This window comes from Nocardioides speluncae (assembly GCF_003121585.1).
GTDB classification, from domain to species: Bacteria; Actinomycetota; Actinomycetes; order Propionibacteriales; family Nocardioidaceae; genus Nocardioides; species Nocardioides speluncae.
Genome location: NZ_QEOO01000016.1, coordinates 227,520 through 281,172 on the forward strand (window position 1 = coordinate 227,520; position 53,653 = coordinate 281,172).

Genomic DNA, 53,653 nt, shown 5'->3' on the forward strand with positions numbered 1-53,653 from the left:
GCGGAGGCGACGACCTCGGCCGAGACCGACTGGCTGCAGATCACCATGCTCTACCGGATGCTGGCGCGGGTCGCGCCCGGTCCGATGGTGACCCTCAACCTGGCCGTGGCGACCGGCATGGCGCACGGTGCGGCAGCCGGGCTCGCCGTGGTCGAGCCGCTGCGCACCGACCCGGCGCTCGCCCGCAACCACCGGCTGCCCGCCGTCCGCGCCCACCTGCTGGAGCTGGCCGGTCAGCCGGACGAGGCCCGCGCCGAGTACGCCGCCGCGGCGCGGCTGACGACCAGCGTTCCGGAGCAGCGCTACCTCAACGCCCGCGCCAGTTCACTTGCCGAGCGTTAGGCAGCCGTTAGGGCCGGCTCGAGCGGCGTTAGGGGCGCGTTAGCAACCTGGGTGGAGCCCGCGAGCGGGTGTCCACTCGGAGTTGTGACCATCAAAGTGGCACTGCAGCCTGCGCAGACGAAGCCCAGGCGCAGCATGCTCCACGAGCCGGGAGTCCGGTTCGCGGTCAGCAACGCCGTATTCGTCGGCTGCCTGTTCGGCTGCCGCGGCGCCGGGCTCCGGCCCGCCTTCACCGAGGCCATCGTGTACGTCGCGGTCGCGGCGTGCGCGCTGGCACTCCCGCCGGCGTACGCCGCCGGCATCGGCGGGTCGGCCTGGGCGCTGTTCACCGGGTTCGTCGAGAACGAGTACGGCGTCCTCACGTTCGCGCAGGCCGACCTCGTCCGGTTCGCGCTGCTGGTGGCGACCGGCGTCGCCGTCGCGATGCTCACCAACCGTCCCCCTGCCTATCGGAGCCATGAATGAGCGACGTGCTCTACCCAGTCCTGACCATCGTCTTCTTCGCGGTCACCGTGCTGATCGTGAAGCCCGGATCCAGCGATGGGCGCCGTCGCGAGCGCCGTCAGGCGGGTGTGATGGCAAGGCGGCGGAGCGAAGGCGGGCCGGAGGCCCGTCGAGTCTTCGCCAACGCAGCCAGCGCGCCCGCATGGCGGCGCGCAGCAGGCGGCCATCGCTGGATCCGGGCTGAGGGGGTCGAGCGCCTGTGAACGCCGAGAGCGTCATCGGCCTGGTCCTGGCAGTTCTTCTCGTGGGCTACCTCGTGGCGGCCCTCCTCTTCCCGGAGCGTTTCTGAATGTCTGACACCACTGCCGGTCTGCTTCAGACCGGCCTGCTGATCGCTGCCCTGGCGGCGGCGTACCGCCCGCTCGGCACGTGGATGGCGAAGACCTACACCGACGAGAAGCACTGGTCCGCAGAGCGCGTCCTCTACAGATGTATCGGCGTCGACCCCGACGCCGACCAGCGCTGGCCCGTCTACGCGCGCAGCCTGCTGGCGTTCTCGGCCGTCAGCCTGCTCGCGCTCTACGTGCTCCAGCGCGTGCAGCAGCACCTGCCGCTGAGCCTCGACTTCCCCGGCGTGGTCCCGGACCAGGCGTTCAACACCGCGGCGTCGTTCGTGACCAACACCAACTGGCAGTCGTACTCGGGCGAGGTGACGATGAGCCACCTCACGCAGATGGCCGGGCTCGCCGTACAGAACTTCGTGTCGGCCGCGGTCGGCATGGCCGTCGCTGTGGCGCTGGTGCGCGGGTTCATGCGGAGCAAGACCGACCGGATCGGCAACTTCTGGGTCGACCTGGTCCGCGGCTGCGTCCGGATCCTGCTGCCGATGTCGGTGGTCGCCGCGATCGTCCTGGTCGCGCTCGGCGCCATCCAGAACCTCAGTGCCGGCACCGACGCGACGACCCTCACCGAGGGTTTCCAGCGGATCACCGGCGGCCCGATCGCCTCGCAGGAGGCGATCAAGGAAATCGGCACCAACGGTGGCGGCCCCTACAACGCCAACTCCGCGCACCCGTTCGAGAACCCGAATGCGCTCAGCAACATGTTCGAGATCTTCCTGCTGCTGGTGATCCCCGTGGCGTTCACGCGGACCTTCGGCCTGATGGTCGGCGACAAGCGCCAGGGCTACGCGATCCTCGGCGCGATGACCGCGCTGTGGGCGCTGATGGTCACCATCGTGACCTGGGCCGAGGTCTCCGCTCGCGGTACGGCGTACGAAGCTGCCGGCGCCGCCATGGAAGGCAAGGAGACCCGCTTCGGTGAGTGGGCGTCGGCGCTGTTCGCGGTGTCCACGACGGGTACGTCGACCGGCTCGGTGAACTCCTTCCACGACTCCTACACCTCGCTCGGCGGCGGTGCGCTGATCCTCAACATGGGCTTCGGCGAAGTCGCACCCGGCGGCGTCGGCGCCGGCCTCTACGGGATGCTGGTGCTGGCGATCCTGACCGTGTTCATCGCCGGCCTCATGGTGGGCCGCACGCCGGAGTACCTCGGCCGCAAGATCCAGGCCCGCGAGATCAAGCTGGTCGCGCTCAACATCCTGACCATGCCGGCACTCGTGCTCACGGGTACGGCGGTCGCGCTGGGCCTGAACAAGGCGGTGGCCGGTGAGGTCCCGAAGGACTCGATCCTCAACCCCGGCCCGCACGGCCTGTCCGAGGTGCTCTACGCCTTCATGTCGGCCGCCAACAACAACGGCTCGGCCTTCGCCGGCATCTCGGTGAACACCGAGTTCTACAACATCGGGCTCGGGTTCGCGATGCTGCTCGGCCGCTTCATTCCGATCATCCTGGTGCTCGCGCTGGCCGGCTCCCTGGCCCGCCAGACCCCGGTCCCCGCAACCGCGGGCACGCTGCCGACACACAAGCCGCTGTTCGTCGGGATGCTCGTCGGCGTGGTGCTGATCGTGGCCGGCCTGACCTTCTTCCCCGTTCTCGCCCTCGGCCCCCTCGCAGAAGGACTCTGATGAGCAACCGTGTCCAAGGCGGCGTCCTCGACCCGAGGATGCTGGCCACCTCCCTTCCCGACGCGCTGCGCAAGCTCGACCCGCGGGTCATGGTCAAGCAGCCGGTGATGTTCGTGGTCGAGATCGGCGCCGTACTGGCGACCGTGCTCGCGATCAAGGACTCCGGCTTCTTCGCCTGGTCGATCGTGGTCTGGCTGTGGCTGACCGTGGTCTTCGCGAACCTGGCCGAGGCCGTGGCCGAGGGCCGCGGCAAGGCCCAGGCGGAAACGCTACGGCGTGCCAAGACCGAGACCGTGGCCCGGCGACTCAGCGCGGACGGCAGCGAGGAAGAGGTGCCCGCAGCCACCCTCCAGGTCGGTGACCTGGTGGTCGTCGAGGCGGGTCAAGTCATCCCCGGTGACGGTGACGTCATCGAGGGGGTGGCCAGCGTCGACGAGTCGGCGATCACCGGGGAGTCGGCCCCGGTCATCCGGGAGTCCGGCGGCGACCGCAGCTCGGTCACGGGCGGCACCAAGGTGCTCTCGGACCGGATCGTCGTGAAGATCACGACCAAGGCCGGCGAGAGCTTCATCGACCGGATGATTGCGCTCGTCGAGGGCGCGGCCCGGCAGAAGACGCCCAACGAGATCGCGCTGAACATCCTGCTCGCGAGCCTCACGATCGTCTTCCTGCTAGCCACCGTCACCCTGCAGCCGTTCGCGATCTACGCGGGAGCCGAGCAGCCGATCATCGTGCTGGTGGCGCTGCTGGTCTGCCTGATCCCGACCACGATCGGCGCGCTGCTGAGCGCGATCGGCATCGCGGGTATGGACCGTCTGGTGCAGCACAACGTGCTGGCGATGTCCGGCCGGGCCGTCGAGGCCGCGGGCGACGTCAACACGCTGCTGCTCGACAAGACCGGCACGATCACGCTCGGCAACCGGCAGGCGTCGGAGTTCATCCCGGTCAGCGGTGTGGACGACGACGCGCTCGCCGATGCCGCGCAGCTGTCGAGCATCGCGGACGAGACCCCCGAGGGTCGCTCGATCGTCGTACTCGCCAAGACCGCGTACGGCCTGCGTGAGCGCAGCCAGGGCGAGCTGCCGTCGGCGCACTTCGTGGAGTTCACCGCCCAGACGCGGATGTCCGGCGTCGACCTGGACGGCGGGCGACAGATCCGCAAGGGTGCGGCCGCGGCTGTCCTCAGATGGGTCCGCGACCACGGCGACGGTGTCACCAACGGGCCGACCGCCGAGGTCGGCGAGATCGTGGACGCGATCTCGGGCGCCGGCGGTACGCCGCTGGTCGTGGCCGAGAAGCCCGCCGAGGGGCCGGCCCGTGCGCTCGGCGTGATCCACCTCAAGGACGTCGTCAAGGAGGGCATGCGCGAGCGCTTCGACGAGATGCGCCGGATGGGCATCCGCACGGTGATGATCACCGGCGACAACCCGCTGACCGCGCGCGCGATCGCCGAGGAGGCGGGAGTCGACGACTTCCTGGCCGAGGCGACGCCCGAGGACAAGATGGCGCTGATCAAGAAGGAGCAGGCCGGCGGCCGGCTCGTCGCGATGACCGGTGACGGCACCAACGACGCGCCCGCGCTCGCGCAGGCCGACGTCGGCGTCGCGATGAACACGGGTACGTCGGCAGCCAAGGAGGCCGGCAACATGGTCGACCTCGACTCCAACCCGACGAAGCTGATCGAGATCGTGGAGATCGGCAAGCAGCTGCTCATCACCCGCGGGTCGCTGACCACGTTCTCGATCGCCAACGACGTGGCGAAGTACTTCGCGATCATCCCCGCGATGTTCGCCGGCGTGTACGTCGGTCTCGACAACCTCAACATCATGCGGCTGTCGTCGCCGGAGTCCGCGATCTTGTCGGCGGTCATCTTCAACGCATTGGCGATCGTGGCGCTGATCCCGCTGGCGTTGCGCGGCGTGCAGTACAAGCCGTCGTCGGCGTCGTCGATGCTCTCGCGCAACCTCGGCATCTACGGCCTCGGCGGCATCATCGCGCCGTTCATCGGCATCAAGATCATCGACCTCGTCGTGTCCCTCCTTCCGGGCATGTGAGAAAGGTTTACCTGACATGGCTTCACAGATTCTGGCCGCGGTCCGCGCCCTCGCGGTGCTGACCGTCCTGCTCGGGCTGGCCTACCCACTCGCGATCACCGGCGTCGCCCAGGTGGCGTTCAACGGGAACGCCGACGGCTCGCTGGTCGAGCGCGACGGCAAGGTGGTCGGCTCCGACCTGATCGGGCAGTCGTACGGCGACGACGCGACGTACTTCCACGGCCGGCCGTCGGCTGCCGACTACGACCCGACGGCGTCCGGCGCCACCAACCTCGGACCCGAGAACGACGAACTCATCGCCGCGATCGAGGAACGCCGGGCCGCGGTCGGCGACCACGCGCCTCCGGACGCGCTGCTGGCCAGCGGGTCCGGCCTGGACCCGCACATCTCGCCCACGTACGCCGAACTGCAGGTCGCCCGAGTCGCCCGTGAGCGCGGCCTGGACGAGGGCGTCGTACGGGATCTGGTCGAGGAGAACACGCAGGGCCGGACGCTTGGCTTCCTCGGCGAACCGCGTGTCAACGTGCTTAAGCTCAACCTGGCCCTCGACGAGTTGTCAGACTGAGGGTATGCCGCGCGGGAAGCTCCGGGTCTACCTTGGCGCCGCGCCGGGCGTCGGCAAGACCTACGCGATGCTCGGCGAGGGGCACCGGCGCGCCGCGCGCGGGACGGACGTGGTGGTCGGCTTCATCGAAACCCACGGCCGGCCGCTCACCGCGGGCATGGTGGACGGGCTGGAGCTGCTAGCGCGGCGCACCCTCGAGTACCGCGGATCCACCTTCACCGAGATGGACCTGGACGCGATCCTGGAACGGCGGCCGGCGGTGGCGCTGGTCGACGAGCTCGCCCATACCAACATCCCCGGCACCCGCAACGCCAAGCGCTGGCAGGACATCGAGGACCTGCTCGTGGCCGGGATCGACGTGATCTCCACCGTCAACATCCAGCACCTCGAGTCGCTCAACGACGTGGTCGAGAAGATCACCGGCGTTCCACAGCGGGAGACGGTCCCGGACCGCGTCGTCCGCGCCGCCGACCAGATCGAGCTGGTCGACATGAGCCCCGAGGCGCTGCGCCGCCGGATGGCGCACGGCAACATCTACGCGCCGGAGAAGGTCGACGCGGCGCTGAGCAACTACTTCCGGGTCGGCAACCTGACCGCGCTCCGTGAGCTGGCGCTGCTCTGGGTCGCCGACCGGGTGGACGCTGCGCTGCAGACCTACAAGACCGAGCACTCGATCGCGACGACGTGGGAGGCGCGCGAGCGGGTGGTGGTGGCGCTGACCGGCGGCCCCGAGGGCGAAACGCTGGTACGGCGCGCGGCCCGGATCGCGGCCCGGTCCAGTGGCGGTGACCTGCTCGCCGTACACGTGGCGCGGTCCGATGGCCTGACCGGCGCCAGCCCCGAGGCGCTGGCCAACCAGCGGCGGCTGGTCGAGTCGCTCGGTGGCAGCTACCACCAGATCCTGGGCGACGACGTACCCGATGCGCTGTTGACCTTCGCCCGCGCCGAGAACGCCACCCAGCTGGTGATGGGTACGTCGAGCCGCTCGCGGTTCGCACACCTGCTCAGCCCCGGCGTCAACGCGACCACGATCCGCGAGTCCGGCGACATCGACGTCCACGTCGTCACTCACGAACACGCCCGGAAGGGCCTGCGGCTGCCTTCTCTCCGCGGCGGTCTGAGCACCCGGCGCCAGCTGCGCGGGCTGCTGCTGGCGCTGCTCGGCCCGCCGCTGCTGACCCTGCTGCTGACCCAGGCCCGCGGCGACCTGAACCTGGTCAGCGACGCGCTGATCTTCCTGCTGCTGGTCGTGGTGGTGGCTGTGATGGGTGGCCTGCTGCCGGCGCTGGTGGCCGCGGTGATCGGCTCGATGTTCCTCAACTACTACTTCACGCCCCCGCTCTACAAGTTCACGATCAATGAGGTCAACAATGCGCTGGCGCTGGTGGTGTTCCTGGTCGTCGCCCTGGTGGTGAGCTCGCTGGTGGACGCTGCCGCCCGGCGATCCCGGCAGGCGGCGCGGGCCGCAGCCGAGAGCCGCACCCTGGCCGATCTGGCCGGCAGCGCGCTCGGCAGCGAGGACGCGCTGCCGGCGATGCTGGAGCGGCTCCGCGAGACGTTCGCGCTGACGTCGGTGTCACTGCTGGAGCGGGCAGCGGGAGACGGCGGGGCGGCGTGGGAGGTGGTGGCGAGTGCCGGTACGCCGCCGTGCCAGCAGCCGCAGGACGCCGACACCGAGGTGCCGGTGGGCGACAAGCTGGTGCTGGCACTGCGAGGCGCACCGCTGGCGGCCGAGGACCGTCGGCTGCTTGGCGCGTTCGCGGCCCAGGCCGCCGTCGTACTCGACCACACCCGGCTCAGCGCGGCCGCCGCCACGGCGGGCCCGCTCGCCGAGATGAACAACATGCGGACGGCGCTGCTCGCCGCCGTCGGCCACGACCTGCGCACGCCGCTGGCCTCGGCGAAGGCGGTCGTGACCGGCCTGCTGAGCCGGGACTTCGCGCTGTCGGAGGAGGACCGTACCGAGCTGCTGCACACCGCGGACGAGTCGCTGGACCGGCTGAGCGCGCTGGTCGACAACCTGCTCGACATGAGCCGGCTGCAGGCCGGCGCGCTCGCCGTGGAGACCCGGCGGACCGCGGTCGAGGAGGTGGTCGGCCAGACGCTCGGCGACCTCGGACCGGCGGGCCGCGACGTACTCCTGGACCTGCCGGCCGACCTGCCGGAGGTACTCGCCGACCCGGGCCTGTTGGAGCGGGTTATCGCCAACCTGGTCGCGAACGCGCTGCGCTACGCGCCTGCCGACCGGCCGCCGCGGCTGGCCGCGAGCCACCTCGGCGAGCGGGTGGAGGTGCGGGTGATCGATCGTGGGCCGGGCATCCCGAGCGACGACCGCGAGCGGGTGTTCGCGCCGTTCCAGCGGCTCGGTGACACCGACAACACCACCGGCGTCGGCCTCGGACTGGCCCTGTCGCGCGGGCTCACCGAGGCGATGGGCGGGGAGCTGGCGATGGAGGAGACGCCGGGCGGCGGGCTGACGATGGTGGTCGCGCTGCCGGTGGCGCCGCCGTACGACGAGACGCCCGCGCCCGGGCGCCGGGAACGGCAGGCCACATGAACCACGTCCTGGTCGTCGATGACGACCCGCAGATCCTCCGCGCCATGCGGATCACGCTGCGGGCTCGCGGCTACTCGGTCGCGGTGGCCGCCTCCGGGGCGGACGCGCTGGCTGGGGCTGCCGCACAGCCGCCGGACCTGGTGATCCTCGACCTCGGCCTGCCGGACCTGGACGGCGTGGAGGTGATCGCCGGGCTGCGCGGCTGGTGCCAGGCACCGATCCTGGTGCTGTCGGGCCGCAGCGACAGCTCGGACAAGGTGGAGGCGCTCGACGCCGGCGCCGACGACTACCTGACCAAGCCGTTCGGCATGGACGAGCTGCTGGCCCGGATGCGCGCGCTGTCGCGGCGAGTGGGTGCTCCTGACGACCAGCCGGTGGTGACGATCGGGGCGGCGTCGGTGGACCTGGCCGCGCGGCGGGTGACCGTCGAGGGCGAGGAAGAGCCGCTCCGGCTGACCCCGACCGAGTGGCACCTGCTGGAGGTGCTGGTCCGGCACCCCGGCAAGCTGCTCAGCCACCGGCAGCTGCTGCTGGAGGTGTGGGGCCCCGGCTACGAGACCGCCCACGGCAACCTGCGCCTCTACATGGCCCAGCTGCGCCGCAAGCTCGAACCCGACCCCGCCCGCCCCCGCTACCTCCTCAACGAACCCGGCATGGGCTACCGCTTCGAACCCTGACCCGGCCCGTCTTCACGCGTGCGCGCGCTGACCCGGCCCGTGTTAACGCGTGCGCGCGCCGACCCGGCCCGTGTTCACACGAACGGTGTCAAGACGGGCCGGGTCGACGCTTCTGGGCGTCAAGACGGGGCGGGTCGGCGAGGATGGGGAGCGTGAGGCCGAAGAAGGGCGACAAGGTGACGGCGGTGAAGGCCATCGGGGGCGGGTTCCGGCTCGACGTACCGAAGGGGTCGCACGGCACGGTCACGAAGGCGATCGGCGGCGGACCGCTGGTGGTGAAGTTCGTGGTGACCACCGGGTTGATCGGCAAGCCCCGCGAGGTGGAGCTGCACGTTCACGAGGACGAGATCACCAGAGCGCCGCGGCGCTGACTCCGCGGCGACCTGGCTTCCCCGGATGTTGACAAATCAGCATCGTCTGTAAACAGCATGTGTGACCACTGCCACAGCAATTCGCAGGTCGAGCGGCGCAGGAAGGGGGCGTCGGATTGGCCCACTGCGACGGGTACGGCGTCCCTACGATCGGACCATGACGACGACCGAGAACCCCGTGACGACTGCCGCACCTGCCCGGCTCGACATCGACGCGGCCGCGCCCGCGTTCAGCAAGGCCATGTCCCACCTCGACAACGCGACCAACCGCGAGCTGGACCGGGTCGGCATCGACCCGCTGCTGCGTGAGCTGGTCAAGGCGCGCGTCTCGCAGATCAACGGCTGCTCGTACTGCATCGACATGCACACCAAGGACGCCCGGGCCAAGGGCGAGACCGAGCAGCGGCTGTACGGGCTGGCCGCATGGCGGGAGACGCCGTTCTTCACCGAGCGGGAGCGGGCCGCGCTGGCCTTCGCCGAGAAGGTCACGCTGCTCGCGGTCGACCACGTCCCGGGCGCCGACTGGGACGCGGCCGCTGCCCACTTCAGCCCAGACGAGCTCGGCGCACTGGTCGCGATGATCACGACCATCAACGCCTGGAACGCGATCGGTGTCACCACCCACACGTGGGAGGTCGGCTCCTACCAGCCGTAGCGGCCTGGGCTGCTCTCAGGGAGTGGCGTACAGCTGGGCGTGCGCCTTGACCATCAGCGTGTTCAGGGTCGAGAGCTTCAGGCTAATGACGCTCAGCGTCGGGCCCATCAGCGTCATCACGTTGGGGTCGGGCGCGAGCAGGCCCTCGACACTGGCGTAGTGGTGGTGGCCGCCCATCAGGTGGCCGATCTCGTGCGCCATGGTCTTGCCGGTGGCCTGCCGGACCGGCAGCGGAATCGTGCCGCCGGTGGTCGGGTCGTCGAACCGCTCGCCGACGGCGAACGCGCGGTCGGCGTACCGGACGCCGCCGATGCAGTCCGCCAGGCCCGCGACGTTGTTGCCGAGCGGGCTGCCCTCCGACGTGATGTTCTTGCTGGTCATTGTGTAGACAACGTCGACGCCGGCCGGTCGCCGGCCGCCGTACAGATCCTTGGCCTGCTGGGTGAGTCCGCCGGCGTCCAGGCCGGTGAAGGACACCGTCTGGTAGGTCGCGACCACGTCGATGTTGAGCGGCGAGTACGCCGTGCGCATCGCGGTCACGGCGCTCGCGGCCTCGGCCTGCGGGACGCCGTCGAGCAGGATCCGAACGTCGAGGCGCACCGGCGTGTTGTCGACCGACACCGCGTGCGGCACCAGCTGGGTGCAGCCGAGAGTCGGCTCCACGTCGAGGATCGGCGGCAGCACGATCGGGTCGGCCCCGGCCGGCCCGGGCGTCGTGGCGAGAAGTACGCCGGCAGCTAGGGCCACGGCGGAAGCAAGGGATCGTTTAGGCAGACGGACCATGGCAGGCCTCCCCAGGCAGGTACCGGGAGTGGCGGGTCTCCCGGTTACTGGAGAACGACCGCACGACCCAGCCGGTTACGCGACCCGCCGGACTGCCCGTCCAGAACTGTCCCAGCCCACGCGAAGTTTCCGACGGGGAGGGACGGTTTCACTAGGTACCTAGTGAAACTGCCCGCCAATCAGCCGCGACGGGCGAGGGCGGTCTTGCCGCCGAGGAAGGCGCCGTAGGCCGCGAGGCCGGCGACGCCGAGCTTGCGGGTCTTGCGCGGGATCAGGGCGAGTCCGAGGGCGACCTCGGTGGCGCCGTTGCTGTAGACCCACTTACGCGTGTTGTTGGGGAAGGGCAGCTTCGAGATGGGCTCGAAGACCTGGGGCGCGGCGAAGTGGGCGGCGCCGGTCGCGGCGATCAGGCCGCCGACGACGAGGGACGTACGGGACATCGGTGATCCTTCGGTTGAGTGTCGTGCCGCGGCCAGTCTGCCCAATCAATGCAAAATCCGCCCGCCACCACGCGGTAGCGGCCGTGACCGTCGCCACAGGTATCCGCCGGATGGCGGCACGGCTACGGCGGCTCCGCGTCGAACGTGAACGCGATGAAGCCCGGCCTGGTCGCCCGCGGGTATGCCGAGTCCGAGATCTACTCGCTCGACTTCCCCAACGACATCGGCAACGCCGCGGTGGCCCGGCGGCTGTCGACGCTGGTCGACCAGGTGCTCGCCGACACCGGCGCCACCGAGGTCGACCTGATCGGCTTCTCGATGGGCAGCCTGAGCGCGCGCTACGTCAAGAACCTCGGTGGCGGCCCCAAGGTCGAGCACTACGCCAGCATCGCCGGCCCGAACCACGGCACCTCGCAGGCCTACTGGGCGTGGCTGTTCGGCATCTACCCGGCGTACGAGATGTACAGCGGCTCGGCGTTCATGCGGAACCTCAACGCGACCGACGAGACCCCCGGCTCGGTCTCCTACGCCACCTGGGTCTCGAGCTGCGACGGCACCATCGACCCGCCGCGCTCGACCTTCCTCTCGGGCGCGGAGAACCACTGGACCGAGGCCTGCATCAAGCACAACGACATGCCCGGCACCGCCGAGGTGATCGACGGCATCGTCGACCACTTCGCGTCCTAGAGCCTCTAAAGCGGGGTGATGCCGTTCTTGTGGCGGCTGGCGAGCTCTGAGTAGTAGGGACCGTTGTGCTCGACCCAGAACTCGGCGGGCGTGCCGGTGATCGGCTTCTTGACCGTGGCCGGTGAGCCGACCGCGAGTACGCCGTCGGGGATCTCGGCCTTGGCGGTGACCATGGAGCCGGCCGCGACCAGCGAGCCGGCCCCGATCACCGAGTCGTCGAGCATGGTGCTGCCGTTGCCGAGCAGCGCCTTGGCCCCGAGGGCCTTGCCATGCATCACACACAGGTGGGCGACGGTGGCGCCGGGGCCGATCTCGATCTCGGCGCCGGGCGCGCCGTGGATGACCGAGTTGTCCTGCACGTTGGCACCCTCGCGAACCACGATCGTGCAGATGTCGGCGCGCAGCACCGCGCCGTACCAGATGCTGGCGCCCTGTTCCACCGTCACGTCGCCGATCAAGGTCGCGGTCGGCGCCACGAATGCCTCGGGGTGAACCGTGGGCCGCTTGCCCTCGAATTCGTAAAGTTTCAACTTAACTCCTGGCGTCACTTGACCTGGGCTTACTCGTTGTGAGTGCAGGAACGCATCCCCGCGCCCGCCACCGCCTGGAGTGTGTCATGACGCCGCTTCCCCGACGTTCGGCACCGAGTTCGCTCGGCGCCGCGCTGCGGTACGGCGGCATTCGCGGGGTCGCCCTCACCTCCTTCCTCGCCGGCAGCGTGCTGATCTCGCTCGGCGTCGCGACCCTCACCGACCGCGAGGACGACGACCTCGCCGAGCTGATCTCCCGCCACCAGTGCTCCCGGCACGCCAAGCCAGGCGCGCCGTCGAGCGCGCTGATCCGCAACGAGGCCGGTGCCGTGGTGCAGGTGCCGCTGCAGCAGGGCTGGGCGGTCCGCGACGGCCGCCAGCCGGGTGAGCTGCTCGCGCTCTGCCGCGGGCCGGCGACGCGCTAGTCCTGTTGGGCATCAGCCAACCGCCACGCGTTCGTTTCAGAACCGCGTGGTCCCCCGCAGGCGTCGCGGTCGGCCGTCAGGATCGTAGAAGGCGCGGTACGCCGCCCGGGCCCAGAGCCGAGTGCGTGCCGGCAAGGCTCGGGGCACGTGTTCGTGGATGCGGCTCCCTCGGGCGCCCACTCGCTCGGCCCACAGGGCCAGCGCGCCACTCAGGTCGGACAACCGCGGGTCGTCCTGCGATAGGCCGAGATGCTCGGCCCACAGCGATGTCCGGAGGCTCTGGGGCAACACCCCGCCGGGGTCGACGGCCGCGCACGTTATCTCGGAGTCGTGGGTCCAGGAGCGCAAGTTGAGGTTGTCGGAACCGACGGTCATCCAGCGATCGTCGACCACGCACACCTTGGCGTGCACATAGATCGGCGTCCCCGCGGCGTTCTCGAGGTCGAACATCGCGAACCGGTCGCCCCCGGCTTCGAGCAGCTGGTCCCAGGCCAGCCGTTGCCCGAAGAACATGGGTGGCCCGCCGAGGCGGTTGTCCTCCTCGGGGTAGCGCGGGACGACGGCGATCACCTGCAGCTCCGGTTCGCGTCGGAGCGCCTCGGCGAGCGTGGTGGACACGACGTCCGACCAGAAGTACTGGTCCTCGATGTAGATCATCCGGCGCGCCCGCGCGAACGCACGTGAGTAGGCCCGCGCGATCGAGCGTTCCCCCTGGGGCGCGAAGGGGTACGCCGGCCGCTTGGCCGGGTAAGTGCGCAGGATCTGCACCTGGTGCGGACCGGCATCGGGAGGCGGTTCCCAGCGCTCCGGCAACCGCTCGGGGTGCCGCGGCATCCTGGCCAGCCGATGGACGACCGCTCGATACGGGTTGCGATGGTCGAGCGGCGTCGGGTCATCCCAGCGCTCCGCGAACGTGTCGAGGACATGAGCCACCGCAGGTCCGCGAATCTCCGCCATCGCGTCGTGCCAGGGCGGCGTCGCGCCGTACCGCTTGTCCAGCGGCGGGGCCTGGGGGTCGCCCGCGTGGGCTGCGTCGTCACGACGACCGTGACACAGGTCGATGCCGCCGATGAACGCGACGTCCTCCTCCGGCCTGCCCTTCCGTCGTACGACGAAGAGCTTCTGGTGGTGGGACCCGCCGCGGCGCACTCTCTCGTCGAGGAGTGCTTCTCCGCCGCTCTCGTTGATGACAGTGCCGAGGTGTGTGTTCTCCTCGCTGTTGAGCTTGCCCGGGTGCGAGCGCCACAACAGCGCACGGACCTCGACGCCGCGGCGCCCTGCTGACGACAGGAGCTCCGCGACGGTCGGGCCGTCCTCCGCCATCCGCTCGTCGGCGTCGCGCCAGTCGGTCAGGAAGATCCGGTCCCCGGACTGGGTCGAACCGATGACCTCCAGGAGGCGATCGAAGTAGTCGGCTCCGTGCACGTGCGGAGTCAGAAGGTTCCCGGAGGTCCAGGGGCGCTCAGCGGCAGGAAGGAACCACTCGCTCACCGTCTCAGGGTCTCAGCAGCGGTGGAGATCGTCCACGCCGTGAACAGTGCTCGCTCGCCGAGTCAACCCTGAGAGCAGGTCGAGGTGAGAGACTGCTGGCGGGGTTCGCGGCAGCGGACGGAGGGATGCGTTGTGGCGCTGGTTACCGAGGTACTTCTCGTCAGCGGCGTGGCACTGGACCTAGTGGGTGCTGGTGTTCTCTCCCATGCCCACAACGCCGAGTCGATCGTCGTACTGCGCGAGAAGATCGACGAAGAGGGCACCGCATTAGGGGAGCCCGACGAGGTCTCCACTCACGCCAAGCTCCTGGCGGAAAAGCGGATCGGCTTCCTGCTCCTGACCGTCGGGCTGGTTCTCTACTTGAGCGGAGTCGTCCTGAAGAGCCCCGAGGGCCTGGCAACGATGGCGCCCATCGCGGTGGGCGTGGTGCTGGCCGGGCTCGTCACCAGCGTCGTCTTCATTCGAGTGGCCGGCAACCGGCTTCGCGCGCAGACACACCGAGCCGACGAGCAGCAAGACCCCGGCGCGCTGCCCGAGCAGTAGCCCTCTGTTGCCATGGTGAACGCGTGAGAGCAGTCGTCTACGACCGGTACGGGTCGCCCGACGTGTTGCGGGTCGAGGACGTGCCGATGCCGGTGCCCGGGCCTGGGCAGGTGCGGGTCAAAGTCGCTGCTACCTCGATCAACCTCAGCGACTGGGAGGGCCTGCGCGGATCGCCTGCCTACGCTCGCATCGGCGGGCTACGCCGCCCGGCTCGGCGGATACTCGGATCGGATATCGCCGGCGTGGTCGAGGAGGTCGGCGAAGGTGTCACCGAGTTTCGACTCGGGGACGAGGTGTACGGCGACAACCTGGCGCTGATGGGAGGCTTCGCGGAGCAGGCGCTGGCACCGGAGTCCGCGCTGGCTCACAAGCCGGCCGAGCTGACGTTCGCCGAGGCGTCGACCATCCCGCAGGCGGGAGCGATCGCTCTGCAAGGCACGCGGAAGGCTGGCGCCGGTAGCCGGGTCCTGATCAACGGGGCGGGCGGAGGCTCAGGTGCCTTCGCCATCCAGCTGGCCAAACGGCTCGGTGCTCATGTCACCGGTGTCGACAACGCCGCCAAGCAGGACTTCATGCGATCCGTGGGCGCGGACGACGTCATCGACTACCGCCGCGACGACTTCACCCGAACCGCCCAGCCTTACGACCTGATCCTTGACCTGGTCGCGCACCGTTCGGTCTTCACCTATCGCCGCGCGCTGGCACCCAGCGGCACCTACCGATGCGTCGGCGGCTCGGTCCGTTCCCTGCTGCGCGTGCTCACCATAGGCTGGGCAGCCGGCCGACTCACCGGTCGCTCGATGGGGGTCCTTGTCGTCAAGCAGGGCCCCGCCCACTTCACCCCGCTCGCCGAGCTATGCGCCACCGGCGACGTGAAGATCCACATCGACCGCACCTTCAACCTCGACGAAGTCCCCGCCGCGCTTGCCCATGTCGGAGAGGGTCGGTCCCTCGGCAAGGTGGTTGTCGTCTCCTCATAGCGCCGACCGCGTGCTCGCTTGGCGGCCGTATGACGCACACCTGCGGTTGCCGGTACCTACAACCTCACAGTGCTGTTGGGAGTGCTCGGGATAGACCTATGGTTCCTGCATGGTCAATGTGCGTGACCCGCAGGACGAGCACTTCCTACAGGTAATGGCCCTGCACAAGTACTTTCTCAACGCGGACTTCCTGCGCGACGTCTTCATGCGTCGGATCAATCGCGACAAGTCGCCATCTGAGATCGACCCCGTCACGTCGATGGAGGACATGATCGCAATGAGCCTGTGGTACGCGACGGTCTACGTCGTGATCGAAGGGTGGCGCGAAGCCAGGCTCGTCGATCCTGAACTCGACGACCTCTTGGCCGATGAGAACGTCGACAGGCTGCGCCGTTTTCGCAATCAGATTTTTCACTACCAACGCGAGTACGACAATCCCAAGCTACTCGAGTTCATGGGAACCACTGATGCCGATGCTCGAGCGGCGACAGATTGGATCAAGCGCACTCACCAAGCACTGGGTAGAGCGATCCAGGAGGCGGCGCAGGATCTCTTGGACCGCAAGGGCTGATGCGAGCGACCCGGCCACGCTGATGCTGAGGGGTCTGTGGGATGCTCGCGACGAAAGAAGGCCTCAGCAGACGAGTCTCAGTGCCATCAGGACTCCCAGGACCGGGCTCGAACTTCTGGGCGTCTCAACGCGGCGGAATGTGGGTGACGCTGATCCGTGCACTGGCCCGATCCGTCAGTTCTTGTTGAGCCCGTGGGTGCGGGTACCGAGAGCGGTCTTGTAGTGGCTCTCGACGGCGTTTACGTCGGTGCTGGCGGTGCTGGGGTCGAGGACACGCAGGACGGAGAACTGGAAGTTCGTCCGCTCGCGTTTTTTCAACTCGACGTTGCCGCCGTGACCGCTGGTTGCATAGGCCGTCCACCGCTGGAGGAGTGTGTCGTTGCCATCGGCTTTGCCGACGTATTGCCGCCCGTCGCTGAGGTCGGTGATGAGGTAGATCCCGATGACAGACGAGAGGGCAGTGCGCCATGCGGCGTACCGTGGGTCGCTGATGACGGCTTGCAGACGGTCGAAGTCGACGACGAGGTGGTCGAAGCCGGGGAATGGTTCGGGTTCTGCGTCGGCGACTTCCATGACGGGGTACCTCTGACCGGTCGTACCGTTCACCCACCACGCCCGCGGGGATGCCCACTGGATAACGAGACGGCCGGCAAGGTCAGAGAGCGCCCCGGGTAGGACCCGGAGTTCGAACTCACGTACGGGGCCGCTGTTCGGGATCTCGCCGAGGTTTTCTACGACAGCCCACAGGCGCGCTCTGGTTCCGAGGTCGGGGAGAAATACCACCCAATAGCGGCCCGGTTCCTTCTTGAAGATCTTCGTGTCCCGACTCTGCGTGCTTGTGTAGGTGAGGATCTGGTGAAAGGTTGAGTCTGCGTTGATGCCAGGAAAGCCGTCCTTGTGGACCTTCACGTACGCATGACGTATCACCATGGTCTCTGCCAGGGGGAGTCCAGCTTTCGTGAGCGCGTCGCCCAGCGTGAAGGTCGACGGGATGAGCAGTGCCGGCTCGGGCGCCTGCTTCGCCTCGACGGCAGCGGGGCCGGAGGAGGTTGCTTCGGTCATGTCGCCATCCTTCACCTTGCTCACACGCGTTGGAGGGCGAATGGAACTGCAGACCAACAGGCGGCGGATTGACGGACTCCGCGCAGCGCGCGACCAGCGGCACGCCAGACAATCGGCGGGGTGAGACCCAAATTCTCTGGGCCACGAGGGCCCTCCCGAGTTTCTCGTCGGGCTAATCCGTTTCTGCTTCTTGTCCAGGCACCGTCGTGCGCCGGCTCGTGCCGAGGCTCGCCGAGGCTTCGAGCCCTGATGTGCCCAAGTACAGACCGACATCGAATGAGTGATCAACTGCTACTAGCAGCGAGCGATTGTCGCCGGCCGGCGAGAGCACGACCATCTCATCCTCGTCCCCTCGGTCCAATCGACAGCTAAGCATTCGCGACGCCAGCGCGTTCGAAAGCGAGACGCTCACCCCAGCGACTGGCATCTCAATCTCGAACACTTGAAGAGCCTCAAACGGTTCGGACGCATCCACGAAGGGCAGGAACTCGTTGATGCGGCCCTTCGGGACAATCACAGGTCGCGGCTGCCAACGAAGCTCTAACTCTATACCTTCCAATGCACTCACGACGTTCTGCAATCTCACAAACTCGGACGTGGTGACCTGGCCGAAGTCTGGGAGCAATACTCGGTCAGGCGTGTGCCGCTGAAGTCGGGTATAGATCGCCACCGCCTCCCAGATCGACGGCTCGGTCTTAAGAGGGTCACTAAGTTGGAATGGTGCGAGTAGGTCCATTCCTCCCACTTGTGCCAGTGATAGCGCATGGCTTGAGTCGAGGGCACGATAAAAGTCACCGACCTTGGATGCTTCGACGGCAGGCTGACCAGCCAGCGCACCGTGTCGGAGGTGCAGTTCCCACTTCCTGTCCATCCCGCCGATCCGCATCTCAAGCGTCACCAGGCCACTGGGATCTGTTGTTGTGAGCCAGTGATGCGCACCATCGAATCCAGACGACGTTTGTGGAGCCAAAAGAGGCAGGCTCGCTACAGCGGCTCCGGTCTCATCGAGAGCTCGAAGCTCCAATGGCGGGAACTCGGCATTGCTGATCGGCGTCACCGAGAAGACACTGCGCCCAGTCGTCGTTGTCCCAGGAGGTCCGCTGGCGTCGATGACGTCGCCGACAACGTCCTGAAACGGCGTGCCGTACGTAGCGAAGTCCTCCAACATCTGATGCTCTACGGACCCAGGGGTGGCTTCAAAGCGAACCGTCTGACGGATAGGTCGAAGCTGGCTAGCCAACGGATGCGTCGGTATCACTCTCATGATCACGTAGCGGTCGGTGTCAATCGTGGCGAACTGCACCATTGCCGCGCCATCTGCTGCCGCCTCGTAGGCCTCCGCCTCGGTTGGGAGCTTTCCCGCTCTCACGGAAATTTCGTAGGAGTAGAACGGATCAATCTCATCGAGAATCTCGGCGAGCGCCTCGTGGCGTGTAAGAACGCTTTGAAGCAGGTCAGATTCCACGAGGCCGGCCGTCGGTCTTCCGGCTTCGATCCCAAGCGTTATCAACTCTTTGACTCGAGAAGCGCCGTCACCGAAGTAGTAGTCGACGAGTTGAGGGTTGTCCGCAGCCAGAACATCTAAGCGAGTCCTGCCCATCCATTCCCTCGCGAAGGGAGTCTCGGGTGGCAAGCCTTGTAGCCACTCAAGCGCTTCTCGCGACGGATCCCAGGGCATGGCGAGTGTCCAAACTGAGATTGTGCGATGAATCAGTTCCTGTTCGATGAAGCGATCCCAACTCTCTCGCACGCGAGCCTTCTGCTTGGAATCGAGGGGGCCGGTGTACCGCTTGACCTGCACGACCTCCCACGTGCCATCTCTCTTGGGCAGCAAGACGTCGATGCCGCCATCGCCGGAGGACGGCGTGATCCGACATCCACCGCCGCGATCCTTCGTCAGAGCCGCGGCGACAAACCGCTCGACCTCATCTCCACCGAGTCGCTCCCAATTGACCGTTGTCATGACGTCACCATGCTAGGTCTCGCACTAACATATGGTGATCTCTCGGCGGCGCGTGTCGACTGAGATGGACCGGCCCGCCTCGGCAGGACGTGGTGCTCTCGGTTCTTTCCTTGGGCTTTGCGGACACTGCCGGCTGGATCCAAGCATGGCGGGAACGGCCCGATCATGACTTTCGTTCGCTTGCTGCGTCATTCTGGGCGGAGTGACGCAGGAAGCACGGATCCGCAGACGCGACTGGTGGAACGGCAGAGCGGACGCGGACTTTGGCCTGCGTCCTCGGTGGCAGACGTTTCAGCACGCCCGCTCCGCCGGTCTAAGCCGGTGCGATCGAGGTGCACCGGAGTCAGTTGGTCAGGGCTGCTTTGTCCAGGCGCATGGCACCAAGGTCGGCGCCTCGCCCGGCATCACCACAGCTCGCGCACCAACCCGAGTCGCCTCGGCCATCAGGGCCTCGAAGGCGGCTGGCACCTTGTCAGTGCGCTCCACGAACACCGTGCTCAGCGCGTAGCCCTCACGGTCAGCGAAGCCAGCTAGATCTGCAGTGGACTGGGCGACCTCTTGGTCAGTGGTCAGCGCGTCAGCACGGATGTAGCCCAGGACGAGCGGCCGGATGTTGGTCATGGCCGGTGACGCTAGGTATGTCCGGTGCCGGGGCGAAAGGATGTTGCGACATGTTGACGGTCGCAACCTTTCGCAACATCTCTTGACCGCAACTAGTGGCTACAGCAGCCTTGTCAGCGTCAATCAACCGCTAGTCGCAGATGGGGGAAGCTCATGCACCTAACGCTCGTTGCCGGTGATCCTGAGTCCGTGCCCGACAACTCACCGACGCTCTACAAGACCGACCGTGGCAGTTGGGTCGTGCAGGGCTGGGTGGTGACTGACCCTGAGGCGTTGAGGCAGCTCAACGTTCCTGACGGCGAGACTGTGGTCGAGATCCCCGACCGCATGATCCCGTTCTTCAAGTAGCCGGCGTGGAGACGATCAGCTACCCGGAGTTTCAGGAACTCACCGCCTCCATCAAACACGGCCTTGTTCACCTCGAAACCCGTGATGCCTATGGCACCGAGACAGAGTTGCCGCACATGGCCAAGTGGGCCGCTGGTGAACCCGACGACCTCGGCTGGCTGCAGGACTGGTGCACCACGGTCAAGGGGCACGTTGCTCAGGAACGCACAGTGCGGCGGGCCAAGATCGTCTCGGAGCCACTAAGCAACTACCAGCGCTGGGCGGCCACCGTGATCGGGCCGATGGTTGACGCCGGCGAGGACATCCGGTGGGTTCCACGCCGGCTGCTTTCCTCAGTTCTCATTCCCGGCAACGACTTCTATGTGCTCGACGACGAGCTCGTTGTCTTCCTTCACTACGCAGGGTCTGGCTTGAACGTCGCCCTGACCACATCCACTGACCCTGCCGACGTGACGCGGTGTGCGGACGCGTTTGAGCAGGTCTGGAAGCTGGCCGTCCCACACAGTGAGTACGAGCCCGAATAGCGCTGCACGGAAGGCGCAGCAGGCACTCGGTCTGCGCCTTCGAGAACTGCGCAAGGACGCCGGGCTGTCCGGTCGCGCATTGGCCGACGCGACCGGCTGGCACTTCACGCGCGTCAGCAAGCTTGAGAACGGCGTACAGGCTGCGAGTGATCGGGACATCCGCGCGTGGTGTGCGGCGTGCGAGTGCGACAACCAAGTGCCCGACCTGATCGCTCAAGCGCGCTCGATCGAGTCGATGTACGTAGAGTTCCGCCGCCGCACTCGCGCAGGAATGAAGCAGCTCATGCTGTCACCGCTGCCCCTGTACGAGCGCACAACCACCTTCCGGATCTACGAGCACAACGCCATCCCCGGCATCTTCCAGACCGCCGAGTACATCCGCGCCATGCTGCCGTTCTGGTTCGACTTCCTCGACACACACAACGACCTCGAGGAGTCCGTTGCTGCTCGGTTAGAACGACAGGCTGCCCTTTACCAAGCGGGCAAGACTTTTTCCGTCATCCTCGAGGAGCCCTGTCTACACGTGCGGCTGGGCAACGCCGGCGTACTGACTGGCCAGCTCGACCGCTTGCTGTCCGTGATGGCTCTACCCAATATCTCGCTCGGCATCGTGCCGTCCGATGTCGATCGCGACGTGATTGGCACCGCGGGCTTCTGGATCTTCGACAACAAGATCGTCAAGCTCGAAACCCCAACCGCCAGCATCCAGGTCGACCAGCCACAAGAGATCGCCCTCTATGAGCGCATGTTCGACCAGTTGCGGAAGCCTGCCGTCTACGGCCGCGAGGCACGCCGTCTCATCCTGAGCGCCCTTGAACGGTTGGCCAGGTGAAGCGCCCCTTCCCTCCCGACCTGCCGCGCTCTCTCGGCGATCGGGACGCGATCGTCGCCAACGACTGGGATGCCTTCTTGGCGCTGGACACGGTCGAGAATCACTGGGATCGCAAGCCGTGGCCCGCGGGTGCCCGACACCTCTACTGGTACCTCACCTTCGAGGGAAACTCCGACCTGACTCATCTCGCCCGGGCATGCCAGCAGGGCATCGCCGATCTTCGGTACGACGCCGTCCCTGATGACGCGTTGCACCTCACGATGCTCCGAGTTGGATCAGCCGAGGACCTGGCCGGTCCCCCGCTGGAGCGGGTGCTGAAGCGAGCCGAGGCGTCGTGCGCTCACATCGAGCCCTTCGAGATTGAGCTAGGTCCGCTGTCAGGTTCGGCAGGCGCGGCACGGCTGAGCGTCTCGCCGTGGAGCGACCTCGACCGCCTGCACCAGGCGCTGTTCGAGGCGACAACGGCCGACCTTGAGCCTACCGAACGGCCACCATTCCGCCCACACGTCGGCGTCGCCTACGGAAATCGCCACCGTCCCGCCCGTGAGGTTCACACCTTAATTGCAGAGCAGCGGACAAGGGCGACGGTGCACGTCGCGGTCAGCGACGTACACCTGGTCGAACTGCGTCGCGAGGGTCGGGCATACAAGTGGGAGCCGGTCGCGTCGGTTCAACTGCGAGGACCGGCCGCGCCGGTCCCGTTCTCCAGGTAGGCCTCATGGAGATCAGCTACCCGGAGTTTCAGGAACTCATCGCCTCCATCAAGCGCGGCTTTGTCCACCTCGAAACTCGAGACGCCTATGGCACCGAGACCGAGCTCCCGCACCTGGCCAGATGGGCTGCCGGTGAGCCTGACGATCTGGACTGGCTGCAGGACTGGTGCTCAACGCTGCGAAGCCACGTCAGCGCGGGCCGGTCGATGCGCCGCGCCCGAATCATCTCGGAGCCACTGAGCGACTACCAGCGTTGGTCGCACACCATCGCTCAACCCATGGTCAACGCCGGAGAGGACATCCGTTGGGTTCCACGCCGTCTGCTCTCCTCAGTCCTCATTCCGGGCAACGACTTCTATGTGCTCGACGGCGAGCTCGTGGTCTTCCTCCACTACGCGGGGTCTGGCTTGAACGTCGCTCTGACCACGTCCACTGACCCTGCAGATGTGAAGCGATGCGCGGACGCGTTCGAGCAGGTCTGGAAGCTGGCCGTTCCACATCATGCGTACGAACCCAGGTAGCGCTGCGCAGCGGGCGCACCCGGCACTCAGACCACCTCTACCCATTGAGGCGAGTCAGAGGCCGGCTTTGCTGACGCCGTACTCGGCCTGCTTGCGGGTGTAGCCCTCGAAGGTCAGTTGCTTGATCAGGCCGTCGCGGGAGAAGGCGCTGTAGTCGAGGTAGTTCTCGGCGGCCTCGCGGGCGTTCCTGCGACTTGGTCTCCTGTGGCGCATCGGCCTTGGCATGCGCCTTGCTGCCCATCTCACTCTTGCCGCTCTTCTTGGTGTCGGCCTTGCTGTCGTTCTTCTTGGAGTTGACCTCGCTGCGGTCGGCGGCGGTGGTGCCGTCGTCCTCGGGCACCTCGCAGATCGCGAGGGCGACGACCCGCGATGATCGCGGCTAGAGCGCGCTTGATCCTCATCTTCTCTCCCCATGATTGAGGTTGGCGCTACCCGCTCAACGTAGGGAAACGGTCACCCGCCAGGGATCGCCCAATCGGTGCAGCTTTGGGGCCGAACGGACAAAGCTTTCTAGCCCTTCCGTCCGCTGACAGCGCGAACGTCGACGGCCTAGTGTCGGCGGCATGGACGAGTCGCCGGAACTGACCTCCCAGGATCTAACCCACCTCCGTCGCTGCGTCGGCCTCGCCCGCGAGGCGCTCGACGACGGGGACGAGCCGTTCGGGTCGGTGCTGGTCGACCCTGAGGGCGTCGTACTGCATGAGGACCGCAACCGCACGGCGGCTGGTGACCAGACGAGACACCCGGAGTTCGAGCTGGCGCGGTGGGCTGCGGAGAACGTGGCGGCGGAGGTGCGGGCGGCGTGCACCGTCTACAAATCCGGGGAGCACTGCCCGATGTGCTCGGCCGCGCACGCGTGGGTGGGGCTCGGCCGGATCGTGTACGCCGGTTCGACCGCCCAGCTCGTCGAGTGGCGAACCAGCTGGGGCCTGCCGGCCGGGCCGGTGGCGGCGCTGCCGATCAACGACGTGGCGCCCGGCCTGCCCATCGCCGGGCCGGCCCACGAGCTTGCCGACGAGCTGCGGGAGCTGCACAAGCAACGCGCCGAGCGAGACGCGGCGTCGTGAGAAGGATCCGGCAGCTGCAGCTGGTCGTCCACGCGAGCGACGGCGGCGCCCATGTCAGCGGTTGTGGCTTTCACGTGAAGTCCCTGCGGATTCGCCAGAAGCAGAATCCGGACAGCAGCACGGCCAAGCTGAGCAGGATCGCTGTCTGGATCGACTGGAGGAGCCAGTACCGGTCGGCGGGCTGGTACACCACCTCTTGCTGGAAGCCGGCGGCGGCGAGGTCCTCGAAGCACGATGCTGGGGGGCCGGGACTGCTCGCCTTGTCGGCAAGTTCCCCAGTGCGGGGTGCGCAGTCCGCCTCGTGGGCAGGCAGTTCGTCGACGACCTGACCGGAGGAGTTGACGGTCTCGTTCGACAGGATCCAGGCGCCGGGCTTGTCGAGGTTGATCCTGATGTCTGTGACCATGTCGTCGTCCGCCGAGAGGGACATCCCGCGCAGGTTCGTCGCCGTGATGGCAGTGGTGAGGCGCTCGGGTGAGATCAGGTGGGGTACGACGAACAGGGGCGTCGCGACCTGGATGGCGACGACTGCGACGACCGTGGCCGCCATCGCGGGCACCGTTCGGCGGAGCACCAGGCCAGCGGTGACGCCGATGACGAAGGCGAGTACGGCGTACCCGATGGGGACCACGCCACGCGCGCCGAACAGCACGGCGGACATCCGGGTGATGTTGAAGAAGCCCCCGTCGGGCTCGGTACTGTTGACGGCCGCGTCGATCGGGGCGCACCACCAGGTCACTGCCAGGCTGATCAGGCCGGCGACCAGAGCGGCCAGTCCGGCGAGTCCGAGCTTGGTGGCCAGCCATCTGTTGCGGGTGATGCTTTGGTTCCAGACCACCCGGTGGGTTCCGGTCTCCAGCTCACGGGCCACCAGCGGCGCACCCCAGAACGCGCCGATGACGACGGGCAGGGCGTACACGACCGCGCCGCCGACGAAGTACAACGGCTTGTACGTGCCGTCCTGGGGGAAGAGGACGAGGAAGTCGGCCGGATTGGTACGGCGGAGGTCAGCGAGTTGTGGTCCGGTGATGGCGAGCGCCGCGGCGACGGCCGCCAGGGCGGCGTACACCACCAGGACCTGGGCGCGGAGTTGGCGCCAGGTAATCCAGGTCATCGAGCTACCTCCAGGGTGGGACGGGAGTTGTCGACCTCGCGAGTCCGGCTCATGTAGGCCAGCACCAAGTCCTCCAGGCTGAGTTCGCTGACGGTCCAGGCCGGGTCGAGTACCGGGCCATCGGTGCGCACCAGCAGCGTGGTCTGCCGCTCGGTGTGCCGCGCGGAGATGACGTGCTGGCCCGCGGGCACGCGGTCAAGGTCTCGGCGCGGTCCGGTCAGCCGGTGGTGGGTGGCGAGCAGATGGTCGATATCTCCGGCCACCTGCACCCGGGAGTCAACGAGGATGATCAGGTAGTCGCAGGCCCGTTCCAGGTCCGAGACCAGATGGGAGGACAGGATGACGCTGAGCTCCTGATCGGCGACGGCCTCCATCAGGTCCTGGAGGAACTCGCGCCGGGCGAGTGGGTCGAGGCTGGCCACCGGTTCGTCGAGGATCAGCAGTTCGGGTCGTTTGGCGATGCCGAGGGTCAGTGCGAGCTGCGCACGTTGGCCACCCGAGAGGTTCCCGGCACGCTGTGACCGATCGAGGCCGAGCCGGGTGATCCGGGCTTGCGCGAGGTCGTGGTCCCAGCCGGGGTTGAGCCGTGCACCCAGGCGCAGGTGGTCGGCGATGCCCAGTCCGGCGTACGTGGGTGTGTCCTGCGCGACGAAGCCGACCTTGGCCAGCTGGCTCGGCCCGGTCGCGGGCGGAGCGCCGAGTACCTCGATGGCGCCGGAGCTCGGCGTCAGCATGCCGACCGCCAGATTCAGTAGCGTGCTCTTGCCCGCGCCGTTGGGCCCGACCAGGCCGACGACTCGCCCCGCGGGGATGTCGAGAGTGCAGTCGGACAGCGCCCACTTCCGCGCGTACCTCTTGCCCAGTCCTTGGGTCTGCAAGACGGCGGTCACGCAATGTCCTCTCTGGCGGTCCGAAAAGTGGTGAGGAAGAGCGCTTCGATGCTCTCCTCGTCGAGACCCGCCTCGCGGGCCTTGGTCAGCCAGCGCTGCAAGCTCAGACGCAGCGCCGCGTGCGCGGCGAGGGTGTCGTCGGTCAGCGTCCGGGTCACGAACGTGCCGACGCCCGGCCGAGCAGCCACCAGCCCGTCATGCTCCAGCTCCCGGTACGCCTTGAGGACGGTGTTGGGATTGATGGCCAGCTGTCCGACCACGTCCTTGACGGTCGGGAGCTGGTCGCCTTCGGCCAGCAGTCCGAGCCTCAGCGCGCGGCGTACCTGCTGGACGAGTTGGAGGTACGGCGAGACGCCGGACCTCCCATCCAAGTGGAACTCGATCACCATGACTCCATTCATCTAGGTAACTAGCACTATAGCTAGATGATCAAATCAATGCGCCAGTGGGTGACGAGAGCGTGCTCGGCGGACAGACTGAGGCCATGAAGGCTGTGGTGTACGCCGGGTACGGCGAGACCCCGACGCTGGCGGAGGTGGCCGAGCCCCTCTGCGAGGCCGACGGCGTGGTGATCGCGGTCCGAGCGACCGGGGTCTGCCGGTCGGACTGGCACGCGTGGAATGGTCACGACCCGGTCCCCCTCCCGCACACTCCTGGCCACGAGCTGGCCGGCGTGATCGCCGAGGTCGGCGCCGACGTCACCCGCTGGCAGGTCGGTGACCGAGTCACGGTCCCGTTCGTGTGTGGCTGCGGCGTCTGCGAGTACTGCGTGGCCGGCGACGCGCAGGTCTGTCCCGACCAGACCCAGCCGGGCTTCACCGGCCCGGGTCCTTCGCCGAGCGGGTCGCGATCCGCGCGGCGGACGTGAACGTCGTGGCGCTGCCGGAGGCCATCGACTTCGTCACCGCGGCGTCGCTCGGCTGCCGGTTCGCCACGGCGTACCGGGCAATCGCTGCCCATGGCCGGCTCGCCTCGGGCCAGTGGCTGGCAGTCCACGGCTGCGGCGGCGTCGGCCTGTCGGCGATCATGATCGGCGCGGCGCTCGGCGCCCGCGTCGTCGCTGTCGATGTCGCCGAGCCGGCGCTGGCCCGCGCCCGCGAGCTCGGCGCCGAGCAGGTGGTCGACGCGAGTCAGGTCACCGACACCGCAGCCGCCATCCGCGAGATCACGGGCGGCGGCGCCCACGTGTCGATCGACGCGCTCGGCACCGCCGCGACCGCCGTCGCGTCGGCGTACTCCCTCCGCCGGCGGGGCAGGCACGTCCAGGTCGGACTGCTCCTCGGGCCGGCGTCCACGCCGCCGCTACCCATGGACCGCGTGATCGCCCACGAGCTGGAGATCTATGGCTCGCACGGCATGGCCGCACACGAGTACGACGCGATGCTGGCGCTGGTCGCCGACGGCACCCTCCGTCCAGATCTCCTGGTCGGCGAGGTGCTGCCCTTGGAGGAGGCAGGTATGGCGCTCGCCGCGATGGACCGGCCGGCGACCGCAGCCGGGATGACCGTGATCAAGCTTCCCGGCTGACGTCGTACTCGCTGGCTACTGACGGCGAGGCCAGGGCGATCCCGCGCGCGATGGCTCCCGCGATCAAGAAGTACAGACCGGGCGCGGTGACGACGACAGCAAGCGTCAGAAACGTATCGGGGCTCTCCTCGCGATTGATGAAGAGCATCCCGCCAATCACCAGCAGGATCGTTCCGGCCAGGGCGTAAAGGTACGGCGGCGGCGAGGGAGCGACGTACGAGCGGTTCGTCATGAGACAGGAGTATGCCGGGTGCCGAGCGCTCGGATCCGCCGTGAGTCGCTAGTCGCGGACGTAGTAGTCGCCCTGCACCCCGTCGTGTCGTCCGGACGCGCGGCAGCACCGCTTGAAAGCGGCGGCCGGAGCCGCAGGGGCATGGGTCGTTGCCGCCGAGTTTCTCGATCAGCTCCTTGTCGGCGCCGACGACGCGGTCGCCTCGCTTGACCTGGGTCTCGCTAGAGGGAATCCCTTGCGGCGCTTGCTGAGTGGCTCAAAAGGATGGCTGGGTGTCGAAGTCGCGGTCCATGATGCACCTCCGTAGTTAACTGGATCGCGAGAGTAGCTGTCGGCCCGGTCAGCCCACCACGGGGTTTCCCGACGTCGCCGCGCGCCCTGACCTACTCGTACTTCTTCTTCCATGCGAGCACCCAGCTCACCACAGACTGCCGCTTGACCGGCACCGCGAGGAGCTGGGCTCGCTCGATCAGCAGGTCCGGGTCAACCAGGCCCGCCTGCAGCAGCGCGTGTGCGAACTCGAAGTCCTTTTCGCGATACGCGACCAGCTTGGACACGACGAGGTCATGGACATCCAGACAGTGGCCGGTGGCGCCATTTGCCCCCGGGCCTGTGTACGGCACGATCCGATCCCGCCAGCCGGCCGGCAGCACCGCTGTGGTCAAGTCGACGCCCTGGGCGTAGTACCCGTGCTCGGCGTGGAACATCGAGTCCTCGCCGATCAGCCCATCCACGGTGTCGGACTTGGTGTTGTCTGGGTCGTCGAAGAACGTCACGTCGACCTCGATGGAGGCGTACGCAGCGTCCGGAAGGTCAGTCTCGTCGTAGCTGCCCAGAATCGACTGAGACCCGACGATCAGAACGTCCAGGTCCCCGGCAATCACCGAAGCAGACCGCAGGATGTGCTCGAGGTCCTGACGTCTCATCCCGCAACCCCACTTGGATGCACCCGCGCGTTCCGGGCACGGGTGTAGTCGGTGAACGCGGCTAATACCTCTTCCCGCTCCTGCGGGGTGAGCGCACCAGCGAAGGGCGAGTTCTGTCGCAGCTCACGGGCGTACTGAGTGGTTGAGGTGAGAACCTCCAGGACCCGCTCGATCGGCCCGCCCAGCAGTCGGTCCCACTCCGCCAGCCACCGGGCCGCCTGACCGCGCGGGTGCTGGGCACGCAACGCGGCAAGGTTCTCCCGGGCGAGCGCAAGCGTCGGCTCGGGATGGCGGACCAACGTCCCGGCTACCGCCATGTTCAGCCACATGCTGCGCCGCTGGTCGCGCGAAGGCCGCACCGAGCCACTCCGAAACTCCTCGAGGTCCCGGCGCCGGATCCGACGGTGCGTGCCGGCCAGTGTGTACGGCAGCAGACCGGACTTGCACATGTCGACCACGTGCTGCCTGGAAGTGCCGAGGATGCGGGCCGCCTCCCCGGTCGTCAACAGGTCCTCGCTCTCCGTCGCGAGAATCTCGCGTGTCGTCACATCTCTCACATCAACCACCATATCTCTAAACCCAAAAAACACAATCGCCGAGCGCTCATTTTGTGTTTCTTGACTTTCAAGAATCCAAGCCTGGCTGTGCTTGTCCGGCCTTGTTCACACGGTGTGAACGGCTGAGCAGCCACCATCTACGACAACAGGCCTGGGTACGATGCGCCGAGGAGGCGGCCTTGAGTATCGAAGAAGTCCCGGGGTCTTCGCGCAGGCTTGCAGACGGCGTACCGCACACCGTGCCCGGCGCGCTGAGTCGGCTCAGCCTGGGCGACCGGCTGGCTGGGCGCGCGGCCGCGACGGACCTCGCCAAAGCGCTGGTCGGACGGCTACCGGTCAGCCCTACGCCGTCGCAGCTATGAAGTCGGCGACGCTGAACCAGTTGGCGTTGGGCGGCGGCCCGACCCGAACCTCATATGACCGCCCGCGCCACGTCCCGCTCGTGACATCCGTGGTGAACGTTGACCCGCTGAGTCCGCCACTGCGACCGACCGAGCTGTAGGGTAGGTCGCCCTCGGCGTGCAGATCCACGATCTCGGCACCTGTCAGGCGGTCATCCTTGTTCTGACCGAAGACTGGTCCTGTCGAGACGAGCGCGTCGTAGTCGGCGAGCGCGGTCGCGAGCACGTTGGCCCAGTAGCGAGGACCGACCACGCGGTACGTCTCGAGAACCTCCTCCCATGTCACCAGCGGCCAGCCATGCCCAGCAGATGCAGCCGCGAGGGCCTTCGGCAGGAGCAGGACGTGCGTGACCCTCTCCTCAGGCAGGCCTAGAACGTCGATCCACCGTGAGAGCACCTTGCTCTGCCGCGACATCTGCGAACTGAGACTCGCGGCGCTCGGGTTGTGGAACATCTTCGCCTCGACAGCGAGGATCCAGTCTGGGCCCGCGATGACAATGTCAGGAGTGTCCGCGTCGAGGTCGCTCCCCCAACGCTCGCGGTCCTCCTCGGTGAACACGACGAACTGCCCGCGCTTCTGTTCTGTACGGAGTACGGCTTCGCTGAGTCCGTGTATCTGAACCCGTCGGAGGCGACCAGCCCAGGGAGCACCGTTCCCGTGTAGTAGCGCTCTTTTGCGGTTGAGTGGAGCCCGCAGAGCCACTCCCTGGTCGGCTCAGTCATGAGGTCGACGCTAGCGCCGACGTCCGATGCTCGATCAGAAATCGCTGTCTTCGGCCGCGCCTATGCGACGACAACTGAGACGACAGAACGCCGGCATCCCTCACGGGAGGACCGGCGTTCTGGAAACTGGCGGTGGCGGAGGGATTTGAACCCTCGGTGGACTTGCGCCCACAAACGCTTTCGAGGCGTTCTCCTTAGGCCGCTCGGACACGCCACCGCCGAGAAGGGTACCGGAGGGCGACAGGGCGGTGAAATCGGACTCCGACGCGGTCGCAACGTGATCGCAACGTCCGACGGCGGACGCTGGACCATGGCCGTCCGGACCGGTTCTACTGGAGAGATGACCGGGATGCGCAGCGAGGTCGCCGACTCCTGGCACCGCTCCGCCGCGGCGGGGGTGAGCGCCAACAAGGTCGAGGCGCCGATCACGCTGCCCGACGACACCCTGCGCGACTACCGGGAGGCGCATCCGCTGTCGCGGGTGTTCCCGCTGCTGGACGACGTGCTCGGGCAGGCGGCGCGGGACTGCGACGCGGTGATGGCGGTGTCGGACGCGTCCGGTCAGCTGCTCTGGGTCTGCGGTACGCCGGCCACGCTGCGCCGCGCGGAGGCGATCGGGTTCGTCGAGGGCAGCAACTGGGACGAGCGGGTCGCCGGCACCAACGCGCCCGGCCTCGCGCTGGCCCTCGGCCAGCCGGCCAGCGTGATCCGGTCCGAGCACTTCCGGCGGTCGGTGCAGCACTGGAGCTGCGCGGCGACGCCGATCCACGACCCGGGCTCGGCCAGCCTGCTCGGCGTACTCGACATCACCGGCGGTGACGAGATCGTCGTACCGCAGACGATGGCGATGGTGCGCGCCGCGGCCAGACTCGCTGAGTCCGAGCTGGCCCGCGAGCTGCTGACGCCGCGTGCGCCCGAGGCGCGGCGGCCGGGCGCGATGCACCTGACCATCGAGTCCCTCGGCCGCACCGACTCGCTGCTGACCGTGGACGACGGCCGCGGCCACGTCTCGACGGTCCGACTCTCGCCGCGGCACAGCGAGATCCTGCTGCTGCTCGCGTCGACCCCGCACGGGCTGTCCGGCGACGAGCTCGCCGTACTCCTGTACGCCGAGGACGGGCCGTCGTCGACGCTACGGGCCGAGCTCAACCGGCTCCGCAACCTGCTCGGCGAGGAGCTGCTCGCGTCCCGCCCGTACCGGCTCGTCGCCGGCGTCACCGGGGACTGGCTGGCCGTCGAGGGCCACCTCGCGGCGGCCGACCTGCGCGCGGCGATGCGCGGCTACCGCGGGCCGGTGCTGCCGCGGTCGAGCGCGCCCGGCGTCATGCGGCTGCGCGACAACCTCGAGGCCCAGCTGCGGCACGCCCTGCTGCACAGCGGCCAGCCCGACCTGATGTCGACCTGGACCCGCTCGTCGTGGGGCAGCGACGACTACGAGATGTGGCAGGCCCAGCGGCTCGCCGTCGGCACCGGCTCGCCGATGCTGCCGCTGATCGACGGACAGCTGGCCCGGCTCGACCGCGAGTACGGCGTCTAGCCAAGCCGCGCGCAACGTCGCTGCAACGTCACGATTCCTACCTTGTGACGGTCATCACCTCCCCGTTCTTTGGAGCACACCATGACCGTCTACGCGCCACCCGGAACCGCCGACTCCATCGTCTCCGTCCAGCCCCGCTACGGCCACTTCATCGGCGGCGAGTGGGTCGACCCGGTCAAGGGGCAGTGGTTCGAGAACATCACGCCGGTCACGGGCCGGCCGTTCACCGAGATCGCCCGCGGCACCGCCGAGGACATCGACGCTGCTCTGGACGCCGCGCACGCGGCCGCCGACAGGTGGGGCCGGACCGCGCCCGCCGAGCGCGCCAACGTCCTGCTCAAGATCGCGGACCGGCTCGAGCAGAACCTCACCATGCTCGCCGTCGCCGAGAGCTGGGAGAACGGCAAGCCGGTCCGGGAGACGCTGGCCGCCGACCTGCCGCTGGCGGTCGACCACTTCCGCTACTTCGCCGGCGCGCTGCGCGCCCAGGAGGGAACGGTCGGCGAGCTCGACGACAGCACCGTCGCCTACCACTTCCACGAGCCGCTCGGCGTGGTCGGGCAGATCATCCCGTGGAACTTCCCGATCCTGATGGCCACCTGGAAGCTCGCCCCGGCGCTGGCGGCCGGCAATTGCGTCGTACTCAAGCCGGCCGAGCAGACGCCGTGGTCGATCCTGAAGGTGATGGAGCTGATCGGCGACCTGCTGCCGGCCGGCGTACTCAACGTCGTCAACGGCTTCGGGGTCGAGGCCGGCAAGCCGCTGGCCTCCTCGCCGCGGGTGGCCAAGGTGGCGTTCACCGGCGAGACCACCACCGGCCGGCTGATCATGCAGTACGCCAGCCAGAACCTGATCCCGGTCACCCTGGAGCTCGGCGGCAAGAGCCCGAACATCTTCTTCGCCGACGTCGCCGCCGAGAAGGACGCGTTCTACGACAAGGCGCTCGAGGGCTTCGCGATGTTCGCGCTGAACCAGGGCGAGGTCTGCACCTGTCCGTCACGGGCGCTGGTCCAGGAGTCGGTGTACGGCGACTTCGTGGCCGACGCGGTCGCCCGGGTCGAGAAGATCACTCAGGGCAACCCGCTCGACGACACCACGATGATCGGCGCCCAGGCCTCCAACGACCAGCTCGAGAAGATCCTGTCCTACCTCGACATCGGCCGGCAGGAGGGCGCTCGGGTGCTGACCGGCGGCGAGCGGAACGTGCTCTCCGGTGACCTGGCCGGTGGCTACTACGTGCAGCCGACCATCTTCGAGGGCGACAACTCGATGCGGATCTTCCAGGAGGAGATCTTCGGGCCGGTCGTCTCGCTGACGTCGTTCGGCCATGAGGACGACGCACTCAAGATCGCCAACGACACGCTCTACGGGCTCGGCGCCGGCGTCTGGACCCGCGACTCCGGGCGGGCGTTCCGGATGGGCCGCGGGATCAAGGCCGGGAGGGTCTGGACCAACTGCTACCACGCCTATCCCGCGCACGCTGCCTTCGGCGGCTACAAGCAGTCCGGCATCGGCCGCGAGACCCACAAGATGATGCTCGACCACTACCAGCAGACCAAGAACCTGCTGGTGTCCTACTCGCCGGACGCGCTCGGCTTCTTCTGATGGACCGAGTGGCAGTGACCGGTGAGGCGGCGGAGCTGCTCCGCCGCCTCACCGAGGCCAACGGGCCGGTGATGTTCCACCAGTCCGGCGGCTGCTGCGACGGGTCGTCGCCGATGTGCTACCCGGACGGCGACTTCCTGACCGGCGACTCCGACGTACACCTCGGCGACCTCGACATCGGCGTGTCCCGCGCCGTACCGGTGTGGATGTCGAAGGCGCAGTTCGCCTACTGGGAGCACACCCACCTCACCATCGACGTGGTCCCCGGCCGCGGCGCCGGCTTCTCCCTGGAGGCGCCGTACGGCGTCCGCTTCCTGATCCGCTCGCGGGTGCTGACCGACGAGGAGTACGCCGCCTTGTAAGGCCGGGGCCGGGATAGTCCAGAACGTTCGACATCATTTTTCGCAGGAAAGTGATGTCGAACGTTCTGGACTATCGACTACCGCGGCCCGAGACGGTGCTCGGCGAAGAAGGCGTCGAGGAGGGCGGTGGACTCCTCGGCGAGGACGCCGGCGACGACTTCGGGGCGGTGGTTGAGGCGGCGGTCGCGGACCACGTCCCAGAGGCTGCCGACGGCCCCGGCCTTCTCGTCGTACGCCGCGAACACGACGCGGTCGACCCGGGCCAGGACCGCGGCACCGGCGCACATCGTGCACGGCTCCAGGGTCACGACCAGGGTGCAGCCGTCGAGCCGCCACTCGCCACGCTCGGCGGCCGCGGCGCGGAGGGCGACCACCTCGGCGTGGCCGGTCGGGTCGGCGTCAGCCTCACGGACATTGCGGCCGCGTCCCAACACGGCGCCGGCGGCGTCGAGCACGACCGCGCCGATGGGCACGTCGCCGGTGGCGAGAGCGGCGCGTGCCTCATCTAGGGCAGCCCGCATCGGGTCGAGCCAAGCGGCGTGAGCCGAGTTCACGCGGAGGTGAGGCCCACGGCGTCGTCGAACTGCGGCCCGAACCCGAGCCGGCGGGCGATGTCGGAGAGCATCTCGTCGGGGTAGAGCTCGAAGTCGTCGATCAGCACGCCCATGTCGATCGCATGCATGCCGAGGTCACCGAGCAGGTCGAGGTCGCCGGCCGGCGCCTGCTCGTCGTCGTCCTCCGGGAGCGGGATGCCGAGGAACTCCACGGCCGAGCGCGCCAGCTCCCATTCGTCGGCCGCGGTCACATCGGAAAGCAATACACGGGTGCTCGGGCCGGCCACCCGGACGATCACGAAGAAGTCCTCGTCGACCGCGACCATGCCCAGCGAGCCGTGGTCGCCCGGCAGCCGGCGGAGCGCAGCGGCGAACGTGTCGACGTCCTCCAAAGCCGTCGACGCAACCTCCTGGAGTTGCCAGACCCCCTCTTCGCGGTACGCCGCGAGAGCGAAGTCGACCCCATCCTGCTGGTCAGCCATTGCCACTTCTCCTTGTATGGAACCCACTGTCCCAACGTCCAGAGTGACAGACCGTTATCTGTCCCACCAACCTTTTCCGTGCGAACTTCAGGTGTGCGAACAGCGGAGTGACCTTTAGGTTTGGCCCATGCGCACCCACGTCGTCGACCATCCGCTGATCGCCCACAAGCTCACCACGCTGCGTGACGAGGGCACCGACACACCCACCTTCCGGCGGCTCGCCGACGAGCTGGTGACGCTGCTGGCCTACGAGGCGACCCGCGAGGTGCGGGTGTCGGCGGTCGACATCACCACCCCCGTTGCGCCCACGACCGGCGTCAAGCTCGCGTCGCCCAAGCCGCTCGTCGTACCCATCCTCCGGGCGGGCCTCGGCATGCTCGACGGGATGATGCGGCTGCTGCCGACCGCCGAGGTGGGCTTCCTCGGGATGGTCCGCAACGAGGAGACGCTGGAGGCGTCGACGTACGCCGAGCGGCTGCCCGACGACCTCTCGGGCCGGCAGTGCTACGTGCTGGACCCGATGCTGGCGACCGGCGGCACGCTGGCCGCGGCGATCGACTTCCTGGTGGCCCGCGGTGCCGACGACATCACCGCGATCTGCCTGCTCGCCGCGCCCGAGGGCTGCGCGCGCCTGGAGCGCGACCTCGCCGGGGTCGACGTGCCGGTCACCATCGTGACCGCCGCGATGGACGAGAAGCTCAACGACAAGGGCTACATTGTGCCCGGGCTCGGCGATGCCGGCGACCGGCTCTACGGCTCGGCCGGGTCTGCCTAGGCATCTAAGCGTGGCGCCGGTTGCGTACGCCGCCCGCAAGGCGGTCGCGCTGTCGTTCTTCCTCAACGGCTTCGCGTTCGCGTCCTGGGTGTCGCGGATTCCTGAGGTCCGCCAGGAGCTGAGCCTGAGCAACGGCGCGCTCGGGCTGCTGCTGCTCGCGCTCTCCGCCGGCTCGGTGCTGACCCTGCCGACCACCGGCGCGCTGATTCAGCGCTGGGGAGCGGACCGCGTGGTCCGCGCGGGCGCGCTGTCGGCGGCGGTTGGGATGGTCGTGGCGGCGGTCGGCGTCGGCTTCCTGGGCTCGGTCGCGCTCACCGCCGTCGGCCTGTTCTTCTACGGCCTGGGCACCGGCTCGTGGGACGTCGCGATGAACGTCGAGGGCGCCGCCGTCGAGCGCCGGATCGGGCGCACGATCATGCCGCGGTTCCACGCCGGCTTCAGCCTCGGCACCGTGGCCGGCGCCCTCGTGGGCGCCCTGACCGCCGCCACCGAGCTGCCGATCGAGGCCCACCTGGGCGCCGTCGCCGTGGTCATCCTGACCGGCGGGGTGGCGTCGACCACGCGGTTCCTCGCCGGCGTCGAGCCACCGTCCCACGACCCGGCCGGCCGGCGTACCGCCTGGGCGGCGTGGCTGGAGCCGCGGACGCTGCTGGTCGGCCTGATGGTCTTCGCGCTCGCGGTCACCGAGGGCACCGCGAACGACTGGCTCGCGGTCGCACTCGAGGACGGTCACGACGTCGAGCGGTGGGTCGCGGTCGCCGGCTTCGGCCTGTTCGTCACCGCGATGACCACCGGCCGGCTGGTCGGGCCGCCGCTGCTGGACCGGTTCGGGCGACTGCCGGTGCTGTGGTCGACGATGGCCACGGCCGGGGCCGGCGTCCTGCTGATCGTGTACGGCGACCGGCCGCTCGTCGTACTCGGGATCGTGCTGTGGGGCCTCGGCGCCTCCCTCGGCTTCCCGATCGGGATGAGCGCCGCGGCCGACGACGAGACCCACGCCGCCGCCCGGGTGAGCGTGGTCGCCAGCATCGCCTACACCGCGTTCCTGGTCGGCCCGCCGTTCATCGGCTTCGTCGCCGACCACACCGGAACCCTGCCGGCGCTGCTGGTCGTCGCGTTCCTGCTCATCCCGTCAGCACTGGTCGTCCCGGCCGCGCGGGACCAGCGGGCACACAAGACGACCAGCTAGCCGTCAGCGAGCTCGAAGTCCGCGAAGTCGAAGCCCGGCGAGACCAGACAGCTCACCAAGGCATCAGCATCACCGGGCAGCGTGCGCTGCCAGACACCGGCTGGGACCAGAGCCTGCGCCTCCTCGCCGGTTGCGACCCGGAGGATCGGACCGGGCTGCGGCCGCTCGGCGTCGCCGCCGAGCTGGAGCGCAACGACGCCCGTGTGCGCCAGCCAGACCTCCTCGGAGGCGACCCGGTGCCACGCCGAAGACTCGCCTGCCGGCAGCAGGAAATAGATCAGCGTCGCGGTTGGCCGAACCCGCCCGTCCGGCAGCGCGACGGTCTCTGTCGAGACCCAGGTCTGGCGGTACCACCCGCCCTCGGGATGCGGCGCCAGGTCGAGCGCCTCGCCGACCCGCGGCCGGTCAGCCACGGAAGATCGACGTCGGGTCGCGCTCGACCTCGTCGAGCAGCTCGCGGACGGTGCCGATGAGGTGGTAGCCGTCCGGGTCGTAGGGGTACCAGCGGTCGTTGCGATCGGCCCAGTAGAGCGCCCAGTCGTGGCTGGTCGAGCGGTAGCGCAGCTGGCCGAAGCGGTGGCACACCCAGTCGCCGCCGTGCCATAGCGTCCGCGCCTCGCAGAGGGTGACGCTGTGCCCGCGCACGTGGTGCTCGGTGCGCAGCTGATCGGCGAGATTCCGGGGAGAGGAGCCTGCGCAGTACGCCGAGATCCGCGCCAGGTCTGTCTCCGGCAGCCTCACCGTTTGGTGCCGATGCCGAGCATCTGCGCGCCTACCCGGTGCCGGCGGCCGGTGCCGCCGCACTTGCTGCAGTTTCGCCAGGAACCACTGAACACCGCACCCATATGTCTGCCCGCGCCCTTACAACGCCCGCACTTCGTAAAGGGGTGCAGGCGGAGCGAGAGCCAATAGCAGCCGAGCAGTGCGGCCGCAACCAGGGCGAGTGCCACCGAGACACTTTCAGTCGGCGACGCCCCGAAGTCAAGACCTTTGAGCCGCTGGACTCGACGACACTCGCTGGCGCTCGCTGCTCGGCCACCCGAGGATCAGAGCGACTTGACTGCGGCGAGCAGCTTGCCGAGCGAGTCCTTGGCGTCGCCGAAGAGCAGCGTGGTCTTGGGGTCGAAGAGCAGCTCGTTCTCGATGCCGGCGAAGCCCGGGCGCATGGACCGCTTCATGAACACGATCTGCTGCGCCTCGTCGGCGTTGAGGATCGGCATGCCGTAGATCGGGGCGCCGGGGCTGGTCTTCGCGGCCGGGTTGACCACGTCGTTGGCACCGACCACGAGGACCACGTCGGTGTGCTTGAAGTCGCCGTTGATCTCGTCCATCTCGATCAGCTGCTCATAGGGCACCTGCGCCTCGGCCAGCAGCACGTTCATGTGGCCGGGCATCCGGCCGGCGACCGGGTGGATCGCGTAGTCGACCTTGGCGCCACGATCGATGAGTACGTCGACCAGCTCGCGCAGCGTGTGCTGCGCCTGGGCGACCGCGAGGCCGTAGCCGGGAACGATGATCACCCGGTCGGCGTACCCGAGCAGGATCGCGACGTCCTCCGGGCCGGCGCTCTTGACCGGCCGGTCCGACGCCTCGCCGGCGCCGAGCGTGGAGCCGCCCTTCAGCGCGCCGAACAGGATGTTGGCGACCGAGCGGCCCATCGCGCTGGCCATCAGCAGGGTGAGGAAGGTACCGGAGGCACCGACCAGGGTGCCGGCCACCAGCAGCACGGTGTTGGCCAGCACGTAGCCGCCCGCGGCCACGGTCAGACCGGTGAACGCGTTGAGCAGCGAGATCACGATCGGCACGTCGGCGCCGCCGACCGGCAGCACCAGCAGCAGGCCGAGCCCGAGGCCGAGCAGCGCGAGTACGACGCCGACCAGGACCGTCGGGTCGTTGACCAGCAGCACCGACAGCACCAGGGACGCGATCAGGCCACCACCGAACGCGATCGGCAGGCCGGGGAAGACGATCGGCCGACCGGTGATCAGCTCCTGCAGCTTCGCGAAGGTCACCATCGAGCCGGAGAACGACACCGAACCGACCACAATCGTGAACGCCGTCGCGGCCAGGTCGAACCACGGCGTACTCGACCCCATGTGCTCGAGCTCGAGCAGCGCGACCAGCGCCGCCGCGCCGCCGCCGACGCCGTTGAACAGCGCCACCATCTGCGGCATCTGGGTCATCTGCACCTTCTGGGCGCCGAGGACGCCACCGACGGTGCCGATCGCGATCGCGACCAGGATCAGCGGGATGTGCTTGAGGTCGTCACGCAGGTAGATGAAGGGGACGACGCAGGCGACGACCGCAGCGATCGCGCCGAGGATGTTGCCGGAGCGGGCGGTCTTGGGACCGGACAGGCCCTTCAGCGCGAGGATGAAGCAGACCGCGCAGGCCAAATAGACGAGTTGCACCCAGGTAGGCATCAGGCGGCCTTCCCTTCAGCCGAGCCCTCGCCGGTCGAGCCTGTCGAGACCTTCTTCGGCTTCTTGCGGGTGAACATCTGCAGCATCCGGTCGGTCACCACGAAGCCGCCGACCATGTTGACCGTGGCCAGCACGATCGCGATCAGGCCGACCACGAGGGCGAGGTTGCTGTCGGTGGTCCCGGTGACCAGGATCGCGCCGAGCAGGATGATCCCGTGGATCGCGTTGGCGCCGGACATCAGCGGCGTGTGCAGCGTGGACGACACCTTCGAGATCACCTCGATCCCGACGAAGACGCTGAGCACGAAGATCGTCAGCCAGACGATGGACTCGTTCACGACGTGGCCTCCTCTTTCTCACCCTCGACCGCAGCCCTGGTGGGTTCGTGCTTGATCTCGCCTTCGTGGGTCACGCAGGACGACGACACGATCTCGTCCTCGAAGTCCGGGGCGAAGGTGCCGGGCTCGGCGCCCTCGCCGGTCGCGGTCATCAAGGTGACGATGTTGACGATGTTCTGGGCGTAGAGCTTGGACGCCGGGCCGGGCATCTGCGACGGCACGTTGGAGCCGCCCCACACCTGAGCGTCGCCGATCCGGACCACCTCGCCGGCGACCGAGCCCTCGACGTTGCCGCCGGACTCGGCGGCCAGGTCGATCACCACCGAGCCGGGCTTCATCTTCTCGACCATCGCGGCGGTCACCAGCAGCGGAGCGGTCCGCCCGGGTACGGCGGCGGTGGTGATCAGCGCGTCAGCGTTGGCGATGTACGGCGCCAGCGCCTCCATCTGGCGGGCGGCACGGTCCTCGCTCATCTCGCGGGCGTAGCCGCCCGCGCCCTCGAGCGTCTCCAGCTGGAGGTCGATCGACTTGGCGCCCATCGACCGGATCTCCTCGGCGGCCGCCGCGCGCACGTCGTACGCCGACACCACGGCACCGAGCCGCTTGGCGGTCGCGATCGCCTGCAGTCCGGCGACGCCGGCACCGAGCACCACGACCTCGGCGGGCGGGACGGTGCCGGCGGCGGTCATGTTCAGGGGGAAGAAGCGGCGCAGCATCCCGGCCGCGACGATCGCGCAGCGGTAGCCGGCCACCAGCGCCTGCGAGGAGAGCGCATCCATCGACTGCGCCCGCGAGATCCGCGGCACCAGCTCCATGGCGTACGACGTCACGCCGACGTCGCGCAGGTCGGAGACGATCTCGGGCACCTGGGCGCCCGGCAGGAAGGACACCGTCGCGGCGCCCTTCTGCAGCCGGCGCACCGACTCCCGGGGCAGCGGCTGCACGGACACGACGACATCGGCCACCTCGAGGGCGCCACCGTCGATCGTGGCACCGGCGGCGACGTACTCGTCGTCGGCGATCAGGGCACCGTCACCGGCACCCGGCTCCACGACCACGTCGTACCCGAGCCCGGTCAGCTTCCCGACCAGCTCCGGCACCATCGCGACGCGCGCCTCGCCCTCGCGGGTTTCCTTGGCTACAGCGATCTTCACCCGCCCGAACCTAGGGCACAGCACCGACCACGGCCAGGCGTCTCACCGAATATGGCCGTGATCCACCCCACGCATTTCGCGGCCTTTGGGCTACTCGCCGACCGCGACCTTGCCGAGCCGGAACGTCTCCACGACCTCGTAGCGGGGTCGCTTCCGCGGCCCTTCGCCGAGGTACGACGCGACCAGGGCGAACTCGTCGACGGTCCACGTCGGTCCGCCGTAGCCGTCCAGCAGCCGCACCCAGTTGGTGACCTCGCCCGGGCGGCCGAGGCGGGCCAGGGTGAGGTGGGCGCGGAACCGGCCACCCTCGACGTCGGTGCCGGCCTTCGAGGCGGCGGCGCGGGTGCCGGTGGCGAGCCGGCCGAGCTCGGTGTGGCCGGCCTCGTCGAGCTCCACGCCGGCGTACAGGACCTTGGCGCGGGCGGCGTTCGGGAAGGCGCCGCCGCGGGTGATCCGAGCGGGGAACGGGGTACGGCGGGCGCCGGCGCGGCCGAGCCGCTCGACCAGCTCGTCGAGGTGCCGGTCGGCGACATCGGGTAGGAAGGCCAGCGTCACGTGGAAGTGCTCCGCCGGGGTCCAGCGGAACTCCCCCGCCCCGCGGCGTACCGCCAGGAACGCATCCAGATCCGCCACGACCTCCTCGGGCGGCACAACTGCGACAAACATCCTCATGATTTGCAGACGGTATCCCGCGTGACGTCCGTCATGCCCGCCGTTTTTCGTGGCTGCGTGGCAGGATCGGGACATGTCCGGATTCTCGGTATCCAGACGTGACCTGCTGCTTGCGGGCGGTCTGGGCGGACTAGCGGCGATGACCGGCTGCTCGGACGAGCCCGCCGGTGATGCCGACGCCAGCATGTTCGCGACCCTCAAGCAAGCGGCGCCGCCGTGGGGCCAGCTCCGCCGCAACGTCGACGGCACTCTGAGCCTGCCGGGGAGTACGCCGTACGACCGGGCCCGGCTGCTGGAGAACCCGCGCTATGACTGGGCCAGGCCGCACGCCGTACTCCGGGTCGCGAACGCCACCGACGTCGCCACCGCGTTCAAGTTCGCGCAGGACCACGACCTGCGGGTGGCGCTGCGCTCCGGCGGCCACAGCTATCCCGGCTGGTCAGCGGGCGGTGGCGGGAACACCGGGCCGAAGGCCCTGGTGCTCGACTGCCGCGGCCTGAGCCGGGTCGCCGTCGACGGCACCCGCGCGACCATCGGCGCCGGCGCCTCTCTCGCCAAGGTGTACGACGCCCTCGGCGCCCGCGGCCGGGCGATCGCCGGCGGGTCGTGCGCGACGGTCGGCATCGCGGGGCTGACCCTCGGCGGCGGGGTCGGCGTACTCAGCCGCTCGATGGGACTGACCTGCGACCAGGTCGTGGCGATGCGGGTGGTCACCGCGGACGGCAAGATCCGCACCGTCGACGCCCGCCACGACCCGAGCCTGTTCTGGGCGCTGCGCGGGGGCGGCGGCGGTCATCTCGGCATGGTCACGGCGTTCACGTTCGCCACCCAGCGTGCTCCGGAGATGTCGAGCTTCTACCTGCGCTGGCGGTTCTCCGCGGCGGCCGACCTGATCGACGCCTGGCAGGACTGGGCGCCGGTCGCCGACACCCGGCTCTGGTCGACGCTCAAGCTGCTCGGCGGTCGCGGCCGGCCGGAGCCGGTCCTGCAGGTCTCAGGCACCTGGACCGGGCCGGCGTCCGGGCTCGACGCCCAGCTCGCCGGCCTGCTGCGGCACGTCCCGGCGCCGATCACCAGGACGGTCCAGCGGCAGAGCTACCGCGCGCTGATGGCCCGGTACGCCGGCTGCGCGGACATCCCGGCGTCCCAGTGCCACTCCGGACCGGGCGGCAAGATTGTCCGCGAGAGCTTCGGCGCCACCTCCCACATCGGCCACAAGGCGCTCGACCGGGACGGCGCCGCCGACCTGATCGCGCAGGTGCGGCGCGCCCAGACCAACGGCCTGCTCGTCGGCGGCGCCTCGCTCGACGCGCTGGGCGGCCGGGTGCGCGACCTCGACGACGACGCCACCGCCTTCGGGCACCGCCGGGCGCTGATGACGGTGCAGTACTACGGCAGCTGGGACGGTCGGTCCGGCTCAGCGGGCGTCGCCGACCGCTACGTCCGCAGCGTCCGGGAGGCGATGAAGCCGCACTGGGGCCTGCACGCCTACGTCAACTACGCCGACCCGACCATCAAGAGCTACAAGACCGCCTACTTCCGCGGCAACGCCGCCCGGCTGGCCACCGTCCGCAAGAAGTACGACCCGCACGACTTCTTCCGCCAGCCACAGGGCTACTGAAGCGCCCGCCGCCCGCGTCGGACCGTCATCGCGCCGACCACCAGCATGGCGAGCGCGAGCCCGACGATGGTGGCGATGCGGGGTGCCCCGGCGGCCGGGAGTACGCCGTTCGCGGACGCGTCCGCGCCGGCTTCGGCCGACCCGGCGGCCGCTCCCACGACGGGCTGGCCCTGCTGACTGGCGTTGCCCGCCTGGACGACGCCCGGCCCAGGCTGCTCCGGCGGACCGGACTGCTGGCCAGGTGATCCGGGCTGCTCAGGCTGGACGGAGCTGCCGCTCGTCGAGCTGGTCCGGGTGGGACAGGAGCCGAGGTCGCCGCGCTTGCCGGTCCGCTGCCAGCCGTCGAAGGCCGGACTGTTCCAGCCGCCGGCGGAGTCCGCGGGCGCCGTACCGAGGGGCTGACCGCCGGTCAGCACCTTGCCGTGGCAGTCCTGGTAGGTCAGCCAGGGCACGGTGCCGCCCTTGCCGACGCCGGGCTTGCTGAAGTCGCACACGCCGCTGGGGAAGGCGGCCTTGAGGCGGTTCCACTGCGCGTCGCTCAGGCCGAGGACGCCGTAGTCGGCGTTGCGGTTCAACGGCTTGAGCTGGCACTTGTGGTCATCGGAGGTGGTGTTCTGGCCGGCAACCCCACGGGGCGTGTCGAAGTCGGTTCGAACCACCTTGCCGACGACACCGGCACCGCAGACGACCTCGAGCACCGGGTCCACGATCAGCCGGAGCGCGGGGTCGAGCACCGGGTTGAGGCCCTTGTTCACCGCGTCCAGGATCGGGTTCAGCGCCGGACCCAGCAGCTGCCGGATCAGTGGTGACAGGAGCGGGATGTTCAGCCCGTCGGGGCTGGTGAGCGCCTGGACCTGGCTGCACCGGTCGCGCAGGTCGCCGGGGCGGTCCTGGACGATCTTGTCGGCCACCGGTACGTCGCGCTTGTCCGCCTCGACCGCGGCCAGCCAGCGGTCCATCGCCAGCAGACCCTCGGTGAAGTAACTCGGGTCGCCGATGATCGGGAACTGACCGAACCAGACCACGTGGTTGTCGTGGTGTCCCTGGGTCCGGTCCAGCCGCTCGCGCATCGACCAGGCCCAGCGGGCGTCGTGCGCCAGGCCCGGGTCGGGCCCGCCGTGGTCGATGATCGCCACGTTCTCCAGGTTGTTCGCGCTGTTGTGCCAGCCGTCGCGGTAGCTGTTCTCCAGGGCGGGCCGGTCGGCGACGGTGCGCTTGGCCTGCGGCCGGGCGTCGATGTCGAGCCCGCCGATGGTGGCGTTCAGGTCGACGAACTGCTCGGGCGTGATGACGCCGGACTCGAGCGCCTCCAGCCCGTACTGCACGCCCACGTTGTCGACCGGTACGCCGACGAAGCCCTTGCCGAGCTTGCGTTCGTTGGCCGACCAGACCGCCGGCTTGCGTCGTCCGAACTGGTTGACCTGTCCCTCGAAGATGTTGCAACGCACGCCGCCCGGGTTGGTGTCCGGGTGGTAGCGCTGCTGGTCGCTGATGCCCGGGCAGGCGGTGGTGGGCTGGAAGGCGCCCTTGAAGAGTCCTTCGTCGGCCACGATCGCGTTCAGTGGCAGCAGGTGTCCCTCGACCGCGGCCCATTGCAGCGGGGTCCAGCCCTTCGCGAGCGGCTCGAACCGCTCGAAGTACTTGCGCAGCAGGTGGTAGTCGAAGAACTGCGCGCCCGGCGAGGCAGTGTCGGGATAGGAGCAGCTGACGACCAGGCCCTGGTAGATCCCGGGATAGGCGTTGGCGACCGCCTGCTGGGTGATCGAGCCGCCGGAGCAGCCGCTGCCGATCGTGTAGCGGATCTCGCCGTACGTCTCGACCAGGTGCTCCTTGACCATCATCATCGACTCGGCCTGGACCGAGATGTTGCAGTTGTGCCCGTTGTTGTTCAGGGCGGTCGACACGACCGCGAAGCCGCGAGCCAGCATGGCGGGCGCCTCATCGGTGACCGGCAGGTCGATCGGCAGTACGTCGCCGACCAGCGGCAGCTGGATGCCCTCGTGGACGCTCGGCGCCCCACCGGCGCCGTACGAGATGCCGCAGCCGCCGCCGTGGGTCATCAGCACCTTGTGGTTCCACTGCTTCTGCGGCGCCCAGGGCTTCCACTTCTGGCCGGGCCGGTAGAGCGTCGCGATCTTGTACTGGTCACGATCCTGGTAGCCGGTCTCCACCCGGATGATGAACGGCACCGTCACGCCCTGGTCGGTGGTCGTGGTGGCCACGTCCGCGGGCGGGTTGGCCGGGTCGTACGGCTTGAAGCCGGCCGATGCCACCGGGACCGCGGACTTGTAGAAGTACTCGTACGTCGCGGGCTGGTTGCACTGCTTGTCGACGGCCGTCGGCTGACACTTCCACGGCATCAGCTGCGGCCCGGAGAACACCGGTCCACCGTTGCGGTGGTTGGTGACGGTCACCTTGTCGCTGAAGCCGCCGCCCTTCGCCCGGAGCAGGCTGGCCCCGGGAGCGAGGTTCTTCACCAGTCCCAGGAACCTGCCGTCGCGTCGTACGGCGAACGACCTGGTGACGTCACGCCCGGCCACCGTCACCTTGACCTTCGCCGGGTTGAGGCCACGGGGAAGAGCCACCTCGACCAGCGCGTCCCCGCCCGAAATCAGGTCCGCCCGGCTCGACAGCACCTTGACCGCGAACCCGCCCCTCTCCTGCGGGCTCGCCTGCGCGGACTGCTGCGCCGTCCAACCGGTGGCAACCAGGGTCGCCGCTACGAACAGGCTGGTGGCCAGCGCCACCGGACGTCGTACCCGAGATACAGCGAACCTCATCAGTTGCTCACTCATCCTTCTCCGCGGTTGCCCCACACCCGGAGTCAGTCTGTCGACCCGGTCAGGTGTCCACTACGTTGGACACGCGCAGGATGTCCGACCTCGTTTGTAGGCTCCCTACATGACGGTCGAGTTCACGGGCGGCCCGTGGCGGCGGCTGGATCCGGCACTGGCCGAGCTCCTCAAGGCCGATCTCGCCGAGCACGCGACCGCCGTGGGCAAGCAGATCGAAGCGCTCCAGCGTGACCCGGACCGGCTCAACCCGATCGACGTCTACGAGATCGTCGCGATCGGCATCGAGCAGTTCATCGCCGAGCTGGGCCATCCCGAGGTGGTCAGCGACCGAGAGCCGTTCCGGGCCCACGGACGTGCCCACTACGACATCGGCCGCAGCCTCCCGGACATGCTCCGGGACTACCACCTCTCCGGCCTGGCGACGTGGCGCAGCTTCACCGCTCGACTGGACCGGGAGGCGGCCTCACCGCAGGCGCTGACCGGGCTCGCCGAGGCCCTCTTCGCGTTCGTCGCCGAGATCTCCGGCGCTGCCGCGGACGGGTACGGCGAAGCTCGGTCGGCGGCCGCCCGGGCATCCGAGGCGCGCCGGCGCCGCCTGCTCGACGTACTCCTGGCCGAGCCGCCGTCGTCCCAGTCCGCGCTGGACCAGGCGGCCCGGGAGGCCGACTGGAAGCTGCCCAGCCGGATCGCGGTCGCCGTGGCGCCGCGCGAGATCCGGGAGCGGCTCGAGCGGCTGCCACTCACCGTGCTGGTCGCCGAGCGCGACCAGCAGGTCTGCCTGGTGTTTCCCGCCGACCGGCTCAAGGCGTCGGCGATGAGTCGCTTCGCGCAGCTGGTCGGCGACCAGCCGGCGGGCATCGGGCCGGTCGTACCGCTGAGCCAGGCGCCGCTGAGTCTCCGACGGGCCCGGTCGGCGCTGGCGCTTGCGGAGACCGAGACCGGCCCGGTCCGAGTGGTCCGGTCCGACGACCGCGCGACCGACCTGCTGCTGACCCTCGACCCGGAGCTGGCCCGCGAGCTGAGCGACCGCGTCCTCGCACCGCTCGACGAGCTGCCACCCGACACCCGGGACCGGCTCACCGAGACCCTCACGGCCTGGCTCGCCGAGCCCGACCGCCCGCTCGCCATCGGCCGGCGGCTGCACGTCCACGTGCAGACGGTCCGCTACCGGGCGCGGCAGCTCCGCGAGCTGTTCGGCGATCGCATGGACGACCCGGACGGGCGCTTCGAGCTCACCGTGGCCCTGCGCATCCGGCGCCTACTGTCGTGAGTCGTACTCCTCGCGCGCGACCTCGATGTCGTCGATGTGCGCCTCGGCCCAGTCCTTGACGTGCTGCATCACGCCCTGCAGCGAGCGGCCGAGGTCGGTCAGCGCGTAGTCGACGGTCACCGGCACGGTCGGGGTCACGGTCCGGGTGACCATGCCGTCGCGCTCCATGTTGCGGAGGGTCTGGGTGAGCATCTTCTGGCTGACGCCGGCGATCTCGCGGGCCAGCTCTGAGTAGCGCCTGTCCCCGCGCGCCAAAGCGGCCAGCACCAGCGTCACCCACTTGTCGGACAGGCGGTCCAGGAGCCGGCGGCTCGGGCAGGCCGCCAGGAACGCGTCGTACTCGCGTTTGGCCTGGTCACGCCGCTGGGCGGCGGTCATGGTGGGCATCTCGACCTCACTTACGCACTTCTGGGTGCCTACTTCCTAATGGAGAGTTGCTTCCCCATGATCGTGCAGGTAAGCCATTCAACGCAAGAGGAGAGACACCATGCGTGCCATCGTCATTCGTACCCCCGGCGGTCCCGAGGCCTTGGAGCTGGTCGACCTGCCGACCCCTGAGCCCGGTCCCGGCGAGGTCCGGATCGCCGTCGCCGCTGCAGCCGTGAACCCGGTCGACATCTCGGTCCGCGACGGGATCTTCCACCAGCTCGGCTTCATCACCCAGCCCGAGCACGTCGGTCTCGGCTGGGACGTCGCCGGCACCATCGCCGCGGTCGGCGCGGACGTCCCGTTCCGGGTCGGCGACCGGGTCGCCGCGATGGTCGGGGGCGTGGACCGCTCGTTCGGGCCGTACGCCGAGGAGCTGGTGCTGCCGGCCACCGAGGTCGCGTCGCTGCCCGACGGACTGGATCTGGTCGAGGCGGCGACCGTGCCACTCAACACTCTTACCGCGACCCAGGCCCTCGACCTGCTGGGCGACGCGGAGGGTCGGACCCTCCTGGTCACCGGCGCGGCCGGCGCGGTCGGCGGGTACGCCGTACAGCTGGCCGCCGAGCGCGGCTGGCAGGTCACCGGGCTGGCCCGGCCGAGCGACGAGGCGTTCGTGCGCGAGCGCGGCGCGGCGTTCGCGAGCGAGATCGACGGCAGCTTCGACGCGGTCCTCGACCCGGCCAGCCTGGTCGAGCCGGCCATCGCCGCCGTGCGGGACGGCGGCGTCTACATCGGAGTGCTGCCGGCGATGAAGCCGACCACCGACCGTGACGTGACCATCGACGCGGTCCAGGTTCAGGTGGACGCGGCGACGCTCGCCGGGCTGCTGGCGCGGACCGCGGCCGGCGAGCTGCCCGCTCGGGTGCACTCCACGCTGCCGCTCGACCAGGCCGCCGACGCACACCGACTGCTCAGCAAGGGCGGCGTCCGCGGCCGGATCGTGCTGGTCCCGTAGGGCACACGACGGGATAGTCCAGGCCGTTTGACATCAAATCCGGGCCGAAAGTGATGTCAAACGTTCTGGACTATCGCGAAATGCGGTCAGACGAGGTCGGCGCGGGCGGCGGCGACGGCGAGCTCGAAGCGGCTGCGGGCACCGAGGCGTTCGGAGAGGTCGGAGACCATCCGGCGCACGGTGCGCACCGACAGCCCAAGCTCCCGCGCCGCCGACTCGTCCTTGCCGCCGGCGGCGAGCAGCTTCAGCAGCTCCAGCTGGACGGGGGCCAGCTCCTTGCCGGCCGGGCGGCGGCGGCCGAGCGACGGCAGCTCCGCGGCGGTCTTCCAGTGCATCTCGAACAGGCCGACCAGCGCGGTCAACAGGCTGCCACCGGTCACCACATGGGCAGCACGTGTCGGGTCCGCCGGGTCGACGGCAAGCAGCGCGGTCGAGCGGTCGTAGATCGTGAGCGGCACCGGCAGGCTCGGCGTGGTCCGGATCAACGCACCCTCGGCGACCAGCCAGCGCACGTAGGCCGAGGTACGCCGGTCCTCCAGCGAGTCGGTGGGGCACACCGTCCGCAGCCGTACGCCGCGCCCGAGCGCGGCCTGGTCGCGACCCCGACCGGCCGGCAGGGCGCCGGTCGAGGTGCTGAGCAGGTCCAGCCGCTCGCGGGTGGTCCGGGCATCGGCCCGCTCCCGGAACCGGCGTACGGCGTCGGCCCCCTCGAGCCGGGTGACGCCGCCGACGTCGCTGTCGGCACCACGAAGCAGCCGCAACTGCGGCGGCGCCTCGCTGACTCGCTGACTCTCCGGCATGGGGACCCCTCTCCGATCTAGCCACCGTAGGCAGCGAGCACGCGGGGGCACAGGGCCCGAGGTCCCCAAACGGCTGGGCCCTGACCAGGGCCCCTGGCCCCTAAGCCCGGGCGCGGAGCGGGTCAGGCGGCGAGGCGACCGAGCGATGCCGAGAGCGCCTCCGCGGCGGCGTCCAGCGGAGTGCTGACCAGGCGGCCGTCGCGCTTGACCGGCGTACCGGCGACCAGGACGGTCTCCACGTTGCCGGGCTGGGCCGAGGCGACGACGGTGGTGACGGGGTCATGGAGGCCGCCGGCCAGGTTGACGTCGCTGCTGCGGAGCAGGACCAGGTCGGCCTGGTTACCCACGGCAAGCGACCCGACCTCGGCCAGGCCCAGAGCACGGGCGCCGCCGACCGTCGCCAGCTGCAGGACCTCTGCGGCGGTGAAGACGTCGTGTCCCAGAGCGAGGGTCTGCTGCATGACGGTGAACATGTCGCCGGCCGCGCAGGCGACGGTGTCGATGCCCAGGCCGATGCCGACGCCGGCCGCCTTGAGGCGGGGAGCGATCGGGTCTCCGATCCGCAGCCGCGCCTCGACCACCGGCGTGACCGAGACCGAGGCGCCGGAGTCGGCGATCAGCTTCAGCTCGGACTCGGGCAGGTTGTTGCCGTGGACATAGAGTGCGTCCGGCCGGAGCAGCCCGGCGTCGCGGAGGAGAGCGATCGGCGTCGGCGCGTTCTCGCTGCTGTCGAGGTGGGTGACCACGGGCAGGCCGAGCTCCGCGGCCAGCGCCCAGTCGGCGTCGACGACCTCGAACGGCGCGTACGCGGGGCCGAGCGAGGCGACCGCGACGGTGACCCGGTCGGTGGCCGAGCCGAGGACGTGCCGTACGGCGGCCGGGTCGACCGCGCCGCCCGCGAGCGGCGAGGGGCCGATGCCGAAGACCGCCCGGATGCCGCTCTGGTCGAGTGCGGCGAGGCCCGCTTCGGCGTGCTCCGCCGAGCCGTTGACGTGGGAGTAGTCCTGCACCGTCGTGACGCCGCCGTCGAGGCACTCCAGCGCACCGACGAGGTTGCTGGCGGCGACATCCTCCGGCCGGTACCGGCCGGCGTAGGGCCCGATCACCCGCTGGAAGTAGTAGCCGAGATGGCCGCCAACGCCGAGCCCCCGCAGCGCGGTCTGCCAGAGGTGGCGGTGGGTATCGACGAACCCCGGCAGCACGATCCGCCCACGCGCGTCGATCACCTCGGCGCCCTCGGCAGCCAGCCCGGGGCCGACCGCGGCGATCCGGCCGTCCTCGATCAGTACGTCGGTGTCGTGCCGCACCGTCACCTCCGGCGCGGTGTCGATGACCAGCCCGCCCTGCACCAGTGTCTTCGTTGCCATGAGAACCCCCTCAGTAGAAAGCTTTATGAAAAGCTATCACTAAAGGCACCTAGACTGTCAACCATGACGGACAGCAGGGGCGATCAGGGCGACCGGGTGGCAGAGCTCATCGCGGTCTGGCAGCGCGAGCTGCCCGAGGTGCTGCACCCGACCAGCGAGCTGAGCAAGCGGCTGATGGTGCTCGCCGACGCGCTTCACCAAGCCGGCCGGCCGGTGCTGCGGGAGCTCGGGCTGACGTCGGCCGAGTTCGACGTGATCGTCGCGCTGCGCCGGGCCGGAGCGCCGTACCGCCAGAAGCCGTCGGACCTCAGCCGGAGCCTCTTCCTCTCCTCCGGCGGCACCACCAACGTCGTCAACCAGCTGGTACGGCGCGGCCTCGTGGCGCGCGAGCCGGATCCGGACGACGGCCGCGGCATCCAGATCCTGCTCACCAACGAGGGCGTAGCGGCCGCCGAGGAGGCCGTGACCGCAAGCTCGGCCGCGCATCACAAGGTGTGGGACGGCGTCCCCGACGAGACCGTCGAGCGGGCCACCGCCGCACTCCGGGCGCTGCTGCGCGGGTAACGCTCAGGGCGTCCCGGCAAGCGAGGTGTCACGGACGGGACCCTCGGCGGCCGGCTCCTCGCGGAAGCCGTAACGCTCCCACCAGCGGCGCAGCGGGCCGGGCGCCCACCAGTTCCAGTTGCCGAGCAGCTTCATCGTCGCCGGCACCAGGATCGCCCGGATGATGGTGGCGTCGATCAGGATCGCGAGTGCCATGCCGATGCCGATCATCTTCATGAACACGATCCCGCTGAGCCCGAACGCCCCGATCACGACGATCAGCAGCAGCGCCGCGCTGGTGATGATCCGGCCGGTCTTGCGGACGCCGGCCACCACTGCCGCCTCGTTGTCGCCCGTCCGGTCCCACTCCTCGCGGACCCGCGACAGCAGGAACACCTCGTAGTCCATCGACAGCCCGAACAGGATCGCCAGCATCAGGATCGGGTTGGTCGCGTCGAGATACCCGGTGCTCGTGAAGCCCAGCAGGTCCTCGAAGTGCCCGTCGGCGAAGATCCAGGTCACCACCCCGAAGGACGCGGTGATCGACAGCGCGTTCATCAGGATCGCCTTGATCGGCAGCACCACCGAGCCGAACGCCACGAACAGAAGCACCAGCATCACCACGATCACGATCACGCCCATGATCGGCAGGTGGTCGGCCACCGAGGCCAGCAGGTCGACGGTGTCCGCAGAGAGGCCACCCACCAGCACCTCGGCGCCCGGCGGCGCGTCGATCGCACGTAGGTCGCGAACCGTCTGCTGCGACTGCTCGGTCTGGCTGTTGCCCTCCCAGATCGCCCGCAGCAGGACGGTGTCGCCCGACTGGTCCACGGGCTGAACCGCGGTGATGCCGTCGACGGCCTCGGCCTCTTGGGTGTACGCCGCCACCTCGGCCTGGTCGGCACCGCGCAGCAGGATGCTGGCGTTGGAGGTCTCGGCGCCGAACTCGCTGGCCAGCTTCTCGGTGGCTACGTGGGCCGGCGCGTCGGCCGGCAGCACCCGGTGGTCGACGCTTCCCCAGGTCGCGCCGAGGAACGGCGACCCCACGGCCAGCAGCGCCACCACGATCACCGCGACATAGACCAGCGGACGCCGCATGACCGCTCGTGCGATCCGCGCCCAGCCGGCGCCCTGGTCGGCGTCCACGGCGCGGCGCCGGTTCAAGCTCTGCCAGATTCTGGGGAAGATCCGGCCGGCGTCGATCCGGCGGCCGAGAAGGGCGAGCGTGGCGGGGAGCAGGGTCAGCGCGGCGATCATCGCGACCATGACGGCCGCGATGCCGCCGTACCCCATCGACCGCAGGAACGCCTGCGGGAACACCAGCAGCGACGCCATCGCGCCGGCGACGGTCAGACCGGAGAACAACACAGTGCGCCCGGCCGTGGCCATGGTGACGGTGAGCGCGCGGCGCACACCGTCCTTGTCGTCCGGCACGTGGGCAAGCTCCTCGCGGAAGCGGCTGACCACGAACAGCGCATAGTCGACCGCCAGGCCCATCCCGATCAGCGTGATGATGTTCATCGAGAAGATCGACACCTCGGTGAACTCGCTGATCACGCGTACGACGGCCATCGAGCCGGCCACCGAGACGAGCGCGACGAGGACCGGCATGCCCGCGGCGACCGCACTGCCGAAGATGATGAGCGACAGCACGGCCACGATCGGCAGTGAGATCGTCTCGGCGCGGGCCAGATCCTCCGACGCGAGCTCGTTGACGTCGTGGTAGTTGGCCCAGGGGCCTGCAAGGTCGGTGGTGAGCTCGTCCGACTCCAGCTTCGGCGCGACCTCGTCGTAGGACTTGCTGAAGTCGTCCTGGCTGTCACCCTCGAGCGAGATCAGCACCTGGATCGCATGCTGGTCCTTGCTGAGCATCGACGGGTCGCGGGCGTCGTACCAGCTCACCACCGAGGTCACCTCGGACTTCGGGATGCTGGCCAGCGTCTGCTCGACCTCGGCCTGAAACTCCGGGTCGGTGGCGACCAGCTCGTCGTCGGAGTAGATCGCGACCACGTCGATCGACTTGTTGCCGAACGCCTCACGCTCCAGCACCAGCTCACGCGCCGACTCGGTGTCCGGGTCGTCGAAGCCGCCGTCGGACAGGGCGCCGAAGACGCCGGCGCCGTAGCCTGCCGCGAGAGCGGTGAGCACGACCCCCACGGCCAGCACCCACCACGGCCTGCGGGCCACGATCCCGCCCCATCGCTCGATCATCGAAGTTCCCCTCCGGTCTAGGATTGGTAAACGCCGTTAACTGTAAACGGTGTTAACTCGGGCCGTCATCCGACCGTGGGAGGAGTTTCGTGAGCGAGGATCCTGCGACTCCGGTAGGACGCCGCATGCGTCATCGGGAGGCGACGTACGCCGAGATCGTGCGGGTCTCCCGTGAGCTGCTGGCCTCCGGATCGGAGCTCTCGTTGCGTGCGGTGGCCGCCGGGATGGGCGTGACCGCGCCCGCGCTGTACCGGTACGTCAGCAACTACCAGGAGCTGGTCGACCTGGTCGCGTTCGAGATCGACAAGGCGGTCACCGACACCTACCGCGAGGCCACCGAGCGGTTCCCCGACGACGACCCGGCCGCGAAGCTGGTCGTCGCGTGCGTGCTGTTCCGGAACTGGGGGCT

At 69.0% G+C, this 53,653-nt stretch carries 61 protein-coding genes, 1 tRNA gene and 2 pseudogenes (2 of these 64 only partly in view); 34 read left to right on the plus strand and 30 right to left on the minus strand.

Annotated elements, in window-relative coordinates; genetic code table 11:
* From DDV73_RS08470 to DDV73_RS08520, 11 genes are all read left to right on the plus strand, one after another.
* Positions 1-342, plus strand: partial view of an RNA polymerase sigma factor gene (locus tag DDV73_RS08470; RefSeq protein WP_206050772.1) — the 3' portion only. Its footprint begins 879 nt before the window's first position; the window shows 342 of its 1,221 coding nt (coding positions 880-1,221); its start codon lies off the left edge, out of view; its stop codon occupies positions 340-342.
* A gap of 84 nt (positions 343-426) precedes the next feature.
* Complete coding sequence (locus DDV73_RS08475) at positions 427-807, plus strand: hypothetical protein (protein ID WP_154402671.1); 381 nt, start codon at positions 427-429, stop codon at positions 805-807.
* Positions 804-1,049: a hypothetical protein gene (locus DDV73_RS08480; RefSeq protein WP_109506812.1), complete on the plus strand. Its 246-nt coding sequence runs from the start codon at positions 804-806 to the stop codon at positions 1,047-1,049. The genes DDV73_RS08475 and DDV73_RS08480 overlap by 4 nt, the downstream gene beginning before the upstream one ends.
* On the plus strand, positions 1,046-1,135 hold the full coding sequence (gene kdpF, locus DDV73_RS29455) for a K(+)-transporting ATPase subunit F (RefSeq protein ID WP_109506813.1): 90 nt from the start codon (positions 1,046-1,048) through the stop codon (positions 1,133-1,135). Before DDV73_RS08480 ends, kdpF begins: the two co-directional genes overlap by 4 nt.
* Positions 1,136-2,812 carry a potassium-transporting ATPase subunit KdpA gene (gene kdpA / locus DDV73_RS08490; RefSeq protein ID WP_109506814.1) on the plus strand — a complete coding sequence of 559 codons (1,677 nt, stop codon included), beginning with the start codon at positions 1,136-1,138 and terminating at the stop codon, positions 2,810-2,812.
* Complete coding sequence (gene kdpB, locus DDV73_RS08495; RefSeq protein ID WP_109506815.1) at positions 2,812-4,866, plus strand: potassium-transporting ATPase subunit KdpB; 2,055 nt, start codon at positions 2,812-2,814, stop codon at positions 4,864-4,866. Before kdpA ends, kdpB begins: the two co-directional genes overlap by 1 nt.
* Positions 4,867-4,882: 16 nt before the next feature.
* The gene (gene kdpC, locus DDV73_RS08500) at positions 4,883-5,431 is read left to right on the plus strand and encodes a potassium-transporting ATPase subunit KdpC (protein WP_109506816.1); all 549 of its coding nucleotides are present in this window, start codon (positions 4,883-4,885) and stop codon (positions 5,429-5,431) included.
* 4 nt (positions 5,432-5,435) lie between these two features.
* Positions 5,436-7,988 carry a sensor histidine kinase gene (locus DDV73_RS08505; RefSeq protein WP_109506817.1) on the plus strand — a complete coding sequence of 851 codons (2,553 nt, stop codon included), beginning with the start codon at positions 5,436-5,438 and terminating at the stop codon, positions 7,986-7,988.
* Positions 7,985-8,665 carry a response regulator gene (locus DDV73_RS08510; protein ID WP_109506818.1) on the plus strand — a complete coding sequence of 227 codons (681 nt, stop codon included), beginning with the start codon at positions 7,985-7,987 and terminating at the stop codon, positions 8,663-8,665. The genes DDV73_RS08505 and DDV73_RS08510 overlap by 4 nt, the downstream gene beginning before the upstream one ends.
* Positions 8,666-8,817: 152 nt before the next feature.
* Entirely contained in the window at positions 8,818-9,036 is a 219-nt protein-coding gene (locus tag DDV73_RS08515) for a hypothetical protein (protein WP_109506819.1), read from the plus strand.
* Between the two features lie 157 nt (positions 9,037-9,193).
* Positions 9,194-9,691: a carboxymuconolactone decarboxylase family protein gene (locus DDV73_RS08520; protein WP_109506820.1), complete on the plus strand. Its 498-nt coding sequence runs from the start codon at positions 9,194-9,196 to the stop codon at positions 9,689-9,691.
* Positions 9,692-9,706: 15 nt separating this feature from the next.
* On the opposite strand, the gene DDV73_RS08525 is transcribed toward DDV73_RS08520, so the two are convergent.
* Together DDV73_RS08525 and DDV73_RS08530 are read right to left on the minus strand one after the other, a co-directional pair.
* Positions 9,707-10,438: a zinc-dependent metalloprotease family protein gene (locus DDV73_RS08525; RefSeq protein ID WP_161962325.1), complete on the minus strand. Its 732-nt coding sequence runs from the start codon at positions 10,436-10,438 to the stop codon at positions 9,707-9,709.
* 215 nt (positions 10,439-10,653) lie between these two features.
* Positions 10,654-10,914: a hypothetical protein gene (locus tag DDV73_RS08530; RefSeq protein ID WP_109506822.1), complete on the minus strand. Its 261-nt coding sequence runs from the start codon at positions 10,912-10,914 to the stop codon at positions 10,654-10,656.
* A gap of 129 nt (positions 10,915-11,043) precedes the next feature.
* Here DDV73_RS08530 and DDV73_RS08535 point away from each other — a divergent pair.
* Positions 11,044-11,601: pseudogene (locus DDV73_RS08535) on the plus strand (esterase/lipase family protein); the annotation flags it as partial.
* Positions 11,602-11,606: 5 nt separating this feature from the next.
* Here DDV73_RS08535 and DDV73_RS08540 read toward each other — a convergent pair.
* Positions 11,607-12,131 (minus strand): gamma carbonic anhydrase family protein, encoded by a 525-nt coding sequence (locus tag DDV73_RS08540; RefSeq protein ID WP_109506824.1) that lies wholly within the window; start codon positions 12,129-12,131, stop codon positions 11,607-11,609.
* 86 nt (positions 12,132-12,217) lie between these two features.
* Here DDV73_RS08540 and DDV73_RS08545 point away from each other — a divergent pair, with 86 nt between their 5' ends.
* Complete coding sequence (locus DDV73_RS08545) at positions 12,218-12,556, plus strand: hypothetical protein (protein ID WP_109506825.1); 339 nt, start codon at positions 12,218-12,220, stop codon at positions 12,554-12,556.
* Between the two features lie 36 nt (positions 12,557-12,592).
* Here DDV73_RS08545 and DDV73_RS08550 read toward each other — a convergent pair whose 3' ends face one another.
* Positions 12,593-14,047, minus strand: a complete 1,455-nt coding sequence (locus DDV73_RS08550; protein WP_154402672.1) for a phospholipase D family protein — start codon at positions 14,045-14,047, stop codon at positions 12,593-12,595.
* Between the two features lie 168 nt (positions 14,048-14,215).
* On the opposite strand from DDV73_RS08550, the gene DDV73_RS08555 reads away from it, so the two are divergent.
* The 3 genes from DDV73_RS08555 (at position 14,216) to DDV73_RS08565 (ending at position 16,141) form a co-directional block, all read left to right on the plus strand.
* Entirely contained in the window at positions 14,216-14,590 is a 375-nt protein-coding gene (locus tag DDV73_RS08555; protein ID WP_154402673.1) for a hypothetical protein, read from the plus strand.
* Positions 14,591-14,613: 23 nt separating this feature from the next.
* Entirely contained in the window at positions 14,614-15,570 is a 957-nt protein-coding gene (locus DDV73_RS08560; RefSeq protein WP_109506827.1) for an NAD(P)-dependent alcohol dehydrogenase, read from the plus strand.
* Between the two features lie 109 nt (positions 15,571-15,679).
* Positions 15,680-16,141: a hypothetical protein gene (locus tag DDV73_RS08565; RefSeq protein ID WP_109506828.1), complete on the plus strand. Its 462-nt coding sequence runs from the start codon at positions 15,680-15,682 to the stop codon at positions 16,139-16,141.
* Between the two features lie 174 nt (positions 16,142-16,315).
* Here the strand turns inward: DDV73_RS08565 and DDV73_RS08570 are convergent, their stop codons facing one another.
* The 3 genes from DDV73_RS08570 to DDV73_RS08580 all read right to left on the minus strand — a co-directional run bounded on the left by DDV73_RS08570 (position 16,316) and on the right by DDV73_RS08580 (position 19,787).
* Positions 16,316-17,203 (minus strand): GIY-YIG nuclease family protein, encoded by an 888-nt coding sequence (locus DDV73_RS08570; protein WP_109506829.1) that lies wholly within the window; start codon positions 17,201-17,203, stop codon positions 16,316-16,318.
* Positions 17,204-17,375: 172 nt separating this feature from the next.
* A complete protein-coding gene (locus tag DDV73_RS08575) occupies positions 17,376-19,166 on the minus strand; it encodes a restriction endonuclease (protein WP_109506830.1) in 1,791 nt (596 codons plus the stop codon).
* 351 nt (positions 19,167-19,517) lie between these two features.
* A complete protein-coding gene (locus DDV73_RS08580; RefSeq protein ID WP_109506831.1) occupies positions 19,518-19,787 on the minus strand; it encodes a hypothetical protein in 270 nt (89 codons plus the stop codon).
* 189 nt (positions 19,788-19,976) lie between these two features.
* Here DDV73_RS08580 and DDV73_RS08585 point away from each other — a divergent pair, with 189 nt between their 5' ends.
* The 5 genes from DDV73_RS08585 to DDV73_RS08605 are packed head-to-tail and all read left to right on the plus strand — an operon-like array spanning position 19,977 to position 22,725.
* Positions 19,977-20,135, plus strand: a complete 159-nt coding sequence (locus DDV73_RS08585) for a hypothetical protein (protein WP_240617184.1) — start codon at positions 19,977-19,979, stop codon at positions 20,133-20,135.
* A gap of 5 nt (positions 20,136-20,140) precedes the next feature.
* Complete coding sequence (locus DDV73_RS08590; protein ID WP_109506833.1) at positions 20,141-20,659, plus strand: DUF6879 family protein; 519 nt, start codon at positions 20,141-20,143, stop codon at positions 20,657-20,659.
* Positions 20,640-21,491: a helix-turn-helix domain-containing protein gene (locus tag DDV73_RS08595; RefSeq protein WP_109506834.1), complete on the plus strand. Its 852-nt coding sequence runs from the start codon at positions 20,640-20,642 to the stop codon at positions 21,489-21,491. Before DDV73_RS08590 ends, DDV73_RS08595 begins: the two co-directional genes overlap by 20 nt.
* Positions 21,488-22,204, plus strand: a complete 717-nt coding sequence (locus DDV73_RS08600) for a 2'-5' RNA ligase family protein (RefSeq protein WP_109506835.1) — start codon at positions 21,488-21,490, stop codon at positions 22,202-22,204. The genes DDV73_RS08595 and DDV73_RS08600 overlap by 4 nt, the downstream gene beginning before the upstream one ends.
* Positions 22,205-22,209: 5 nt before the next feature.
* On the plus strand, positions 22,210-22,725 hold the full coding sequence (locus DDV73_RS08605; RefSeq protein ID WP_109506836.1) for a DUF6879 family protein: 516 nt from the start codon (positions 22,210-22,212) through the stop codon (positions 22,723-22,725).
* Between the two features lie 54 nt (positions 22,726-22,779).
* Here the strand turns inward: DDV73_RS08605 and DDV73_RS28655 are convergent, their stop codons facing one another.
* Positions 22,780-22,938, minus strand: a complete 159-nt coding sequence (locus DDV73_RS28655) for an Ltp family lipoprotein (protein WP_206050773.1) — start codon at positions 22,936-22,938, stop codon at positions 22,780-22,782.
* A gap of 350 nt (positions 22,939-23,288) precedes the next feature.
* Here DDV73_RS28655 and DDV73_RS08615 point away from each other — a divergent pair, with 350 nt between their 5' ends.
* Positions 23,289-23,792, plus strand: coding sequence for a nucleoside deaminase (locus tag DDV73_RS08615; protein WP_109506838.1), 504 nt, complete (start codon positions 23,289-23,291; stop codon positions 23,790-23,792).
* Positions 23,793-23,862: 70 nt separating this feature from the next.
* Here DDV73_RS08615 and DDV73_RS08620 read toward each other — a convergent pair whose 3' ends face one another.
* From DDV73_RS08620 to DDV73_RS08630, 3 genes are read right to left on the minus strand one after another with little or no spacing between them, the layout of a single operon-like run.
* Positions 23,863-24,906 carry a hypothetical protein gene (locus DDV73_RS08620; protein ID WP_109506839.1) on the minus strand — a complete coding sequence of 348 codons (1,044 nt, stop codon included), beginning with the start codon at positions 24,904-24,906 and terminating at the stop codon, positions 23,863-23,865.
* Positions 24,903-25,796: an ABC transporter ATP-binding protein gene (locus DDV73_RS08625; protein WP_109506840.1), complete on the minus strand. Its 894-nt coding sequence runs from the start codon at positions 25,794-25,796 to the stop codon at positions 24,903-24,905. The genes DDV73_RS08620 and DDV73_RS08625 overlap by 4 nt, the downstream gene beginning before the upstream one ends.
* Positions 25,793-26,185 (minus strand): GntR family transcriptional regulator, encoded by a 393-nt coding sequence (locus tag DDV73_RS08630; protein WP_240617185.1) that lies wholly within the window; start codon positions 26,183-26,185, stop codon positions 25,793-25,795. The genes DDV73_RS08625 and DDV73_RS08630 overlap by 4 nt, the downstream gene beginning before the upstream one ends.
* A 95-nt stretch (positions 26,186-26,280) precedes the next feature.
* Here DDV73_RS08630 and DDV73_RS29095 point away from each other — a divergent pair, with 95 nt between their 5' ends.
* Positions 26,281-26,664 carry an alcohol dehydrogenase catalytic domain-containing protein gene (locus tag DDV73_RS29095; RefSeq protein WP_240617186.1) on the plus strand — a complete coding sequence of 128 codons (384 nt, stop codon included), beginning with the start codon at positions 26,281-26,283 and terminating at the stop codon, positions 26,662-26,664.
* Positions 26,665-26,669: 5 nt separating this feature from the next.
* Positions 26,670-27,323, plus strand: coding sequence for a zinc-binding dehydrogenase (locus DDV73_RS29100; RefSeq protein ID WP_240617187.1), 654 nt, complete (start codon positions 26,670-26,672; stop codon positions 27,321-27,323).
* On the opposite strand, the gene DDV73_RS08640 is transcribed toward DDV73_RS29100, so the two are convergent.
* From DDV73_RS08640 to DDV73_RS08665, 6 genes and pseudogenes are all read right to left on the minus strand, one after another.
* Positions 27,307-27,555, minus strand: a complete 249-nt coding sequence (locus tag DDV73_RS08640; RefSeq protein ID WP_109506842.1) for a hypothetical protein — start codon at positions 27,553-27,555, stop codon at positions 27,307-27,309. The genes DDV73_RS29100 and DDV73_RS08640 overlap by 17 nt on opposite strands.
* Before the next feature lie 112 nt (positions 27,556-27,667).
* Positions 27,668-27,787, minus strand: a pseudogene (locus DDV73_RS29680) (SEC-C metal-binding domain-containing protein); the annotation flags it as partial.
* Positions 27,788-27,938: 151 nt separating this feature from the next.
* Positions 27,939-28,481 carry a DUF6036 family nucleotidyltransferase gene (locus DDV73_RS08650; protein ID WP_109506843.1) on the minus strand — a complete coding sequence of 181 codons (543 nt, stop codon included), beginning with the start codon at positions 28,479-28,481 and terminating at the stop codon, positions 27,939-27,941.
* On the minus strand, positions 28,478-29,029 hold the full coding sequence (locus tag DDV73_RS08655) for a helix-turn-helix domain-containing protein (RefSeq protein WP_206050774.1): 552 nt from the start codon (positions 29,027-29,029) through the stop codon (positions 28,478-28,480). Before DDV73_RS08655 ends, DDV73_RS08650 begins: the two co-directional genes overlap by 4 nt.
* A 351-nt stretch (positions 29,030-29,380) precedes the next feature.
* Positions 29,381-29,998: a hypothetical protein gene (locus DDV73_RS08660; RefSeq protein WP_109506845.1), complete on the minus strand. Its 618-nt coding sequence runs from the start codon at positions 29,996-29,998 to the stop codon at positions 29,381-29,383.
* Between the two features lie 291 nt (positions 29,999-30,289).
* Positions 30,290-30,379, minus strand: a tRNA-Ser gene (locus DDV73_RS08665).
* Between the two features lie 123 nt (positions 30,380-30,502).
* On the opposite strand from DDV73_RS08665, the gene DDV73_RS08670 reads away from it, so the two are divergent.
* The 3 genes from DDV73_RS08670 (at position 30,503) to DDV73_RS08680 (ending at position 33,666) form a co-directional block, all read left to right on the plus strand.
* Positions 30,503-31,699: a GAF domain-containing protein gene (locus tag DDV73_RS08670; protein WP_109506846.1), complete on the plus strand. Its 1,197-nt coding sequence runs from the start codon at positions 30,503-30,505 to the stop codon at positions 31,697-31,699.
* A gap of 81 nt (positions 31,700-31,780) precedes the next feature.
* Positions 31,781-33,304 (plus strand): aldehyde dehydrogenase, encoded by a 1,524-nt coding sequence (adh, locus tag DDV73_RS08675; RefSeq protein WP_109507153.1) that lies wholly within the window; start codon positions 31,781-31,783, stop codon positions 33,302-33,304.
* Positions 33,304-33,666, plus strand: coding sequence for a DUF779 domain-containing protein (locus DDV73_RS08680; protein ID WP_109506847.1), 363 nt, complete (start codon positions 33,304-33,306; stop codon positions 33,664-33,666). The genes adh and DDV73_RS08680 overlap by 1 nt, the downstream gene beginning before the upstream one ends.
* A 77-nt stretch (positions 33,667-33,743) precedes the next feature.
* Here the strand turns inward: DDV73_RS08680 and DDV73_RS08685 are convergent, their stop codons facing one another.
* Positions 33,744-34,187: a nucleoside deaminase gene (locus DDV73_RS08685; RefSeq protein ID WP_109507154.1), complete on the minus strand. Its 444-nt coding sequence runs from the start codon at positions 34,185-34,187 to the stop codon at positions 33,744-33,746.
* A gap of 29 nt (positions 34,188-34,216) precedes the next feature.
* Positions 34,217-34,702: a tRNA adenosine deaminase-associated protein gene (locus DDV73_RS08690; protein ID WP_109506848.1), complete on the minus strand. Its 486-nt coding sequence runs from the start codon at positions 34,700-34,702 to the stop codon at positions 34,217-34,219.
* Between the two features lie 127 nt (positions 34,703-34,829).
* On the opposite strand from DDV73_RS08690, the gene upp reads away from it, so the two are divergent.
* Together upp and DDV73_RS08700 are read left to right on the plus strand one after the other, a co-directional pair.
* On the plus strand, positions 34,830-35,477 hold the full coding sequence (gene upp / locus DDV73_RS08695; RefSeq protein WP_109506849.1) for a uracil phosphoribosyltransferase: 648 nt from the start codon (positions 34,830-34,832) through the stop codon (positions 35,475-35,477).
* Positions 35,478-35,487: 10 nt separating this feature from the next.
* Positions 35,488-36,666: an MFS transporter gene (locus DDV73_RS08700; protein WP_240617188.1), complete on the plus strand. Its 1,179-nt coding sequence runs from the start codon at positions 35,488-35,490 to the stop codon at positions 36,664-36,666.
* Here DDV73_RS08700 and DDV73_RS08705 read toward each other — a convergent pair.
* The 6 genes from DDV73_RS08705 to thpR form a co-directional block, all read right to left on the minus strand.
* The gene (locus DDV73_RS08705; protein ID WP_109506851.1) at positions 36,663-37,079 is read right to left on the minus strand and encodes a cupin domain-containing protein; all 417 of its coding nucleotides are present in this window, start codon (positions 37,077-37,079) and stop codon (positions 36,663-36,665) included. The genes DDV73_RS08700 and DDV73_RS08705 overlap by 4 nt on opposite strands.
* Entirely contained in the window at positions 37,072-37,407 is a 336-nt protein-coding gene (locus tag DDV73_RS08710) for a DUF3024 domain-containing protein (RefSeq protein WP_161962326.1), read from the minus strand. The genes DDV73_RS08705 and DDV73_RS08710 overlap by 8 nt, the downstream gene beginning before the upstream one ends.
* Before the next feature lie 305 nt (positions 37,408-37,712).
* Positions 37,713-39,089, minus strand: coding sequence for an NAD(P)(+) transhydrogenase (Re/Si-specific) subunit beta (locus tag DDV73_RS08715; protein ID WP_109506853.1), 1,377 nt, complete (start codon positions 39,087-39,089; stop codon positions 37,713-37,715).
* Positions 39,089-39,427 carry an NAD(P) transhydrogenase subunit alpha part 2 gene (locus DDV73_RS08720; RefSeq protein ID WP_109506854.1) on the minus strand — a complete coding sequence of 113 codons (339 nt, stop codon included), beginning with the start codon at positions 39,425-39,427 and terminating at the stop codon, positions 39,089-39,091. The genes DDV73_RS08715 and DDV73_RS08720 overlap by 1 nt, the downstream gene beginning before the upstream one ends.
* Positions 39,424-40,581, minus strand: coding sequence for an NAD(P) transhydrogenase subunit alpha (locus DDV73_RS08725; protein ID WP_109506855.1), 1,158 nt, complete (start codon positions 40,579-40,581; stop codon positions 39,424-39,426). Before DDV73_RS08725 ends, DDV73_RS08720 begins: the two co-directional genes overlap by 4 nt.
* A gap of 90 nt (positions 40,582-40,671) precedes the next feature.
* A complete protein-coding gene (gene thpR / locus DDV73_RS08730; RefSeq protein ID WP_109506856.1) occupies positions 40,672-41,253 on the minus strand; it encodes an RNA 2',3'-cyclic phosphodiesterase in 582 nt (193 codons plus the stop codon).
* Positions 41,254-41,326: 73 nt separating this feature from the next.
* Here thpR and DDV73_RS08735 point away from each other — a divergent pair, with 73 nt between their 5' ends.
* Positions 41,327-42,874, plus strand: coding sequence for an FAD-binding oxidoreductase (locus tag DDV73_RS08735; RefSeq protein ID WP_109506857.1), 1,548 nt, complete (start codon positions 41,327-41,329; stop codon positions 42,872-42,874).
* On the opposite strand, the gene DDV73_RS08740 is transcribed toward DDV73_RS08735, so the two are convergent.
* Complete coding sequence (locus DDV73_RS08740; RefSeq protein ID WP_154402674.1) at positions 42,868-45,669, minus strand: DUF6351 family protein; 2,802 nt, start codon at positions 45,667-45,669, stop codon at positions 42,868-42,870. The two genes, DDV73_RS08735 and DDV73_RS08740, sit on opposite strands and share 7 nt — an antisense overlap.
* A 106-nt stretch (positions 45,670-45,775) precedes the next feature.
* Between DDV73_RS08740 and DDV73_RS08745 the strand changes: the two genes are divergently transcribed.
* Positions 45,776-46,939: a PucR family transcriptional regulator gene (locus tag DDV73_RS08745; protein ID WP_109506859.1), complete on the plus strand. Its 1,164-nt coding sequence runs from the start codon at positions 45,776-45,778 to the stop codon at positions 46,937-46,939.
* On the opposite strand, the gene DDV73_RS08750 is transcribed toward DDV73_RS08745, so the two are convergent.
* On the minus strand, positions 46,928-47,326 hold the full coding sequence (locus tag DDV73_RS08750) for a winged helix-turn-helix transcriptional regulator (RefSeq protein WP_109506860.1): 399 nt from the start codon (positions 47,324-47,326) through the stop codon (positions 46,928-46,930). The two genes, DDV73_RS08745 and DDV73_RS08750, sit on opposite strands and share 12 nt — an antisense overlap.
* Before the next feature lie 100 nt (positions 47,327-47,426).
* Here DDV73_RS08750 and DDV73_RS08755 point away from each other — a divergent pair, with 100 nt between their 5' ends.
* Positions 47,427-48,323, plus strand: coding sequence for an NADP-dependent oxidoreductase (locus DDV73_RS08755; RefSeq protein ID WP_109506861.1), 897 nt, complete (start codon positions 47,427-47,429; stop codon positions 48,321-48,323).
* A gap of 86 nt (positions 48,324-48,409) precedes the next feature.
* On the opposite strand, the gene DDV73_RS08760 is transcribed toward DDV73_RS08755, so the two are convergent.
* Positions 48,410-49,123, minus strand: coding sequence for a LuxR C-terminal-related transcriptional regulator (locus tag DDV73_RS08760; RefSeq protein WP_109506862.1), 714 nt, complete (start codon positions 49,121-49,123; stop codon positions 48,410-48,412).
* Between the two features lie 122 nt (positions 49,124-49,245).
* Positions 49,246-50,490, minus strand: coding sequence for an amidohydrolase family protein (locus DDV73_RS08765; protein ID WP_109506863.1), 1,245 nt, complete (start codon positions 50,488-50,490; stop codon positions 49,246-49,248).
* 63 nt (positions 50,491-50,553) lie between these two features.
* Between DDV73_RS08765 and DDV73_RS08770 the strand changes: the two genes are divergently transcribed.
* A complete protein-coding gene (locus DDV73_RS08770) occupies positions 50,554-51,054 on the plus strand; it encodes a MarR family winged helix-turn-helix transcriptional regulator (RefSeq protein ID WP_109506864.1) in 501 nt (166 codons plus the stop codon).
* Between the two features lie 3 nt (positions 51,055-51,057).
* Here the strand turns inward: DDV73_RS08770 and DDV73_RS08775 are convergent, their stop codons facing one another.
* Positions 51,058-53,244, minus strand: coding sequence for an MMPL family transporter (locus DDV73_RS08775; RefSeq protein WP_109506865.1), 2,187 nt, complete (start codon positions 53,242-53,244; stop codon positions 51,058-51,060).
* A gap of 125 nt (positions 53,245-53,369) precedes the next feature.
* Here DDV73_RS08775 and DDV73_RS08780 point away from each other — a divergent pair, with 125 nt between their 5' ends.
* Positions 53,370-53,653, plus strand: the beginning of a protein-coding gene (locus DDV73_RS08780) for a TetR/AcrR family transcriptional regulator (RefSeq protein ID WP_109506866.1). It continues 457 nt past the right edge of the window; only the first 284 of its 741 coding nucleotides appear in the window; the start codon lies at positions 53,370-53,372; the stop codon falls past the right edge of the window.

What these genes read in the sequence shown, in the direction of transcription:
- DDV73_RS08480 (WP_109506812.1), top strand. Translation starts at nt 804, where the DNA reads ATGAGCGACGTGCTCTACCCAGTCCTGACCATCGTCTTCTTCGCGGTC.
- kdpA (WP_109506814.1), top strand. Translation starts at nt 1,136, where the DNA reads ATGTCTGACACCACTGCCGGTCTGCTTCAGACCGGCCTGCTGATCGCT.
- kdpB (WP_109506815.1), top strand. Translation starts at nt 2,812, where the DNA reads ATGAGCAACCGTGTCCAAGGCGGCGTCCTCGACCCGAGGATGCTGGCC.
- kdpC (WP_109506816.1), top strand. Translation starts at nt 4,883, where the DNA reads ATGGCTTCACAGATTCTGGCCGCGGTCCGCGCCCTCGCGGTGCTGACC.
- DDV73_RS08505 (WP_109506817.1), top strand. Translation starts at nt 5,436, where the DNA reads ATGCCGCGCGGGAAGCTCCGGGTCTACCTTGGCGCCGCGCCGGGCGTC.
- DDV73_RS08510 (WP_109506818.1), top strand. Translation starts at nt 7,985, where the DNA reads ATGAACCACGTCCTGGTCGTCGATGACGACCCGCAGATCCTCCGCGCC.
- DDV73_RS08520 (WP_109506820.1), top strand. Translation starts at nt 9,194, where the DNA reads ATGACGACGACCGAGAACCCCGTGACGACTGCCGCACCTGCCCGGCTC.
- DDV73_RS08530 (WP_109506822.1), bottom strand. Translation starts at nt 10,914, where the DNA reads ATGTCCCGTACGTCCCTCGTCGTCGGCGGCCTGATCGCCGCGACCGGC.
- DDV73_RS08545 (WP_109506825.1), top strand. Translation starts at nt 12,218, where the DNA reads ATGACGCCGCTTCCCCGACGTTCGGCACCGAGTTCGCTCGGCGCCGCG.
- DDV73_RS08565 (WP_109506828.1), top strand. Translation starts at nt 15,680, where the DNA reads ATGGTCAATGTGCGTGACCCGCAGGACGAGCACTTCCTACAGGTAATG.
- DDV73_RS08570 (WP_109506829.1), bottom strand. Translation starts at nt 17,203, where the DNA reads ATGACCGAAGCAACCTCCTCCGGCCCCGCTGCCGTCGAGGCGAAGCAG.
- DDV73_RS08575 (WP_109506830.1), bottom strand. Translation starts at nt 19,166, where the DNA reads ATGACAACGGTCAATTGGGAGCGACTCGGTGGAGATGAGGTCGAGCGG.
- DDV73_RS08580 (WP_109506831.1), bottom strand. Translation starts at nt 19,787, where the DNA reads ATGACCAACATCCGGCCGCTCGTCCTGGGCTACATCCGTGCTGACGCG.
- DDV73_RS08605 (WP_109506836.1), top strand. Translation starts at nt 22,210, where the DNA reads ATGGAGATCAGCTACCCGGAGTTTCAGGAACTCATCGCCTCCATCAAG.
- DDV73_RS28655 (WP_206050773.1), bottom strand. Translation starts at nt 22,938, where the DNA reads ATGCGCCACAGGAGACCAAGTCGCAGGAACGCCCGCGAGGCCGCCGAG.
- DDV73_RS08615 (WP_109506838.1), top strand. Translation starts at nt 23,289, where the DNA reads ATGGACGAGTCGCCGGAACTGACCTCCCAGGATCTAACCCACCTCCGT.
- DDV73_RS08620 (WP_109506839.1), bottom strand. Translation starts at nt 24,906, where the DNA reads ATGACCTGGATTACCTGGCGCCAACTCCGCGCCCAGGTCCTGGTGGTG.
- DDV73_RS08630 (WP_240617185.1), bottom strand. Translation starts at nt 26,185, where the DNA reads ATGGTGATCGAGTTCCACTTGGATGGGAGGTCCGGCGTCTCGCCGTAC.
- DDV73_RS29095 (WP_240617186.1), top strand. Translation starts at nt 26,281, where the DNA reads ATGAAGGCTGTGGTGTACGCCGGGTACGGCGAGACCCCGACGCTGGCG.
- DDV73_RS08640 (WP_109506842.1), bottom strand. Translation starts at nt 27,555, where the DNA reads ATGACGAACCGCTCGTACGTCGCTCCCTCGCCGCCGCCGTACCTTTAC.
- DDV73_RS08650 (WP_109506843.1), bottom strand. Translation starts at nt 28,481, where the DNA reads ATGAGACGTCAGGACCTCGAGCACATCCTGCGGTCTGCTTCGGTGATT.
- DDV73_RS08670 (WP_109506846.1), top strand. Translation starts at nt 30,503, where the DNA reads ATGACCGGGATGCGCAGCGAGGTCGCCGACTCCTGGCACCGCTCCGCC.
- adh (WP_109507153.1), top strand. Translation starts at nt 31,781, where the DNA reads ATGACCGTCTACGCGCCACCCGGAACCGCCGACTCCATCGTCTCCGTC.
- DDV73_RS08680 (WP_109506847.1), top strand. Translation starts at nt 33,304, where the DNA reads ATGGACCGAGTGGCAGTGACCGGTGAGGCGGCGGAGCTGCTCCGCCGC.
- DDV73_RS08685 (WP_109507154.1), bottom strand. Translation starts at nt 34,187, where the DNA reads ATGCGGGCTGCCCTAGATGAGGCACGCGCCGCTCTCGCCACCGGCGAC.
- DDV73_RS08690 (WP_109506848.1), bottom strand. Translation starts at nt 34,702, where the DNA reads ATGGCTGACCAGCAGGATGGGGTCGACTTCGCTCTCGCGGCGTACCGC.
- upp (WP_109506849.1), top strand. Translation starts at nt 34,830, where the DNA reads ATGCGCACCCACGTCGTCGACCATCCGCTGATCGCCCACAAGCTCACC.
- DDV73_RS08715 (WP_109506853.1), bottom strand. Translation starts at nt 39,089, where the DNA reads ATGCCTACCTGGGTGCAACTCGTCTATTTGGCCTGCGCGGTCTGCTTC.
- thpR (WP_109506856.1), bottom strand. Translation starts at nt 41,253, where the DNA reads ATGAGGATGTTTGTCGCAGTTGTGCCGCCCGAGGAGGTCGTGGCGGAT.
- DDV73_RS08735 (WP_109506857.1), top strand. Translation starts at nt 41,327, where the DNA reads ATGTCCGGATTCTCGGTATCCAGACGTGACCTGCTGCTTGCGGGCGGT.
- DDV73_RS08740 (WP_154402674.1), bottom strand. Translation starts at nt 45,669, where the DNA reads ATGAGTGAGCAACTGATGAGGTTCGCTGTATCTCGGGTACGACGTCCG.
- DDV73_RS08745 (WP_109506859.1), top strand. Translation starts at nt 45,776, where the DNA reads ATGACGGTCGAGTTCACGGGCGGCCCGTGGCGGCGGCTGGATCCGGCA.
- DDV73_RS08750 (WP_109506860.1), bottom strand. Translation starts at nt 47,326, where the DNA reads ATGCCCACCATGACCGCCGCCCAGCGGCGTGACCAGGCCAAACGCGAG.
- DDV73_RS08755 (WP_109506861.1), top strand. Translation starts at nt 47,427, where the DNA reads ATGCGTGCCATCGTCATTCGTACCCCCGGCGGTCCCGAGGCCTTGGAG.
- DDV73_RS08760 (WP_109506862.1), bottom strand. Translation starts at nt 49,123, where the DNA reads ATGCCGGAGAGTCAGCGAGTCAGCGAGGCGCCGCCGCAGTTGCGGCTG.
- DDV73_RS08765 (WP_109506863.1), bottom strand. Translation starts at nt 50,490, where the DNA reads ATGGCAACGAAGACACTGGTGCAGGGCGGGCTGGTCATCGACACCGCG.
- DDV73_RS08770 (WP_109506864.1), top strand. Translation starts at nt 50,554, where the DNA reads ATGACGGACAGCAGGGGCGATCAGGGCGACCGGGTGGCAGAGCTCATC.
- DDV73_RS08775 (WP_109506865.1), bottom strand. Translation starts at nt 53,244, where the DNA reads ATGATCGAGCGATGGGGCGGGATCGTGGCCCGCAGGCCGTGGTGGGTG.